At 34.8% G+C, this 57,671-nt stretch carries 49 protein-coding genes (1 of these 49 running past the window's edge); 30 read left to right on the top strand and 19 right to left on the bottom strand.

The features are described 5' to 3' along the window. Positions 1-74 precede the first annotated feature (74 nt). Positions 75-1,217, top strand: a complete 1,143-nt coding sequence (locus ACHRWY_RS12350) for a cystathionine gamma-synthase (RefSeq protein WP_395354943.1) — start codon at positions 75-77, stop codon at positions 1,215-1,217. 56 nt (positions 1,218-1,273) lie between these two features. Here the strand turns inward: ACHRWY_RS12350 and ACHRWY_RS12345 are convergent, their stop codons facing one another. After that, a complete protein-coding gene (locus ACHRWY_RS12345) occupies positions 1,274-2,068 on the bottom strand; it encodes a THC0290_0291 family protein (protein ID WP_395354941.1) in 795 nt (264 codons plus the stop codon). 323 nt (positions 2,069-2,391) lie between these two features. On the opposite strand from ACHRWY_RS12345, the gene gdhA reads away from it, so the two are divergent. The 5 genes from gdhA (at position 2,392) to ACHRWY_RS12320 (ending at position 10,838) form a co-directional block, all read left to right on the top strand. After that, entirely contained in the window at positions 2,392-3,735 is a 1,344-nt protein-coding gene (gdhA, locus tag ACHRWY_RS12340) for an NADP-specific glutamate dehydrogenase (RefSeq protein ID WP_395354940.1), read from the top strand. A 132-nt stretch (positions 3,736-3,867) separates the two neighbouring features. Further along, positions 3,868-6,150, top strand: a complete 2,283-nt coding sequence (locus ACHRWY_RS12335) for a T9SS type A sorting domain-containing protein (protein ID WP_395354939.1) — start codon at positions 3,868-3,870, stop codon at positions 6,148-6,150. 51 nt (positions 6,151-6,201) lie between these two features. Next, positions 6,202-6,915, top strand: coding sequence for a DNA repair protein RecO (gene recO, locus ACHRWY_RS12330; protein ID WP_395354937.1), 714 nt, complete (start codon positions 6,202-6,204; stop codon positions 6,913-6,915). A 130-nt stretch (positions 6,916-7,045) separates the two neighbouring features. Beyond that, a complete protein-coding gene (gene ileS / locus ACHRWY_RS12325; protein ID WP_395354935.1) occupies positions 7,046-10,447 on the top strand; it encodes an isoleucine--tRNA ligase in 3,402 nt (1,133 codons plus the stop codon). Positions 10,448-10,457: 10 nt separating this feature from the next. Further along, complete coding sequence (locus tag ACHRWY_RS12320) at positions 10,458-10,838, top strand: TraR/DksA C4-type zinc finger protein (protein ID WP_026983623.1); 381 nt, start codon at positions 10,458-10,460, stop codon at positions 10,836-10,838. A gap of 248 nt (positions 10,839-11,086) precedes the next feature. Here the strand turns inward: ACHRWY_RS12320 and ACHRWY_RS12315 are convergent, their stop codons facing one another. Together ACHRWY_RS12315 and ACHRWY_RS12310 are read right to left on the bottom strand one after the other, a co-directional pair. Further along, positions 11,087-11,467, bottom strand: coding sequence for a hypothetical protein (locus ACHRWY_RS12315; RefSeq protein WP_395354934.1), 381 nt, complete (start codon positions 11,465-11,467; stop codon positions 11,087-11,089). Between the two features lie 33 nt (positions 11,468-11,500). After that, positions 11,501-11,857, bottom strand: coding sequence for a roadblock/LC7 domain-containing protein (locus ACHRWY_RS12310; RefSeq protein WP_395354932.1), 357 nt, complete (start codon positions 11,855-11,857; stop codon positions 11,501-11,503). A gap of 180 nt (positions 11,858-12,037) precedes the next feature. On the opposite strand from ACHRWY_RS12310, the gene ACHRWY_RS12305 reads away from it, so the two are divergent. Then, entirely contained in the window at positions 12,038-12,253 is a 216-nt protein-coding gene (locus ACHRWY_RS12305; protein ID WP_395354930.1) for a hypothetical protein, read from the top strand. Between the two features lie 120 nt (positions 12,254-12,373). Continuing rightward, positions 12,374-12,982, top strand: coding sequence for a lipoprotein signal peptidase (locus ACHRWY_RS12300; protein WP_395354929.1), 609 nt, complete (start codon positions 12,374-12,376; stop codon positions 12,980-12,982). Positions 12,983-13,120: 138 nt separating this feature from the next. Here ACHRWY_RS12300 and ACHRWY_RS12295 read toward each other — a convergent pair whose 3' ends face one another. Continuing rightward, complete coding sequence (locus ACHRWY_RS12295) at positions 13,121-13,279, bottom strand: hypothetical protein (protein ID WP_395354927.1); 159 nt, start codon at positions 13,277-13,279, stop codon at positions 13,121-13,123. A 108-nt stretch (positions 13,280-13,387) separates the two neighbouring features. Between ACHRWY_RS12295 and ACHRWY_RS12290 the strand changes: the two genes are divergently transcribed. From ACHRWY_RS12290 to ACHRWY_RS12270, 5 genes are all read left to right on the top strand, one after another. Continuing rightward, positions 13,388-16,546, top strand: a complete 3,159-nt coding sequence (locus ACHRWY_RS12290; protein WP_395354925.1) for a UvrD-helicase domain-containing protein — start codon at positions 13,388-13,390, stop codon at positions 16,544-16,546. A gap of 79 nt (positions 16,547-16,625) precedes the next feature. Further along, entirely contained in the window at positions 16,626-17,819 is a 1,194-nt protein-coding gene (kbl, locus tag ACHRWY_RS12285) for a glycine C-acetyltransferase (RefSeq protein WP_395354923.1), read from the top strand. Positions 17,820-17,931: 112 nt separating this feature from the next. Further along, a complete protein-coding gene (locus ACHRWY_RS12280; RefSeq protein ID WP_395354921.1) occupies positions 17,932-19,374 on the top strand; it encodes an OmpA family protein in 1,443 nt (480 codons plus the stop codon). A 63-nt stretch (positions 19,375-19,437) separates the two neighbouring features. Next, positions 19,438-22,203, top strand: a complete 2,766-nt coding sequence (locus ACHRWY_RS12275) for a PD-(D/E)XK nuclease family protein (protein ID WP_395354919.1) — start codon at positions 19,438-19,440, stop codon at positions 22,201-22,203. A gap of 293 nt (positions 22,204-22,496) precedes the next feature. After that, complete coding sequence (locus tag ACHRWY_RS12270) at positions 22,497-23,171, top strand: ATP-binding cassette domain-containing protein (protein WP_395354918.1); 675 nt, start codon at positions 22,497-22,499, stop codon at positions 23,169-23,171. A gap of 7 nt (positions 23,172-23,178) precedes the next feature. On the opposite strand, the gene ACHRWY_RS12265 is transcribed toward ACHRWY_RS12270, so the two are convergent. Then, positions 23,179-23,322, bottom strand: coding sequence for a hypothetical protein (locus tag ACHRWY_RS12265; RefSeq protein WP_395354916.1), 144 nt, complete (start codon positions 23,320-23,322; stop codon positions 23,179-23,181). A 285-nt stretch (positions 23,323-23,607) separates the two neighbouring features. On the opposite strand from ACHRWY_RS12265, the gene ACHRWY_RS12260 reads away from it, so the two are divergent. Continuing rightward, complete coding sequence (locus ACHRWY_RS12260) at positions 23,608-23,928, top strand: hypothetical protein (protein WP_395354914.1); 321 nt, start codon at positions 23,608-23,610, stop codon at positions 23,926-23,928. Positions 23,929-23,946: 18 nt separating this feature from the next. Continuing rightward, positions 23,947-24,321, top strand: coding sequence for a hypothetical protein (locus ACHRWY_RS12255; protein ID WP_395354913.1), 375 nt, complete (start codon positions 23,947-23,949; stop codon positions 24,319-24,321). A gap of 64 nt (positions 24,322-24,385) precedes the next feature. Here the strand turns inward: ACHRWY_RS12255 and ACHRWY_RS12250 are convergent, their stop codons facing one another. After that, the gene (locus ACHRWY_RS12250) at positions 24,386-25,162 is read right to left on the bottom strand and encodes an alpha/beta fold hydrolase (protein ID WP_395354911.1); all 777 of its coding nucleotides are present in this window, start codon (positions 25,160-25,162) and stop codon (positions 24,386-24,388) included. A 198-nt stretch (positions 25,163-25,360) separates the two neighbouring features. Next, a complete protein-coding gene (locus ACHRWY_RS12245; protein ID WP_395354909.1) occupies positions 25,361-26,653 on the bottom strand; it encodes an aminopeptidase P family protein in 1,293 nt (430 codons plus the stop codon). A gap of 499 nt (positions 26,654-27,152) precedes the next feature. Here ACHRWY_RS12245 and ACHRWY_RS12240 point away from each other — a divergent pair, with 499 nt between their 5' ends. Then, positions 27,153-27,788, top strand: coding sequence for a hypothetical protein (locus tag ACHRWY_RS12240; protein ID WP_395354908.1), 636 nt, complete (start codon positions 27,153-27,155; stop codon positions 27,786-27,788). A gap of 469 nt (positions 27,789-28,257) precedes the next feature. Here the strand turns inward: ACHRWY_RS12240 and ACHRWY_RS12235 are convergent, their stop codons facing one another. Next, positions 28,258-28,662: a helix-turn-helix domain-containing protein gene (locus tag ACHRWY_RS12235; RefSeq protein WP_395354907.1), complete on the bottom strand. Its 405-nt coding sequence runs from the start codon at positions 28,660-28,662 to the stop codon at positions 28,258-28,260. A gap of 188 nt (positions 28,663-28,850) precedes the next feature. On the opposite strand from ACHRWY_RS12235, the gene ACHRWY_RS12230 reads away from it, so the two are divergent. The 7 genes from ACHRWY_RS12230 to ACHRWY_RS12200 all read left to right on the top strand — a co-directional run bounded on the left by ACHRWY_RS12230 (position 28,851) and on the right by ACHRWY_RS12200 (position 33,739). Next, entirely contained in the window at positions 28,851-29,420 is a 570-nt protein-coding gene (locus ACHRWY_RS12230; RefSeq protein ID WP_395354906.1) for a hypothetical protein, read from the top strand. 168 nt (positions 29,421-29,588) lie between these two features. Next, complete coding sequence (locus ACHRWY_RS12225) at positions 29,589-30,944, top strand: polymer-forming cytoskeletal protein (RefSeq protein WP_395354904.1); 1,356 nt, start codon at positions 29,589-29,591, stop codon at positions 30,942-30,944. A gap of 31 nt (positions 30,945-30,975) precedes the next feature. Next, the gene (locus ACHRWY_RS12220) at positions 30,976-31,353 is read left to right on the top strand and encodes a nuclear transport factor 2 family protein (protein ID WP_395354902.1); all 378 of its coding nucleotides are present in this window, start codon (positions 30,976-30,978) and stop codon (positions 31,351-31,353) included. 24 nt (positions 31,354-31,377) lie between these two features. Further along, a complete protein-coding gene (locus ACHRWY_RS12215; protein WP_395354900.1) occupies positions 31,378-31,815 on the top strand; it encodes a GNAT family N-acetyltransferase in 438 nt (145 codons plus the stop codon). A gap of 78 nt (positions 31,816-31,893) precedes the next feature. Then, positions 31,894-32,634: a LytTR family transcriptional regulator DNA-binding domain-containing protein gene (locus ACHRWY_RS12210; RefSeq protein WP_395354899.1), complete on the top strand. Its 741-nt coding sequence runs from the start codon at positions 31,894-31,896 to the stop codon at positions 32,632-32,634. A 101-nt stretch (positions 32,635-32,735) separates the two neighbouring features. Beyond that, a complete protein-coding gene (locus ACHRWY_RS12205; RefSeq protein WP_395354897.1) occupies positions 32,736-33,308 on the top strand; it encodes a hypothetical protein in 573 nt (190 codons plus the stop codon). Positions 33,309-33,367: 59 nt separating this feature from the next. After that, positions 33,368-33,739: a hypothetical protein gene (locus ACHRWY_RS12200; protein ID WP_395354896.1), complete on the top strand. Its 372-nt coding sequence runs from the start codon at positions 33,368-33,370 to the stop codon at positions 33,737-33,739. A gap of 459 nt (positions 33,740-34,198) precedes the next feature. Here ACHRWY_RS12200 and ACHRWY_RS12195 read toward each other — a convergent pair whose 3' ends face one another. Further along, on the bottom strand, positions 34,199-35,560 hold the full coding sequence (locus ACHRWY_RS12195; protein WP_395354894.1) for a hydroxymethylglutaryl-CoA synthase family protein: 1,362 nt from the start codon (positions 35,558-35,560) through the stop codon (positions 34,199-34,201). Positions 35,561-35,880: 320 nt separating this feature from the next. Between ACHRWY_RS12195 and ACHRWY_RS12190 the strand changes: the two genes are divergently transcribed. The 3 genes from ACHRWY_RS12190 (at position 35,881) to ACHRWY_RS12180 (ending at position 39,392) form a co-directional block, all read left to right on the top strand. Next, positions 35,881-36,552: a succinate dehydrogenase cytochrome b subunit gene (locus tag ACHRWY_RS12190; protein WP_395354892.1), complete on the top strand. Its 672-nt coding sequence runs from the start codon at positions 35,881-35,883 to the stop codon at positions 36,550-36,552. 11 nt (positions 36,553-36,563) lie between these two features. Then, positions 36,564-38,564 (top strand): fumarate reductase/succinate dehydrogenase flavoprotein subunit, encoded by a 2,001-nt coding sequence (locus ACHRWY_RS12185; protein ID WP_318804217.1) that lies wholly within the window; start codon positions 36,564-36,566, stop codon positions 38,562-38,564. An 81-nt stretch (positions 38,565-38,645) separates the two neighbouring features. Beyond that, entirely contained in the window at positions 38,646-39,392 is a 747-nt protein-coding gene (locus ACHRWY_RS12180; RefSeq protein ID WP_072964183.1) for a succinate dehydrogenase/fumarate reductase iron-sulfur subunit, read from the top strand. 64 nt (positions 39,393-39,456) lie between these two features. Here ACHRWY_RS12180 and ACHRWY_RS12175 read toward each other — a convergent pair whose 3' ends face one another. Further along, positions 39,457-41,760 (bottom strand): family 20 glycosylhydrolase, encoded by a 2,304-nt coding sequence (locus tag ACHRWY_RS12175; RefSeq protein WP_395354891.1) that lies wholly within the window; start codon positions 41,758-41,760, stop codon positions 39,457-39,459. A gap of 190 nt (positions 41,761-41,950) precedes the next feature. Here ACHRWY_RS12175 and ACHRWY_RS12170 point away from each other — a divergent pair, with 190 nt between their 5' ends. After that, a complete protein-coding gene (locus tag ACHRWY_RS12170) occupies positions 41,951-42,730 on the top strand; it encodes a DeoR/GlpR family DNA-binding transcription regulator (RefSeq protein ID WP_395354889.1) in 780 nt (259 codons plus the stop codon). 222 nt (positions 42,731-42,952) lie between these two features. On the opposite strand, the gene ACHRWY_RS12165 is transcribed toward ACHRWY_RS12170, so the two are convergent. The 8 genes from ACHRWY_RS12165 to ACHRWY_RS12130 all read right to left on the bottom strand — a co-directional run bounded on the left by ACHRWY_RS12165 (position 42,953) and on the right by ACHRWY_RS12130 (position 53,760). Continuing rightward, positions 42,953-44,023: a dipeptidase gene (locus tag ACHRWY_RS12165; protein WP_395354887.1), complete on the bottom strand. Its 1,071-nt coding sequence runs from the start codon at positions 44,021-44,023 to the stop codon at positions 42,953-42,955. A 125-nt stretch (positions 44,024-44,148) separates the two neighbouring features. After that, positions 44,149-45,264, bottom strand: a complete 1,116-nt coding sequence (locus tag ACHRWY_RS12160; RefSeq protein WP_395354885.1) for a D-TA family PLP-dependent enzyme — start codon at positions 45,262-45,264, stop codon at positions 44,149-44,151. 4 nt (positions 45,265-45,268) lie between these two features. Then, positions 45,269-45,916 (bottom strand): aldolase, encoded by a 648-nt coding sequence (locus tag ACHRWY_RS12155; RefSeq protein ID WP_395354884.1) that lies wholly within the window; start codon positions 45,914-45,916, stop codon positions 45,269-45,271. A 5-nt stretch (positions 45,917-45,921) separates the two neighbouring features. Further along, positions 45,922-46,953: a PfkB family carbohydrate kinase gene (locus ACHRWY_RS12150; protein WP_395354882.1), complete on the bottom strand. Its 1,032-nt coding sequence runs from the start codon at positions 46,951-46,953 to the stop codon at positions 45,922-45,924. A gap of 90 nt (positions 46,954-47,043) precedes the next feature. After that, entirely contained in the window at positions 47,044-47,511 is a 468-nt protein-coding gene (locus ACHRWY_RS12145) for a RidA family protein (protein ID WP_395354880.1), read from the bottom strand. 4 nt (positions 47,512-47,515) lie between these two features. Next, the gene (locus tag ACHRWY_RS12140) at positions 47,516-48,835 is read right to left on the bottom strand and encodes a GntP family permease (protein ID WP_395354878.1); all 1,320 of its coding nucleotides are present in this window, start codon (positions 48,833-48,835) and stop codon (positions 47,516-47,518) included. A 205-nt stretch (positions 48,836-49,040) separates the two neighbouring features. After that, the gene (locus tag ACHRWY_RS12135; protein ID WP_395354876.1) at positions 49,041-50,570 is read right to left on the bottom strand and encodes a SusD/RagB family nutrient-binding outer membrane lipoprotein; all 1,530 of its coding nucleotides are present in this window, start codon (positions 50,568-50,570) and stop codon (positions 49,041-49,043) included. A gap of 34 nt (positions 50,571-50,604) precedes the next feature. After that, positions 50,605-53,760, bottom strand: a complete 3,156-nt coding sequence (locus ACHRWY_RS12130) for a SusC/RagA family TonB-linked outer membrane protein (RefSeq protein ID WP_395354874.1) — start codon at positions 53,758-53,760, stop codon at positions 50,605-50,607. Positions 53,761-53,993: 233 nt separating this feature from the next. Here ACHRWY_RS12130 and ACHRWY_RS12125 point away from each other — a divergent pair, with 233 nt between their 5' ends. Further along, positions 53,994-54,761, top strand: a complete 768-nt coding sequence (locus tag ACHRWY_RS12125; RefSeq protein WP_395354873.1) for a nitrilase family protein — start codon at positions 53,994-53,996, stop codon at positions 54,759-54,761. Here the strand turns inward: ACHRWY_RS12125 and ACHRWY_RS12120 are convergent. Further along, the gene (locus tag ACHRWY_RS12120; RefSeq protein ID WP_395354871.1) at positions 54,758-56,455 is read right to left on the bottom strand and encodes an Ig-like domain-containing protein; all 1,698 of its coding nucleotides are present in this window, start codon (positions 56,453-56,455) and stop codon (positions 54,758-54,760) included. The genes ACHRWY_RS12125 and ACHRWY_RS12120 overlap by 4 nt on opposite strands. A gap of 171 nt (positions 56,456-56,626) precedes the next feature. On the opposite strand from ACHRWY_RS12120, the gene ACHRWY_RS12115 reads away from it, so the two are divergent. Further along, positions 56,627-57,631 (top strand): hypothetical protein, encoded by a 1,005-nt coding sequence (locus ACHRWY_RS12115; protein WP_395354870.1) that lies wholly within the window; start codon positions 56,627-56,629, stop codon positions 57,629-57,631. Beyond that, on the top strand, positions 57,591-57,671 hold the start of the coding sequence (locus ACHRWY_RS12110; protein ID WP_395354869.1) for a hypothetical protein. Its footprint extends 2,292 nt past the window's final position; only the first 81 of its 2,373 coding nucleotides appear in the window; its start codon is at positions 57,591-57,593; the stop codon falls past the right edge of the window. The genes ACHRWY_RS12115 and ACHRWY_RS12110 overlap by 41 nt, the downstream gene beginning before the upstream one ends.

Raw genomic sequence — 57,671 nt, 5'->3', positions numbered from 1 at the left:
AGGAGTTGTATCCCGATAGAATAAATTAAAAGGTAAATTTGTACCGGAAATAAGCATTTAAAACTTGTAATTATATGAAATTCAATACAAAAGTAATACATGGAGGTCAGCATCATGATCCAAGTACAGGAGCTGTTATGCCTCCGGTGTATCAAACTTCAACATTTGTACAAACAAGTCCCGGAAAACCTTTGGCGGATTATGAGTACAGCAGAGCATCAAACCCAACCCGTACTGCTTTAGAAAATGCTTTGGCAAGTATTGAGAACGGTACCCGTGGTTTAGCATTCTCATCTGGTTTAGCGGCAACGGATTGTATTTTAAGATCGTTTAAAGCAGGTGATGAAATCATTGCAATGGATGATTTATACGGAGGAACTTACAGAATGTTCTCCAGAATTTATAAAGATTCAGGAATTAAATTTCATTTTGTTGATATGACCGATATCGAAAAACTGAAATCATTAATCAATGAAAACACAAAATTGATTTGGGTTGAAACACCAACAAATCCGTTAATGAAATTGGCTGATATCGAAGAAGTGGCTAAAATCACTAAAGCACATAAAATTTTATTTGCAGTCGATAATACTTTTGCAACGCCATATTTACAAAAACCACTTGATTTGGGGGCTGATATTGTCATGCACTCAGCTACAAAATATTTAGGAGGACACTCTGATGTTATTGCAGGTGCTTTAATCGTAAAAGATGAAGCATTAGGAGAGCAATTGCATTTTCAGCAATTTGCTACTGGTGCTACACTTGGGCCAATGGATAGTTTTCTGGTTTTAAGAGGAATAAAAACACTTTCACTAAGAGTACAAAGACATTGTGAAAACGGAGAAAAAGTAGTGGAATACTTAAGTAATCACCCTAAGATTAATACCGTTTATTATCCGGGTTTAAAAAGTCATCCGTTTCATGAAATTGCCAGGAAGCAAATGAAAGCTTTTGGCGGAATGGTTTCGTTTACTTTTAAATCAGGTAAAAAAGAGGATTCTATTGCATTTTTAGAGAAACTAAAAGTTTTTACTTTAGCAGAATCTTTGGGTGGTGTTGAATCTTTGGCAAATCATCCTGCTTTAATGACACATGCTTCTATTCCGGCAGATAAAAGAGCCGAAGTAGGTATTACAGATGATTTGGTTCGATTGAGTGTTGGTATCGAAGATGCCGAGGATTTAATCGCTGACTTAGAACAGGCTTTAGCATAAAAAAGAAACCCCCAACTCATAAGAATTGGGGGTTTTGTTTATATTTTTATTTTGCTTTAAAATTCTAAGTAATAAATGTAACCGGCATTAAACCAAACCTGTGAATCGTTTCTCTTGTTCTCTTTATAAAGGTCTTTATTAGGGTTTAAACCGTCAACCCAGTCAGAATTATAACCCTGATAACGAACTTCAAACATCAGGTCACTCATTGTGGTTAGTTTGTAATGAACCCCAACACCAGCTGTGGCAGATAAAACTACACCATTTTCACTCGAAAAACCATAAGGGCGCCCATCAGAAGGCGTTAAGTATTTTGGAAAAGTTGTTGAAGGGAGTCCTAATGTACCCAATCTTGAATCAACTTTAGTAGAGTAGTAACTAACCTGAAAACCTAAACTTACATACGGACTAAAGCTGCCTATTGTGTTTTCAAAATCATGAATTTTCATAAATGGAGAAAATTCTATCTGGGCTCCAAGGTTTACAAGAGTTGAACTGCCATGCATTCCTCTAAGATGCTGCACAAGTCCTTTTTGCTTCTCGATTTCAACCCATTTACCAAAATGTTCCAGTTTTGTGGTATTGAAAGATAACTCAGATCTAACTTTAAAATGTTCTGTAAAAAAACTTTCTCTGTTATTGTTGGCAGAAAAGTTTATAAAGTGAACAATCCCTATTCCAAATCCGGTATTTCCAACGTTCGTGTCAAAATTGTTTCTTTGACCATAATCAGATTGAAAAGATACAGGACCGAATATTATTCCTACTTCTTGAGCCAGGCTTGATTGGGCAGTTGATATTGTGGTAATGCCAAATAAGGCGAATATCGTGAGTACTATAGGTTTGAGCATGTTTTTGGGCTTACAAATCTTGGCAAATATATAAAAAACATAGTCGAATCAAAATATAAAATGGTGCTATTAAAAAATTAATAACAAAACACTTAATTTTCTGACTTTAAGTGTGGTAATTGAATGTAAATTCAGAAGTGTAAAATTGTATTTTTAGGATTGTTTAGAAATTACACAATTCTATTTCAAAAACGAAAAAAAATAACAATTCATGATTGATTTGCCCTATCTTTGCATGTTGTTACGAAAACGTTTTCTTAAAACGTATTTTCTTATTTTAATTGATTAAATTTTAAACTATTATTTGAATAATTTATTTAAAAATGGAACAAAAAATAAATGAATTTATGGCTCTTGTTGAGTCAAAAAATCCAAACGAGCCAGAATTTCTTCAAGCCGTTAGAGAATTTGCAGAAACGGTAATTCCATTTATCGCAGAACGAAAAAAATACGACGGGAAGAACTTACTTCTTAGAATCGCTGAACCGGAAAGATCTATAATTTTTAGAGTGCCTTGGGTAGATGATAAAGGGGAAATAATTGTAAACAGAGGTTTCAGAATTCAGATGAATTCGGCAATTGGACCATACAAAGGAGGAATCAGATTTCATCATACGGTAAATTTATCAGTTTTAAAATTCCTGGCTTTCGAACAGGTTTTTAAAAATAGTTTGACAACGCTGCCAATGGGTGGTGGAAAAGGAGGTTCTGATTTTGATCCTGAAGGAAAATCTGATGGAGAAATCATGCGTTTCTGTCAATCATTTATGACTGAATTATGCCGTCATATTGGTCCTGACTTAGATGTTCCTGCCGGAGATATAGGTGTTGGTGCAAGAGAAATTGGTTATTTGTTTGGTCAGTATAAAAGAATCAGAAATGAATTTACAGGTGTGCTAACCGGAAAAGGTCTTGCTTACGGAGGTTCATTGATCAGACCAGAAGCTACGGGTTATGGTGTAGTATATTTTACAGATCAGATGCTTCGTACTATTGGGCATGAAATAAAAGGAAAAAGAGTTGCTATTTCAGGATTTGGAAATGTAGCTTGGGGAGTAGCACTTAAAATAAACGAATTAGGAGGGAAAGTAGTTACTATTTCAGGGCCTGATGGTTATATTTATGACGAAGAAGGAATCTCTGGAGAAAAAATTGAACACATGGTTGAAATGAGAGCAACCGGTGACAACAGAGCTGAACTTTATATTAATAAATATCCAAACGCTGTTTTCCATAAAGGAAAAAGCCCTTGGGAAGTAAAAGTTGATATTGCTATTCCGTGTGCGACTCAAAATGAGTTAAATGGTGAAGATGCCCAAAAATTAATTGATAATGGTGTTTTATGTGTTACTGAAGCTGCAAATATGCCTTCTACATTAGATGCAATTAAATTGTTTTTAGATAACAAAGTTCTTTTTGCTCCTGGAAAAGCCGCAAATGCGGGCGGGGTTGCTGCATCTGGATTAGAAATGACACAAAACTCAATTCGTTTAAACTGGACAAGTGAAGAAGTTGATTTGAGATTAAAAGATATCATGGTTGGAATTCACAACCAATGTAAAAAATACGGTGCTGGAGAAGATGGTTATGTAAACTACGTAAAAGGAGCTAACATTGCCGGATTTGTAAAAGTAGCCGACGCTATGCTTGCTCAGGGTGTAGTGTAAGATAGTTATAATCAAAAAAAATGCTCTCATTTGTCTTTATAAGATAAATTGGGAGCATTTTTTTATTTATTTAAGAACAAAAAACAAATACTTTCGTTTGTAGTATATTTGTCTATCCCAATATAGTAAATAATGAAAAAAGGGTTTCTGTATATTTTGTTTTTAATGTTGTTTCAATTTAGCTTCTCGCAAAATAAATTGTCATGGCAGGGTTATTTTTCGTTTAACGAAATAAAAGATATTTCACAATCGCCAACTACGGTTTTTACAGCTTCAGAAAATGCACTGTTCTCTAAAAATACAGCAACAAATGAAACTAAAACAATCACCACAGTCGATGGGCTGTCTGGTCAGACGATATCATCCTTGTATTATAGTGAAGGTTTTAAGAAAACAATAATAGGTTATGAAAATGGTTTGATGATTGTAGTGAATCAAACAGATGGCAGTATCTTAAAGGTAGTTGATATTGTCAATAAACAATTGCCGGCTAATCTGAAAAAAATTAATCATTTTATGGAGCATAATGGTATAGTGTATGTTGCATGTGATTTTGGAATTGTGCAATTTAACCTGACCACTTTACAATTTGGGGATACTTACTTTATTGGAGACAATGGCGCCGAAATCAGTGTAAAACAAACCGCTTATTTTAACGGATTTATTTATGCTGCTACATCAAACGGTATTAGAAAAGCAAATAGTACAAATGCAAATCTCATCGATTTTAACCAATGGACTTTAGTTAATGCAGGAGATTGGTCCAGTATTGAAACTTTAGATGCAGAGCTTCTTGCTATAAATTCCGGAGGATATATTCATCGTTTTAATTCAAATATATTTATAGGTTTTTTTCAGCTTCCACAAGCAGCAACAGATATGCGTGCGGTAAACCATAACTTATTTGTGACAACACCAAGTGCTGTTTTTGTTTATAACAATCAGATGATCTTAAATCGTCAAATTTTAAATACTCAGGTTTTAGATAATACTTTGAGTTTTAGTTGTGCAACGGCCGTTGGTGATATTCTTTATGTGGGAACAAAAGAGCAGGGATTGTTTTCGTCTGCATTGTCCAGTTCTTCATCTTTTGAGAATAATACGCCTCCGGGGCCAACGCGAAACAATATTTTTTCTTTGGATGTAACATCAAATGCACTTTGGGCTGTTTATGGGGATTATAGTTCGTCTTACAATCCGTATCCGTTAGATTCTTATGGAGTAAGCAGGTATAATACAACAGGCTGGCTGAATATTCCGTACAAGAATGTTTTTGACGCAAAATCAATCACAAGAATTATTGTAAATCCAAACAATCAGAAACAGGTGTATGCAAGTTCCTATTTTTCAGGTTTATTGAAAATTGAAAATGAAGTTCCGACTATTTTGTATAATGAAAAAAATAGCGGTTTAGAAAGTTTAACATTTGTGGGGCCTAATTATATTGATATTCGTATTAATGGAACTGCTTTTGATAAAACCGGAAATCTGTGGCTAACAAACAGTTTGATTAAAAATGGATTAAAAGTTTTGAAAACGAATGGGCAGTGGGGGAGTTATTCTATGAGTTCCATTCTGGTTAATGCTGAAAACACTAGTTATGCAGACATTGTTATTGATAAAAACAGTACCAAATGGATGGCTACAAACACAGATGGAGTAGTAGGTTTTAATGAAAGTACTAATACATATAAGAAGATGATATTTGGTGCGGATCTTGGAAATTTGCCTGTATCTGATGTACGTTCTTTAGCTGTCGATGATAAAAATCAACTTTGGATCGGAACAACAAAAGGCTTAAGGGTTCTGTCGAATATAAATAGCTTCTTGAGCGAAGGTCAGTTAAAAGCAAATCCGATTATTATAATGGATGATAATTTGGCTCAGGAATTATTGTATGAGCAATTTATAACTTCAATTGCAGTGGATGGGGCGAATAATAAATGGATTGGTACTGTAGATTCAGGAATTTTTATGGTATCGCCAAATGGTCAGGAAACGAAATATCATTTTACAATAAACAACTCGCCTTTGCCAAGTAATGCAATCAAAGATGTTAAAATTAATAGTGTAACGGGTGAAGTTTTTATGGCAACCGATAAAGGTATGATTTCTTTTAAAGGAATTGCGACCGGTGCTAATGAAGATTTGAATAATGTTTATGTATATCCAAATCCTGTTCGTCCCACTTTTTCCGGAACTGTAAAAGTAGCGGGATTAATAGACAAGGCGAATATTAAAATTACTGATATCGAAGGAAATTTAGTTTACGAAACTACTTCGGCAGGAGGGACAATAGAATGGGATACAACAGCTTTTGGAAGATATAAAGTAGCTTCCGGAGTTTATATGATTTTTATCTCGGCTCAGGATGGCGGTGAAACCAAAGTGAAAAAAGTAATGATTATTAGGTGATTTTTACTGTCGGTTTTAAGCCTGAAACCTGAAACAAAAAAAACAAAAAAATTGTTAGTCAAAACAAAAGCAATCGTAATCTCTTCGTTGAAATTTCAGGAAAAAAGCCTGATTGTCAAATGCTTTACGCTTTCAAATGGCTTGAAGTCTTATTTTGTGCGGGATGCTTTTTCTACTCGAAAAGCAAGTCAGAAAATTGCTTATTTTCAACCCTTGTCCATTCTTGAAATTGAAGCAGTTCATAAAAATAAAGGCACGTTAGAAAATTTTAAAGAAATCAAATCGGCAGTTCCGTTTCAAAGTATTCATACTGATATTGTAAAAAGTACTATGGTAATGTTCTTGTCGGAGATGTTGCATTATTCAATTCAGGAAGAGGAAAAAAATGAGCCGCTTTTTATTTTTTTAGAAACGGCATTAAGCTGGCTGGATCATCATGACGAAATTTCGAATTTTCATTTGATTTTACTTCTGGAAATAACCAAATTTTTAGGTTTCTACCCCGATGTTTCAGAGGTAGATTTGCCTTATTTTGAAATGAATGATGGCGTTTTTACGGTATTTCATGGTACAACTGCTTTGAGTGATCATGAAACTAATTTGTTTCGAAAATTGATCGACTTAAAATTCGAAAATGATCAAAAGGTTTTTCATGTAGTAGAAAGACAAATTCTCTTAAAAATTCTAATTGATTACTATAGTCTTCATTTGGATGGATTTAAAAAACCAAAATCTTTAGATGTTTTAAAGGAAGTTTTCTCGTAAGTTTTAAAAACAGCTGGTATTTTTTGCGGAATCTACCTGAAATTTCATTGCCTCGCTCTTTTTTCTGTCATCTTTTATCTATTTTCCTCAAAATTCCTTACTTTCGCACCTCGATTAAGAAAAGGATAAAATGAGCACAAAATTTACTGAATACAAAGGACTTGACTTGCCAACGGTAGCGTCTGAAGTACTTGATTTTTGGAAGAAAGAAAATATATTTGAAAAGAGCGTAACAACTCGCGAAGGTGCTGAGCCTTACGTGTTTTTTGAAGGTCCGCCTTCGGCAAATGGTTTACCGGGAATTCACCACGTGATGGCACGTGCGATTAAAGATATTTTTTGCAGATATAAAACTCAAAAAGGTTTTCAGGTAAAAAGAAAAGCCGGATGGGATACGCACGGATTGCCTGTAGAATTAGGTACCGAAAAAGAACTTGGAATTACAAAAGAAGATATTGGTAAAACGATTTCTATCGAAGAATATAACGAAGCGTGTAAAAAAACCGTAATGCGTTATACCGATGTATGGAATGATTTGACCGAAAAAATGGGATATTGGGTAGATATGGAAGATCCGTATGTAACTTACAAACCCAAATATATGGAATCGGTTTGGTGGCTTTTGAAACAAATCTACGATAAAGGTTTGTTGTACAAAGGATACACAATCCAGCCTTATTCTCCAAAAGCAGGGACTGGATTATCTTCTCACGAAGTAAACCAGCCAGGAGCATATCGTGATGTTACAGATACTACGATTGTAGCTCAGTTTAAAACATTGCCGGAAACATTGCCTTCATTTTTACAAGGATTTGGAGATATTCACATCTTGGCCTGGACGACTACGCCCTGGACATTGCCATCGAATACCGCTTTGACAGTTGGTCCAAAAATCGATTACGTTTTAGTAAAAACTTTCAATCAATATACTTTTGAGCCTGTAAATGTAGTGCTGGCTAAGAATTTAGTTGGAAAACAATTCGGGAAAGGATTTTTTGCAAGCGAAGATGATGCTGATTTCGACAAAGTAAAAAATGGAGATAAACAACTTCCGTACAAAATCCTGGCAGAAGCAAAAGGAATTGATTTAGTTGAAATACGTTACGAGCAATTATTGCCTTATGTACTACCCTATCAAAATGCTGAAAATGCATTTAGGGTAATTGCCGGAGATTTCGTTACTACAGAAGACGGAACGGGAGTGGTACATACCGCTCCAACTTTTGGTGCTGATGATGCTAAAGTAGCAAAAGAAGCAAAGCCGGAAGTGCCGCCAATGTTGGTTCTGGACGAAAACGGAACAGCAGTGCCGCTGGTAGATTTACAAGGAAAATTTACTTCGCATTTGGGTGACCTTTCTGGTAAATATGTGAAAAACGAATATTATGATGCAGGACAGGCACCGGAGCGTTCTGTAGATGTTGAAATTGCTATTCGATTAAAAGAAGAAAATAAAGCCTTTAAGGTTGAAAAATACGTACACAGTTATCCACACAGCTGGAGAACTGATGAGCCGTTATTATATTATCCGCTAGACTCCTGGTTCATAAAAGTAACCGATGTAAAAGATAGAATGTTCGACCTGAACGAAACTATCAATTGGAAGCCTAAGTCTACTGGTGAGGGACGTTTTGGAAATTGGCTGAAAAATGCCAACGACTGGAACTTATCTCGTTCTAGATATTGGGGTATTCCGTTGCCAATTTGGAGAACCGAAGACAAAAAAGAAGAAGTTCTTATTGGCTCTGTTGAAGAATTATACAACGCGATCGAGAAATCTATCGAAGCTGGTTTTCAAAAAGAAAATCCGTTTAAAGGTTTTGAAATCGGAAATATGGCTGAGTCCAACTATGATTTAATCGATTTACATAAAAATGTTGTCGATCAGATTACTTTGGTTTCGGCTTCAGGCCAGCCAATGAAACGCGAAAGCGATTTAATTGATGTTTGGTTTGATTCAGGTGCAATGCCGTATGCACAATGGCATTATCCTTTTGAAAATAAAGACAAAATCGACGAGAACAAAGATTTTCCTGCGAATTTTATCGCAGAAGGTGTCGATCAGACCCGTGGATGGTTTTATACCCTGCACGCGATCGGAACTTTGGTTTTTGATAAAGTAGCGTATAAAAACGTAGTTTCGAATGGTTTGGTACTGGATAAAAACGGACAAAAGATGTCGAAACGTTTAGGAAACGCAACAGATCCTTTTGAAACAATTGCAGAATACGGTCCTGATGCCACACGCTGGTACATGATTTCAAACGCAAATCCCTGGGATAACTTAAAATTTGATATTGAAGGAATTGCCGAGGTTCGTCGTAAATTCTTCGGAACCTTATATAATACATATTCATTCTTTTCACTATATGCTAATATTGATGGGTTTAAATATGCTGAAGCAGAGATTCCGTTAAACGAAAGACCTGAAATCGATCAATGGATTATGTCTGAATTGCATACGTTAATAAAATTCGTTGACGAATGTTATGAAGATTATGAGCCTACGAAAGCAGCAAGGGCTATTTCTGACTTTGTTCAGGAAAATCTGAGTAACTGGTACGTTCGTTTATGCCGTCGTCGTTTCTGGAAAGGAGAATATGCCCATGATAAAATTGCAGCTTATCAAACGCTTTATACTTGTCTTTTGACGATCAGTAAATTAAGCGCTCCAATCGCTCCTTTTTTCATGGATAAATTGTACCGGGATTTAACCAGTTCGACCGGAACTGAGCAATATAGCAGTGTTCACCTGGCTGAATTTCCAAAATTTGTCGAAAACTTTGTTAATAAAACGTTAGAAAGCAAAATGCAGAAGGCTCAAACCATCTCATCTTTGGTTTTATCACTTCGTAAAAAGGAAATGATTAAAGTGCGTCAACCTTTGCAAAAGGTAATGATTCCGGTACTTGACGAAAATCAGAGAGCTGAAATTTTAGCTATTTCCGAGCTTGTAAAAGCAGAGGTAAACGTGAAAGAAATTCTGCTTTTAGATGACGACTCAGGTATTTTAGTGAAGCAAATTAAGCCTAATTTTAAAGCCTTGGGGCCACGTTTTGGAAAAGATATGGGCTTGATTTCCAAAGAAATACAGGGTTTTTCTGCAGAGCAGATTAATCAATTAGACAAGCAGGGAACGTTAGATATTGTTATTGCTGGAAATAACGTAACTTTATCACTAGAAGACGTCGAAATAACATCACAGGATATTGAAGGTTGGCTGGTTGCAAATTCTAATGGAATTACGGTTGCGCTTGACATTACAATATCTGAAGAATTAAAAAATGAAGGTATCTCAAGAGAATTGGTGAACAGAATTCAGAATATCCGTAAAGATTCCGGATTTGAAGTAACTGATAAAATTAAGGTACAAATTAAAAGAAGTGGTCTTTTAGAAGATGCAATTCTAAAAAATGAAGATTATATTAAATCTGAGACATTAACAGACGATTTGGTTTTTGTGGATGCTTTAGAAAGCGGCATAGAAATTGAGTTTGATGATATTAAAACTATGATATTAATTTCAAAATAATATAAATACGATGATAGATGAAATTACAAGATACTCAGACGCTGATTTAGCGGAGTTCAAAGAAATAATACAAAATAAAATACAAAAAGCACAAGCCGATCTGGATTTAATAAAAAGTGCTTACATGAATGATTTAAATAACGGTACAGATGACACTTCTCCAACTTTCAAAGCATTTGAAGAAGGAAGTGAAACCATGTCAAAAGAAGCGAACTCGCAGTTGGCTATCAGACAGGAAAAGTTCATCCGTGATCTAAAAAACGCGCTATTCCGTGTTGAAAATAAAACGTATGGTATATGTAAAGTAACAGGTAAATTAATTAGCAAAGAAAGGCTAAAAATCGTTCCTCATGCTACAATGAGTATCGAGGCTAAAAACCTGCAAAGATAATATCATAACCTGATAGATAAACGCTCCTTTTAGGGGCGTTTTTTTTGTTTAATGTTTAATCGAACTGAAGAAACTTTGCCTGCTTGTATTTTGAAAGAATTTGATTATAATTCATGAAGAAGTGCATGAGTAAAGGCTTCTTTGTTTTGTAAGAAGAAAGTGCGAGTGGGTTTTGAGGTAAAAAAAAATATTCTTAATTAGAACTGCCTTTAATTACGGACAGTTCTAATTGAGAAACAAGCTCAGTGTTAAGCTAAGTTTTTTTCTAACTCTAATTTGTGCTTTCTTAAAATAGCTCTTGTCATTCCTAAATTTGCTTTTGAAGAATCTGCAGCAAGGTAGATCATGAATTTTTTATTCGGAGAGATGTCGATAATATGAATTTGATTTGAAAGGGTAATCAGAATATCTTCTATATCCTGATTTAAATTTAAGGCTTTTACGGCGCTTAATTTTGCTTTTACAACTTCCAGATTGTAAGCCGCTGCAAGTTCAGGGTCAAAACCCGGGTCTATTGTTAAATTTCCAAAACTTAATCCTGATTCGATTTCGGTTACAGCGACAGCTATAAAGCCGTTTACGTTAGTTTTCATCTCATTTAAAAAAACGTTTAAAAAGTCGTTACTCATAGTTTGTTGGGGTTTGTGGTTAATAGATTTATGTTATTTTAATAGGGAATTCTTGCTTAACTCTGTCGCGACTTCGTCAGTTGACCGCATTAATAAGCCGAGATTGCTTCCGTCTTTTGAAAATGCAATAATGAAGTTTGTTCCGCTGATTTTATTTCCAATGACAACTCCTTCTGAAGTTTTTAAGAAAAGCTGCTTTAAGGCACCTTTGTCAAGATCCAGTAAGAATTTTTCGCTCATCGATAAAATGGCTGCGCTCATTGCAGCAACGCTGTCTCCGTAGTCTAAATGTAGCGATGTGATTAGTTTTCCTTTTCCATTTAGGATTAATGCGGCAGAAGATTTAGTATTAACCAGAAAGTCGTTTAGAGTAGTAGTGATTTCATTCATATTTTGTAAGATTTGAGGAGAGTTGTTAAATTCGTTTCATTTTTATGTAGTATGGATGGGAAATATGATTTTTGTTCTAAACAAGTGTTAATTTTTTATAAACAAATATAAATTAAATTATGTATCATTGTAATACCAAATCATTAATAATTTATTTATTTAACATAAAAAACTTACACAATGGCTAAAGTATTGAAATTCAAGGAAGTAAACTCTGATGTCGAAAGTAGAATAAAAGAGTTTGAAAAAATTCGTATTAAGTTTAAAGCTGATGTTAAAAAGGCTGAGGCTAAAAAAGCAGCAGCGGGAAAAGAAGGAAAGGGATTCCTTAAATCGATCTCTGAATTTTTTAGTGATGCTCCCAAAACAACAACTAAACCTGTAGTTAAAAAATAAATCCAATTAGGGCTAAAGCTGGATTAAAAGTGATTTAGTTTTATTACAAAACAATTAACGCTCCTTAAGGAGCGTTTTTTTTGATTAAATTGTTACTTTTGCCCATCAAAATTGTATAAAATGTCATTAAGAAAAGCATATTTCCTTATATTTTTAGTTTTAATTATCGATCAACTTTCAAAAATTTATGTAAAAACAAACTTTACATTAGATTATCCTGATAATGAAGTTAAGATTTTTGATTGGTTTCGAATTCATTTCATTGAAAATGAAGGAATGGCCTGGGGAACAAAAATACCTGGGGAATATGGAAAATTGATTTTGACAGTTTTTAGGATTTTTGCCGTTTTCGGAATCGGATATTGGCTGGCTGATTCTGTAAAGAAGCGTCACTCTGCGTATTTGATTGTAGCTATCGCATTGATCTTTGCCGGTGCGGCCGGAAATATAATTGATTCTGTTTTTTACGGCGTTATCTTTGATGACAGTCATGGTAAACTGGCAACGCTTTTTTCGCCTGAACCTTATGGTACATGGTTTCATGGTTTAGTGGTTGATATGTTTTATTTTCCAATCTGGAAAGGTCAATTGCCTGCATGGTTTCCATTTTGGGGAGGGGAAGAAGTTTCTTTCTTTAATGCTATTTTTAATGTTGCCGATATGGCAATTTCTACAGGAGTTGGAATATTGCTTGTTTTTAATAAAAGAGCCTTTCCAAAAACGGCTTAATTTACCGTTATTTAATCTTTTGAGATAAATGCTTGAAAAATACAGGAATAATGAGTCGCATTTTGTAATTAGATTTGTCGCTTTTCTAAGTATTGTTCTGGGCTTTGTGCTTTTTAGTGTTCTTTGCATTGAGGCTGATCAGAGATCATGTTTAGGGCCTCCGGACGTTTTGCCGTTTGTTTTTATCGGTTTTCCTGTAATTACATTTTTGTTGGTTCTGGATCTGATTGTTTTAGGTGTTTTAAAAGTGCTCAATTGGGAAAAAGTATTGGTGAATTCGTGCTTATTTCTAAGCATGGTTTTTTACTTCATTTTGGTTTTTAGTTAAATTTTCTCTCTCCTGTTTCTTTTGCAGTTAATAGTGTAATAGAAACGCTATTTTTACAATACAAAAAAAATAAGCTTATGCAAAGCCCGTCTTTTTCAATTTATGATGCGTCTGCAGGCTCAGGAAAGACCTATACTTTGGTGAAGGAATATCTTAAAATTATTCTTTCTTCTCCTAGAAATGATGCTTATAGAAATATTCTGGCTATAACTTTTACCAATAAAGCAGTTCATGAAATGAAAAGCCGTATTGTGGGGAGTTTGTCTGAATTTGCGAAAGAGGAACCTTCTGTAAAAGCGATGGATTTAATGGAAGATTTATCTCGGGACACCGGGCTTTCTGTAATTAAAATCAAAATAAAATCTCAAAGTATCATCAAGCATCTAATTCATAATTATGCTGCATTTGATATTTCTACAATTGATAAATTTACCCATAAAGTTATTCGTGCCTTTGCACATGATCTTAATCTGCCCATGACTTTTGAAGTCACTTTGGATACTGAAAATTTATTGATCGAAGCTGTTGATGCTATTATTGCCCAGGCAGGACAAGATGAAACGTTGACAAAGTTACTTATCGATTTTACAATGGAGAAAACCGATGATGATAAAAGCTGGGATGTTTCTCGTGAAATTTTAGAAACCGGAAGATTGGTTTTGAATGAAAATAATCGGAATGAGATTTCGCATTTCCAGGATAAATCGATCGAAGAATTCGTTGAAATCAAAAAGAAAATGCAGGCTCTTTGTAAAGAATTAGAGTCCGGGAATGAGCAATTTGCCACTGAAGCCCTTTCTTTAATTGATAAAAACGGAATTGATTTGAAGTCATTTTCAAGAGGAACTTTTCCGAATCATTTAGAGAGTATACGTGACGGGAAATTTAATCCCCGCAATAAAACGTTTCATGAGTTTGATGATATTGCTATAAATAAAACAGCAAAAGACCGGGCGCTAATCGAGAATCTCATTCCGGAACTGTTGCTTACTTTGGAAAAAATTTATAAAAACTTTGAAAAAAGAGATTTTTATAAAGCCTTCTTAAAAAATATAACGCCACTTTCACTGCTAAATACAGTGAGCAATGAACTGGCGAAAATACAATCAGAACAAAATATTTTGTCTATTTCTGAATTTAATGCCATTATTCATCGTGAGATCCAGAACCAGCCCGCTCCTTTTATTTATGAGCGTTTAGGCGAAAAGTACCGTCATTTTTTTATTGATGAGTTTCAGGATACTTCAGAAATGCAATGGCAGAATCTGATTCCGCTGATACATAATTCCCTTTCAGGTGAAGATGATTTTGGGAATAAAGGGACTTTGATGATTGTGGGGGATCCAAAACAATCTATTTACCGGTGGAGAGGAGGAAAGGCGGAGCAATTCATTGAATTAGGAAAAGAAGAGACTTCTTTTTTTAATCATGAAAAAGTAGTGGCACATTTAGATACCAATTATCGAAGTTATAGTGAGGTAATTGATTTTAATAATGCTTTTTTTAAATTGATTTCGACTGAGTTTTCAAATGATGATTATAAAGATTTGTACGAGAACCATAGTTTTCAAAAATCAAATTCAAAAAAAGGAGGATATGTTAATATTTCTTTTCTTCCGATAATTGAAAAAAATGAATTTGCCGATGAAGAAGAAGTTGTTGAGAAATCAGATCTTTATGTTTTGGCAACTTTAAATACAATTCAAAAAGTAATTCAGGAGGGTTTTGAATATAAGGATATTGTGATTCTAACCAGAAAGAGAGATCAGGGAATCGCCATTGCAAATTATTTGACAGAGCAGAGTATTCCGCTGTTGTCTTCAGAGACGTTAATGATTCAAAATGCTACTGAGGTTCGTTTGATTGTTCAGTTGCTGAAATATTTGAATAATAGTGCCGATTTAGAATCAAAAGCGAAGTTTTTGCATTTTTTGGCCTCTAATACAACAGTCGAAATACCGGTTCATGATTTTATTGCTCAGGGAATGGCTCAGAAAGTTGAAACTGATTTTGAGAAATGGCTTTTAACTTTTGATGTATCGCTTTCTTTTGAAGATGTGCGCAAAAAATCACTTTACGAAGCTGTTGAGATTATAATCGCAAAATTCGTTCTTCCGGCAGAAGGAAATGCATATGTACAGTTTTTTCTGGATATTGTTTTAGAAAGAGATATTAGAAATCAAGCCGGAATAGCTGATTTTTTGACTTATTGGGATAAAAACGGGGAGAGATTCAGTATTCCGTCCCCGGAAGGAAATAATGCAGTTCGAATAATGACAATCCATAAATCGAAAGGTTTGGAGTTTCCGGTAGTTATCATGCCATTTGCCGAAGAGGATTACAATCGTAAGCCAAAAGATAAATTATGGCTGGATACTGAAGATGTTAATCTCGATGTGCCAAAAGCCTTGATTGACAATAGTAGTGCAGTTGAAGGTTTTGGCGAAAGTGCTTCGGCAGTTTTTAATTTGAAAAAGCAAGAAGAATTATTAGATAACATTAATGTTTTGTATGTGGCGTTAACGCGGGCAGAAGAGCAGTTGTATGTTATTTCGCAATCCTTAAAAGAAAGGAAAGACGGGGAATATCCAAATAATATGGCTTCTTTTTTTATTAAACATTTAATGCATGAAGGTGTTTATGATGAGGGGAAATTAGAATACGAATTTGGAAATAAAACCAGGCTTTCGGTTTCAACAAAATCAATTGATTTGGTGAAAGAGATACCGGTTGTTTCAGAAGTTTTAAAACCTAAGAATATTAAAATTGCACAGCGGGAAGCTTTGATGTGGGGCACGCATCAGCAGGAGGCGATCGCTTACGGAAATATAGTCCATGAGATTTTGGCTTTTGTGAAAGATAAATCAGATGTGGATCTGGCGATAACAAAAGCAGTCGAAAATGGATTAATTACAATTGATCAGGTTGGTTTAGTGTTGAAATCTATTCAGGAAATTGTAAACCATCCTGAATTAAGTGTTTGTTTTGATGGAAGTTTTACTATTTTGAATGAACAGACAATTGTTCAGAAAGAAGGAAGGATTTTAAAGCCGGACCGGGTTGTTTTAACTCCGGCTAAAGAAGCATATCTGCTGGATTATAAAACAGGGGTTATTAATTCTAAATATACGCAGCAAATTCAGGAATATCAGGATGCTATTGAAGATTTAGGGTACAAAGTGTTAAAAAAAGCGTTGGTGTATATAGGAACAGAAATCGATGTAGTAAATTTGTGAAAAAATTAATCAGATGTTAAGGGTTTGACTAGGCTATTTTGCTTAAGTTGTTAATTTTTAACGTTTTAAATAAATAAAAATGTACGGTAAAATAAAAGAACATTTGCAAAATGAATTGCAAGCTATTGAAGACAACGGAATTTTTAAAAAAGAACGTATTATTACTTCAGCACAAGATGCAGAAATAACCATTTCTACAGGAGAGAAAGTTTTGAATTTCTGTGCTAATAATTATTTAGGACTTTCGTCTCACCCTGAGGTTGTTCAGGCTGCAAAAGACGCTATGGATACACATGGCTTTGGAATGTCTTCAGTACGTTTCATTTGCGGAACACAGGATATTCATAAAACACTAGAGAAAAAAATTGCTGATTTTTACGGAACAGAAGATACCATTCTATATGCTGCAGCATTTGATGCTAACGGAGGTGTTTTTGAACCTTTATTGGGAGAAAATGATGCTATTATTTCAGATAGTTTGAATCATGCTTCAATTATCGATGGTGTTCGTCTGTGTAAAGCGGCTCGTTATCGTTATGAAAACAGCAATATGGAAGATCTGGAACAACAATTAATTAAAGCAAATGAGGCTGGTGCCCGTTTTAAGTTAATTGTTACCGATGGGGTTTTCTCTATGGATGGTCTTGTTGCTCCTTTAGATAAAATTTGTGATCTCGCCGATAAGTATGATGCAATGGTAATGGTAGACGAATGCCATGCAGCCGGATTTATTGGGGCAACAGGTAAAGGTACGCTTGAGGCTAAAGGTGTTATGGGTAGGGTTGATATTATCACCGGAACACTTGGTAAAGCATTAGGTGGAGCAATGGGAGGTTATACAACGGCCAAAAAAGAGATAATCGAATTGTTGCGTCAGCGTTCACGACCTTATTTGTTTTCAAATTCACTGGCACCTGCTATTGTGGGGGCTTCCATAAAAGTTTTTGAATTATTAGAAAAAGATACTTCATTGCGAGATAAATTAGAGTGGAATACCAATTATTTCAAAGACGGAATGAAAAAAGCAGGTTTTGATATTATTGATGGGGATTCTGCCATAGTGCCCGTGATGCTTTATGATGCTAAATTGTCTCAAACGATGGCTAACGAGCTTTTAAAACAAGGCATTTATGTAATCGGATTCTTCTTTCCTGTAGTGCCTAAAGAAAAAGCCAGAATCAGGGTTCAGTTATCGGCTGCACATACTAAAGACCATTTAGATAGGGCGATAGCAGCCTTTGAAGTTGTCGGTAAAATGTTAAAAGTTATATAATTTCCATATAGAGAAATTTTTGTAGGTTTTTTTTAACATTTCATTTTGTATTTAAAAAATTTGGTGTTACTTTTGCTTGTAATTAACTAAATTGTAATTAAAAAAATTAAGTATGAAACATCTTAACAAACTTTTAGTTGCTGTGATGATGGTGATGGGTTTAAGTTCTCACGCACAAGACAGTAACAATCCATGGGCTATCTCTTTTGGAGTTAATGCCGTTGACACTAGAACCAGTTCTGGTGCAGGAAGTGGTTTCTTTGATCAACACTTTTCGCAACCATTCGCTGTAAAAGACAACTGGAATATTCTTCCTTCTTTATCTTACATTGGTGTAAATAGATATGTTGGTAGTGGATTCTCAGTTGGTTTACAAGGATCTGTAAACAAAATTGATAAATTTGTAACTTTCGCTCCAACTGCTCCAGGGCATGACGGAAGAGGAAATGTTGTAACTAATCCTGGTGATTTGATGTATTATGGAATAGATGCTACTATTAAATATAGCTTCCAGGAATTAATCAAATCTAAAGTGGTTGATCCTTCGTTATCTGTTGGTGGAGGTTATACTTTCTTCGGTGATGAGAGTTTTGGTACAGTTAATCCAGGTGCTGGAATAACTTTCTGGTTTACAGATGCAATTGGTCTTGAGCTTGCTACAAAGTACAAATGGGCTGTTGCTGATGGTCAAGGAGATAAATCAGTTTTCCAACACACTGCAGGTCTAGTTTTCAAATTCGGAGGTAAAGATACTGACGGAGACGGAATCTACGATAAAGATGATGCTTGTCCAGATGTTGCTGGTTTGAAACAATTCAACGGATGTCCTGATACTGACGGAGACGGAATCGTTGACGCTAGTGATGCTTGTCCTACTGAATTTGGTTTAGCTGCATTAAACGGTTGTCCAGACAAAGACGGAGACGGAATCGCTGATAAAGATGATGCTTGTCCAGATGTTGCTGGTCCAAAACAATTCAACGGATGTCCTGATACTGACGGAGACGGTGTTCCAGACAAAGATGACAAATGTCCTACAGTTGCTGGTCCTAAAGAAAATGGTGGTTGTCCTTTCTTAGACGCTGACAAAGACGGTGTTGCTGATAAAGATGATGATTGTCCTACAGTTTACGGTCCTGCTAGTAACAGAGGTTGTCCTGAAGTAACTAACGAAGCTTTAGAAGATCTTAAAGTTCAGGCTAGAGCAATCTACTTTAACTCAGGAAAAGCTACTTTCAAAACTGGTGACAAAGAAACTCCAGCTAGATTAGATGCTATCAAAGAAATCCTTAAAAACTATCCAAACGCGAAATTCAGTATCGAAGGTCACACAGATAGTGATGGTTCTGACAAATTGAACCAAAAACTTTCTGAAGACAGAGCTGCTGCTGTTATGAACGCTTTGATCGAAAGAGGAGTTAATGTTGATAACTTAGTATCTAAAGGTTTTGGTGAGTCTCAACCAGTTGCTAGTAACAAAACTGCTGCAGGTAAAGCACAAAACAGAAGAACAGAAATTAGACACATTGGTTCTAAATACCAAGGTAAAATCTAATTTACTTTCTAAATAAATACTAAAAGCCATTCTTAATTGAATGGCTTTTTTTATTTTTATCAAATGATAAATACTTCTTTTCTCGGAAAAATCGCAAATGTAGTAATTCAGGATTATTCGCATAAACTTGCTGAAACTACCATTGTCCTGCCTAATAAAAGAGCTAAAGTTTTTTTAATAGAAGCATTGAAAAATGCAACTTCCGAAACGATTCTTTGTCCCGAAATTACTAGTATAGAAGATTTTGTACAAGATGTGGCATCTATCAGATCTGTTGATTCAATCGAGTTGTTGTTTGAGTTTTATGAAGTCTATCTCTCTGTAACCGAAAAGCAAAACCAGCAATCATTCGAGTTGTTTGCCAACTGGGCTAAAACACTTTTGCAGGATTTTAATGAAATCGATCGCTACTTATTAGACCCCAACCACGTTTTGTCTTATTTGAAAGATATTGAAGATATTAAAAAATGGGGAATTGAAGTAGAAAATAAAACTAAACTGCTGGAAAACTATATTGATTTCTGGAAACTTCTTCCTTTATATTATGAGTCGTTGTACAATCATTTACTGAACAAATCAATAGGATATCAGGGATTGATTTACAGAGAAGCGGTAAATAATCTCAATCACTTTTCGAATACGATTTCAAATCGCCATTTTATTTTTGCCGGATTTAATGCTTTAAATGCCGCCGAAGAAAAAATTGTACAACATCTTATGGCGTTGGATCAGGCTAAAATTTATTGGGATGCTGATCAGACTTTTCTAAATGACCCTTATCACGACGCAGGGCTTTTTGTTCGACGTTTTAAAGAAAGCTGGAAGCATTATAAGTCAAATATTTTTGAATGGATTGTTGATGATTTTTCGCAGTCTAAAAATATCCAGGTAATAGGAACTCCAAAAACAATTGGCCAGGCGAAGCTTGCAGGCAGTATAATTGAAAATTTAATCCTTGAAAATCCAACTGCCGCTCTTGATAAAGTGGCTATTGTTCTTGGTGAAGAAAATTTATTAATGCCTGTTTTATACTCCTTGCCTTCATCAGTAGGAAGTTTGAATATAACAATGGGATATTCCGGTAAAAATAACCCTTCGCAAATACTGATTGCCAAGTTGTTTAAAATGCATACTAATGCGCTTTCCCGTAAAGGAGAAAGCTATGTTTTTTATTATAAAGATGTGCTGGATATACTCACTCATCCCTTAGTTGAGCCATATGCAAATGCGAGAAATCTGGTCAGGATTATAAAAGAGAATAATTATACTTTTATCACTCATAACAGGCTAACAGAACTCAATTTATATCCATCAGAACTGTTTAAAATGCTGTTTCAGAAATGGCAGAACGGATCAATTGCTGTTCTTGAAAATGTTTCGGCAATTTTACTTTTGATAAAAGGCAATTTTAGTAATGATAATGAAGAAGAAAAAATTGCAAAAGCTTTTGTCTATGCTGTTTTTAAAGTGATAAATAAATTGATCAATTATTATACACAACACCATCATATTGATAACATAGATACTTTGCATGCCATATATAAGCAGATCATTGATGTTGCAGAAGTGTCATTTGAAGGGGAGCCTTTGCATGGATTGCAAATTATGGGGGTTCTTGAAAGTCGTGTTCTGGATTTTGATACCGTAATTGTTACTTCGATGAATGAAGGAAAGTTTCCGGCCGGAAAATCCCAAAATTCATTTATTCCTTATGATGTGAAAAGAGAATTAGGTTTGCCAACTTTTAAAGAAAAGGATGCCATTTATACTTATCACTTTTATCATTTACTACAAAGAGCAAAAAATATCTATTTGATATATAATACTGAAAATGATGGTTTAGATGCGGGTGAACGAAGCCGGTTTATTACCCAACTCGAAGTTGAAAAGCAAAAGAAACACAACCTGACTTTTGATATTTATAATCCGGTTTTGCCTAATACCGCTTATCAGCCTATGATTGTCCCTAAATCTGAAGCTGTTATGGAACGATTAAAAGAAATAGCGGTTGCGGGATTTTCTCCATCGGCGTTAACGAGTTATATCCGAAATCCTATTGATTTTTATTTTCAAAAGATTCTCAGAATTCGCGAAGTCGAAGAAGTAGAAGAAAATATTGCCCTAAATACACTGGGAACTATAATTCACGAAACATTAAAAGCTTTATACGAACCTTTTATTGGTAAGCTTATCTCTGAAAGTGATCTGGAAAATAGTTTCAAATTGCTAGATGCCGAAGTTTTAAAACAGTTTAAAGTCGTTTATAAAGAGGGTGAAATCAAAAAAGGAAGAAACCTTTTGGCTTTTGAAGTAGCAAAACGAAATGTGTCTAATTTTTTAAGAATGGAACTGGAGGCTGTTAAAAATGGAGATGCAGTCAAAATTATTGCTTTGGAGGAAACGTATGCACGCGAACTGATTCATCCGGCTTTGCCATTTGCTGTTTTGATTAAAGGAAACGTAGACAGAATTGAATTAAGAAACGGCAGAATCAGAATTATCGATTATAAGACAGGTAAAGTAGAAAAGGCTAATGTAGTACTGAAATCATGGAATGGATTAACTCAGGAGCTTAAAAATGACAAAATCATTCAGGTTCTGGCGTATGCGTTTATGTTTGAAAAACAGGCAGGAGAAATTCCGATTGAAGTTGGGATTATTTCATTTAAAAACTTAAAGTCAGGTTTTTTGCCTTTTGGTTTTAAGGAAGATAAAGAATTGAACCTTACGGTGACCAAAGAAATTTTGAGTCATTATCTGGAAGAAATTGTATTATTGCTAAATGAAATCTTCGATGTTACCATTCCTTTCGAAGAAAAAATAAATTAAATCATCAGAAAGTTTTATAACATATTTGAGTTTTTTAAAACCACTTTAGGTGTAAATCTTACGGTTTGTGCTATCGCTGTTTTGCGGGGTGGTTTTGATTATTTTTTTATCTTATTTCTGAGTTTTGGTTTTTTGATGAGTATTGGTTTTAAAGAATTATATCGAAAGCATGAATATCTTTTTTATGCGAATAACGGAATTTCAAAGATTTATCTTTTGCTTTTTAGTTATCTTTTGACTTTTTGTACAACCGTTTTAATTGGATTAATTACTTTTTTAATCAGGAGATTATTTTGAAAAAGCATATTTTAGAAGTCGATGGTATTCAGAAGAAATATAATGAGAGAGTGATACTTTCAGATGTCTATCTAAAATGTGAAACTTCTCAGATTATTGGTTTACTGGGTAGAAACGGTTCCGGAAAATCGACTTTGCTGAAAATTATTTTCGGAATTATTCCGGCTCCAAATAAATGTATCCGGATTGATGCTGTTTCAAAAAACAATAAAAATATTTTACTCAACGAGGTTAGTTATTTGTCGCAGGAGCCCTTTATTCCGAATCATTTATCAGTAAAAAAGGCGATCTCATTATCGATCGATAAACAAAAAATAAATTTTTTTAACGAAGATCAATTTATTCAATCTATTTTGGGTAAAAAAATCGGCCACTTGTCTGGTGGTGAATTGCGCTATTTAGAGATAAAAATCGTTCTTTCGAATCCTTCAAAGTTTGTTTTACTGGATGAACCCTATAATGGATTGTCTCCTTTGATGATCGAAGTGGTCAATGAAATGATACGTGCAAATTCAGCTCAAAAGGGAATTATTATCACAGATCACAATTTTCAAAATGTAATCAAAATTTCGTCTCAGATTATTTTGATTAAAGAAGGTAAAACGCATTATATCAGGAATAATGCGGAACTGGTAGAAAAAGGTTATTTGGTAGATTTGGGGTTTTTGTAAGTGCTTTTTAGCTGAATATTTTTTTGAAAAAGCCTTTCTTTTCGCGTTCTTGCGAATTCAAAGTGTTTAAACTTCCGTTTTCAAAACGAAATCTTCTAAACTTCATCAGTTTTACATTTAGGTCAAAGCGTAATTCGTCAACTGTTTTCATTTGAATAAAATTTTTTGCAAAGCTATGAAAAAGTTACTGCAAACGAAATTTGTTATAAATGTTAAAATAATATTTAAGATATCTCAAACAGATTGTATTTTTTTTAGATAAATATTCTTTTTTTGTTTCTGTTTTTTACCAATTTTATTTTAAAAATAAAGAAACACTATCGTATAAATAAAAGTAACTCAAATGGTTACGTGTGCCTTTTTTTTAACAAGTGTTTATCGGACAATTCTGTTTATTAAAATATCTTTGAACTTCTTAAAATGATAAAATAGCAATATGATTGATTTAAATGCACTTGTAGAAGAGACAGGAGTTGACTCTGGACTGAGTTTTAATATAGATGGTATCTTACTGGAATCTGTTAATTTGGAGTATGATGGAAATGTAGCGGCAATGATTGGTATGATCCTAAAAATGTGTTTAGAAATGTCTGAAGATGTGAATAACGGAGATCTTAGACAGGTTATGATTAAAAACAACGATGGTATTGTAGTGGCAAATAAAGATCAGAATGATAATTGTGTGGCGCTCATTTCTAAAGATATAAGTAAAATGGGACTTTTGCTGCGCAAAATGGATACTATTTTCAACAATTAATTTAAATACAATTAAAACATGTCAGATTTTTTACAAAATTTTCAAAACGATTTAAAAGAAAATATTAACGGATTCATTGCAGTTTCAGTTACCGAAGTTGAAACAGGAATGTCTTATTGCTCACTTTCTTTAAATCCAAATTTTGACCCGGAATTAGCATCTGCTTATAATTTAGAAGTTGTAAAAGCAAAATTAAACGCTATTAAAGCTTTAGGATTAGATCAAAAAATCAACGATATCTTAATTACACTAACAGATCAAATACATATTATAGACGTTTCTGAAGATGGTAAATATTTTATTTACCTGGCCGTAGATTCTACAAAAGCAAATCTTGGATTAACAAGAGCCACTTTGTCTAAATTTAAAAAAGACATTATAACAAAACTATAATTTTTGCCCCCAATATTGAGAAAAAGGCTGTTCAAAATTTTTGGGCAGCCTTTTTTGGTTTTCATTATTCAAAAAAATCTAATAATGTAGTTTTTAATTCTTCTTTGTTTTCGATATGGCTCATGTGTCCGTCATCAAACGAGACCAGCTTAGCCGTTGTGCCTTCGATTTGAGCAATACTTTCTTCGTAGTTTAAAACGGGATCTTTTTTGCCCAAAATCAATAATACAGGAAACAAGTTCTTTTGCAAAAGCGATGCTCTGTCTTTTCGTGTTTTCATTCCTTCAAGCGAAGCCACAATTCCCTGTAAAGGTGTTTTTAAAGCCTGAATTTTTGCTTCTTCAATTTCTTCAGTCAATCTGGCCCTGTTGTTTTCGCTGAATAAGTTACCAATAGCAAGATTCACGAAGTTTATATAATTTTGTTTTACCGCTTTTATAGCGCGATTTCGGTTTATTTTTTTCTCATGGCTATCTGCTTTCGATGTAGAGTTTAGCAGAACCAGTTTACTAATGTTCTTTGGGTATAATTCGGCAAAAGCCAAACCAACATAACCTCCCATAGAATGACCGGCAATTGTCGCTTTTTCAATCTTTAATTGTTTTAAAACTTCCTGAACTGCATTGGCATTATCCTCCATAGAATGCACATATCCCAAAGAATCAGACTCGCCATGACCCAATAAATCAATTGTGATAATTCGGTATTTTTCTGAGAAAAAATCAACGTAATCTCTCCACATTTTTTTGTTTTCTAAAAAGCCGTGAAGCAGTACAATTGCAGTTCCCTGACCTGAATCATTGTAAGAAATTTTGGTGTTTTTATATAAAATATTTTTCAAAATAGAGTTTTAAATTATCATTGCAAAGATAAGAAAAGCTAAAACCTTATAAAAAGTATAAGTTCAATCGAGTTAAAAAAAAAGTTATTCGGTTCAATTTTAAATGAACTTATATCACCTACAGGAAAAAAAATAACGGCTAACATTTCTGCCAGCCGTCTTTCTTCTATAATCTTTCTTCTTTTTAGTCTTTCCTTATTAAGAATTCATCAAACTTTCGATTTCATCTGCTTCAACCGGAATGTTGCGCATTAAGTTAAAAGGCTCTCCTTTTTCCTGAACCACAACGTTATCTTCTAAACGAATTCCGAATTTTTCGTCCGGAATATAAATCCCCGGTTCCACCGTAAAAACCATATTCGCTTTCATTGGTTCATGCAGCAATCCGTAATCGTGCGTGTCAAGTCCCATGTGGTGAGACGTTCCGTGCATGAAGTATTTTTTGTATGCTGGCCATTCCGGATTTTCGTTTTGAACATCGGCTTTGTCCAGTAAACCTAAGCCTAATAATTCCGAAGTCATGATTTTACCCACTTCAACGTGATATTGTTTCCAAAGCGTTCCCGGAGTCAGCATTTTTGTAGCTTCGTTTTTAACTCTTAAAACCGCATTGTAAACTGCTTTTTGACGATCTGAGAATCTCCCCGAAACCGGAATCGTTCTCGTCATATCGCTTGAATAATTCGCATATTCGGCCGCAACATCCAGTAAAATCAAATCGCCGGCTTTACATTGCTGATTGTTTTCGATATAATGTAAAACGTTGGCATTGTTTCCCGAAGCAATAATTGGCGTATAAGCAAAACCTTTAGAACGGTTACGAATAAATTCGTGTGCCAGTTCGGCTTCGATTTCATATTCAGTAACATTTGGTTTTACAAATGACAATAATCTGCGGAAACCTTTCTCCGTAATATCACAGGCCTGCTGAATCAAATCAATCTCTTCGCTTTCTTTTACAGAACGAATGCGTTGCAAAATCGGGTTGCTTTTGGCTACATTGTGTGCAGGGTAACGCTCTTTCCACCATTTTACAAAACGGGCTTCGCGGGTTTCAGTTTCAACACTTGCGCGGTAATGTTCGTTGGTGTTAATGTACATCGTATCGGCATACGTCATCATTTCGTTCAAAATTTTATGAAAATCCTGCAGCCAATAAACCGTTCTGATTCCCGAAACCTGAAATGCGCGTTCTTTACTTAACTTTTCGCCTTCCCAAACTGCAATATGATCGTTGGTTTCTTTTAGAAAAAGAATCTCTTTTTGGTTCTCATAAGGCGCATCCGGAAACAAAAGCAAAATACTTTCTTCCTGATCGACACCGCTCAGATAAAAAATATCCCTATGTTGAGCAAATGGCAAAGTACTATCAGCACTAACCGGATAAATGTCATTTGAGTTGAAAACGGCAACACTGTTAGGTTTCATTTCTGCCGTGAATTTTTTGCGATTTTTTACAAAAAGAGCGCTGTTTATTTGATGATATTTCATAATAATGTGAGTTTTGAACTTCGAATTTCAAAATTAGTGATTTTTACAGAAGTGGCATAAGATTGATTTATTAAAGTTTTCTTATTTGTTTGGGAATTTTTCTCTCGCAGATTAAGCAGATTTTTTCTTTTAATTTTATTATGTTTTTTAACCGCAAAGAACGCTAGGGTTTACGCAAAGTACACAAAGCTTTTACACAATCTTGTCATTCTAAGCAACGAAAAATCACTGTAAGTAGCTCGATAAAGATTGCAGATTTTTTTAATCTTAGAATCTTAGCCACTCAAAAACTCAGCATCTCAATAATGGCGTGCCCCTCCGGGTCGGGCTTTCGGCTATATCTTTTATTCCGTTCCACTTCATAAAAGGATACCGCCTCTATCCCTCACGCGAACTCCCATTTACGAGAAATTTATTGTTTTCAACAGAGAAAAACAGTTTGCAAATTCTGGTATTTTGTATATTGCTGCACTAATCCTAATTTTAAAAAACGATCAGAATGGGAAAAATTAATGATTTAATTATAGGGAACTTAAAAGAAGTTGAAAAGGAAGCTAATGCAGTTGTCACCCAAGATTTAGAAGAATCAGAAAATGAAACATATCGTTCTTTTTATAATTTATGGAAAGATCAGGACAGAAAAGATAACATTAACCTGATGTTTGAAGATTTAAAATCGAATATTGATACCTATTGGCTTGCTGAAAAATATAATAACGATATCAAAAAAAGTTTCAATATGATTTATTTTGAGCATGGTGGTTTGTATGGCGGGGAATTAGAAGCTTTTGCTGTTGATTTTGATGATTCTGATTTAGAATTATCAACGTTTAAAATTAGCGAGGATCAAATGGTATATTTAGATACTATTTCGTCTTTACCAGCTTTTGTTTCGCCTACTTTATATCATTTAACAGAAAATATACAGGGAGAAGAAAATAACTTTGATGACTTTAGTGATGTAAATACTATTTATGAACTATTTGAAGCGACAGCATTAATAGAAATAAATCAATTGTTTGAAAAAGCGAATAAAGAAAATTTATTCGAAAAACTAAACTTGAAAAAACCATTTTATATGGCCGTTGCAGAACATGATGCCGGTGCGCCAAAATTAATTTACGTAATGGAGTAGACGAAATCAGACAAATTAAAACGATATATATAAAACGAAATCTTTAAAAAAAAGGCTGAAAGCCTCAAAGCATTAGCGTAGTGCAACGCACTACGAACTAAGTTAACTACGAATATCGCCCTGAAAGGGCAAAAGCTATCATAGAGCAATTGGTCGCGTTTTTCAATAAATGAGTAATATTTAATGAGTCTTTCCTTTAAGTTGAGGCTTTCGCCCTTACAGGGCTTACGCAGAATTTGTTTTTGTTCATGGCGCTTCGCGCCATGCTATTGCTAAGGCTCTTTCAGAGCGTTTTTTCTAACACTTATTGTTTGCAAACAATCGCATAATGATAAGCCATCTTTTAAAAGCCTGATGGTGCGAATTTGCAACCGTGCACGCAATGATGATCAATTCAGAAAATAAAACCCATAAAAAAACGGAAGCATCTAAAACTTCGGTTTTTCTATAAATATATCTTTAGTAGAAATTATTTTTTCTCGCTCAACAACTTCTCCAAAAAAGCAACTTTCTCTTTTTCAGCCTGAATTAATTGTTGGTAAAGCTTTTTATTTTCCTCATATGATTCAATAAGTTTATCTAAAGGATTAAATGTACATCCATGATTTACAGAAGAAGAACCATTGTCATATGTATTCCCAATAATATTAAAAACAGCCTCTTCAGAAAAGTTTCTTATTACATCAGCAGGTACACCCAAAGCTTCTGCAATTGCTTTTAGTTTTTCATCATCAACGCTTTCACTTCCTTCAATGATAGAGATCGATTGTTGTGTAGTGCCAATTGCTTGTGCAAGAGCTTCCTGCTTCATATCTCTAAGCTCTCTGATTCGGCTAATGTTTCTGCCGATATGTTTTGGTTTTGCTGTGCTCATAATTCAAAGATATTTAAAATTCTTTTACATTTTTTGGTTTTGGTAGAAAACAAGTCTGTACTTGTGAGATACATTTTGTAAATTGTTTCCAAGATTGTAAAAATACAATTTTTCTGACTATTTTTGATTTTGAATCTGGAATTGTGTAATCTTGATTAACAAAAATAGTTTAACAAATCAACATTAAAATGCAGGAAATAATAATTGACAGCAAGGGAATAAAAATGGATCAATATTTTATTCCGCCTTTTGAATTAAGAAAAGGGGAGTTGGTTTTAATTCATTTAGATCCTCAAATTTATCTTGAAGAAATCAAAGAAAAAATAGCCCCTATTTTTACCGGAAAACAAAAACATGAAAATGTTATTATCAGTAAACCTCTTACTTATGTAAAACATTTTAGGGAATCAAAATTTAGAATGAACTATTTCCCGACTACAGTAGGTGAATATTTATTTAGAAATATTAAACCAAGGAGTAAGTTTGCTAAAAAGATTTATGAAACGCATTGGATTACTAAAAAGACAGAAATCAATAGATTGGAAGGAAATCATAGAAAATTACTCTCATTGTATGCAGTACTGTCAAAAACAAATAATATAATTTTTGATCTGGCAGCTCAGGATCATGAAGGAATGGAACATGCAACAGCGATTGTGATAGAAGAAATTAAAAACAACGGATCGGCTATATTAATCGATTTTGGAGATCATCTAAAAAATTATTGTACAAAGTACATAAAAGCCGAATGGTTATAATTCTTTATATAAATACACGATTTTCTTATGGCAATTTGATTTTAGGTATAAAAAAAACAATAGCAATGAAATGTATATAATTGATTTTTAGTATGTAAGCAGAATATTTGGCGACAATGGTCAATTAATAAAAAAAGGAAGTAGTTCGTTTCAATAAAAAAAATAAAAATGCAGAAATCAAACTTTAAACTAATAACAATAAAAGAAGTAAAATCGCAATTTCCATTTTTAATCGATCATGAAGGATTTGATTATTTTGAAGAATGGGAAGATCAGGATTTCTTTTTAGTATCGAACGAAGATGTTAATTTTGAAGGCAACTTCTATCTCGATCTTTATGACGATAAAGAGAAAAAATGGCTTGCCAAGATCTTAAATCTTTCATTAAAAGAAATCGATGAAATAAGAATTGAAGGAATTTTAATAAACGGAAATTTCTCTACATCCGGAACCATTATAAATGCCGAAGGCGATTACGGACCTTATGTTTTTATAAACGGAAATGTTGATTGCCAGAGTTTATTATTAGGCGGTTCTTATGTAGAGATTATAGGAAATGTAAAAGCCAAAGAAGTGGTGATGACTTCGTATAATCATGGAAATTTTAAATGCTCAGGCGTTATTGAAGCTCCGGTTTTTATAGTCGAAGATCATAATACCACTTTTGCAGAGCGAAAAAATGATTTGTTTTATTATAATGACAGAGCAAATGATTTCAACCCAAAAAATGATTGCGAATACGATGATGACTTAGATGAAAATGTGATCTCGACTGAATTACGTAAACATCTCGATAATCCTTTAATAGAAACTTTTGAAGAACTAAAGCGCGAATTGGAAAATGGAGAATGGGTTTTAAAACAAAATAATCCGCCTGCAAATACGTATGAATATTGGCAAAATAGGGTGAAGTCAAATTATAGAGATTTAAAATTGGTTCCGCCTCAATACAAAACTTTAGAAATGTGTGAGTTGGTATTAAATATTACATTTCACGCATTGCCATATGTTTCTCAGGAATTTATTACGCCCGAACTTTGCGAAAAATTGGTAACCAAAGATGGATTTGCGATTCAGAAAATACCGGATGAATTTATAACAAAAGAACTTTGTTTAAAAGCGGCTAAAAGCGGAACATTGATTTCGCTTATTCCAAGTGAATTTTATTCTGAAGAATTGATTTTAACGACATTTAAAAACGGAAAGCATGAACCGGACATCAATGATATTCCTTCTGAATTTATTACCGATAGTTTACTCGAAGAATATGTAAAAATTGGGAAAGGATTATGGCTCGATAAGGTTTGTAAAGAAAACGGAAAGGATAAATTAGTGGTCTTAAAACGGGTAATAGATTCCGGAATACAATATTTGGAAAATATTTTTGGAAATCATTTTAGTGAAGAAGTTGTAGATTACGCGGCGACTATTTATAATAATGAAAATTATAAACAAGAATGGAATAATTATGTTCTAAAATATAAGGTTAAATTTGAGCGACTGGGGTTAAGCCAATTTCTTTAATCAAGCTTTAAGCATAAAAACGAAATATATTATGATTGACAGAGAAAAAATAATACAGAATTATATTGATGGTTATAATCAATTCGATATTGATAAAATGATAGCTGATTTTAATAGTGATATTGTTTTTGAAAATATCCAAAATGGTGAAGTAAATATGACGTTAACCGGACTTGATCAATTTAAGGAACAAGCCGAAAAAGCAAAAATGTATTTTTCAGAAAGAGAGCAAACTATTACAGCTTTTAATCATCTTGAATCAAAAACTGAAATCGAAATTGATTATCAGGCAGTTTTGGCAATGGATTTTCCTAACGGAATGAAAACTGGAGATAAATTAAACTTGAAAGGAAAGTCAATTTTTGAATTTTCAGACAATAAAATTCAGAAATTAAGTGATGTAAGCTAGTAGTAAAACAGATCGAAATCTAATATGGAATCAAAAATCGAAATAAGAAAAGTCGAAAATCAAGATCTGGATTTTGTTTACCAATCAATTTGTGAACTCGAAAATGAAGTTTTAGATTTTGAAGTATTTAAGGCAATTTTCAATGAAAACATTTCGAATAAAAACAATCTGTACTTATTGGCAGAAAATGAAAATGAAGGTGTAGGATTTATTAGTTTTCATATGCAAAACCTCTTGCATCATTGCGGATTAGTGGGTGAAATTCAGGAGTTTTTTATCCATCAAAAATATCGCGGTCAAGGCATTGGTAAACAATTGATCGAAATAATCATGAATTATGCTGATCAAAATGACCTGAAAAGTATAGAAGTTACAACAAATAAAAGACGAACAGAAAACGTCTTGATTTACGAAAACCTCGGTTTTGGCTTAACACATAATAAATTTACGATTTATAAGTAATCGAAATCTGGTGTCGAAATAAAATAGAATAAAACCTGTTAGGTCTCTTAGAATGGCCAATAAAAGTTTTCCATAACAATGAAACAACTCAATATATCCATAAAACATAATCTGATAGTAGGTTTACTTATTGCGTTGTGGCTTTTCATTTTTGCTTTCATCATAAAACCTTTTGACGATGGTACTATAAATTTGAGAGCCTGGTTTTTCATCAGTTTTGGATTTAGTGTCATGGCGTTTTTATGTTATGCTATTCTCGCTATTGTTCAAAAAAGCGTTTATAAAAAAATCTCAAAATGGAATGTGAAGTTTGAAGTAGTGAGTCTGCTGCTTTTTTATGTGATTTATTGTATTGCGATTTATGCTTATTACAAAAGCCCAATTTTAAAAGGTGGATATAGTTTTACAGAGTTCTTTGTTATAATTTTTATTAAAGTTGCCTTGGTTTTAACTCCTGTAATTATTCTGGCAAGAAGGTATTTGATTAAGCTGATTCCTGTAAAAGAAGATGTTTTGACTTTTAGGGGAGAAAACAGATTGGATGTTTTAAAAATCAAAAAAGCAGATTTGGTTTGTGTTTCAAACGCTCAAAATTATGTCGAGATTTTTTATGTAGAAAATGGTAAGCTCACTTCAAAATTGATACGCTCTTCGCTTAAAAAAGTTCAGGAAGATTTTGATTTTTTAATGCAAATACATCGTTCTCATTTAATAAATCCTGTGCATTTTAAATCCTGGAGAAATCAAAATACCCTTATTCTAACTCAAATAGAACTTCCGGTTTCTAAAAATTATAAAGAAACTTTATTGGCATTATAATTCCGTACCTAAAACCGATAGTTTTGTACCAAAGCCCATAAAATCAGAGTTTCCGGGAGATTCTCTTATTAGTTTTGTCTCATCAATTTAAAAAATTAATTATGACAACAAAACAGCTTTGCCTTCTCGGATTATTATTTTTCCTGATCAGTTATTTATTCTTTTCAAAAGTTTTATCGGACTTTCAAATACCAATCGATTTTGCGCATTGGTTTAATCTTATTGGAGCTTGTTTATTATTGTTTTTTAATGATGTGTTTCCTAAAAACATATTAAATGTAATAGCTTCAATTGTCACGGCTTTAGGTATTATTGCCCATATTGGTCTTTGTACAATCGATTTTATAATGTGGAGTTTTGGTAATAATGATTCTGCCAGAGAAGCATTGAGCCAGCAAATTAGCAATACGCCTTCTGTGCTATATCCTTTTATTGTGGTGGGCCCTTCATTATTATTTATCGGACTTTCTGTGCATGCGCTTAATTTTATCAAAACAAATACAATAAGTTCGTTAATGGTTATTATTGCTTCGCCTGCAATTGGATTTTCGTTTTTTGTACTAAAAAATGGACTTTATATGCTGCTGAGTTGTGTTGTTTTTGTTTTGGGCTTGGGTTTGTTGCTTTATAGAAATCAAATCGAAACAGGAACAATTAAACAAAAGGATTTATAAAATTGTAGGTTTTGTTTTAATTCGTATTTTCGTTCAGCTGAAAAACAACAACAAATCTATTGAATAAGTATCTAAAATACCTGCTTTCACTCTTTCTGGCTTTTAGCCTGATTGTGAATGATTGTACGGTAGATTTTCAATCAAAATCAGCAGATTATTATCAATCTTCGTATGTAATTTTAAGAAGAGAATTCGATTTTAGTGATTCTCGTTTTTACATTTTCAAGCAATTAAAATCTTTGGTAAAAACTTCGTTTTTAATTCCTGTAGTTTATCTTCAGTCAAAAGTGATTTTTAGTTTTCAAATTCAGGTTTTGGTAAACTTGCAAAAACTTCTTTATCAGGATTTAGCGTCATTTATTAGAGGATCTGTTTTTGTAAAGCAGGTAATTAATTCAAGTAATTTTAAAACAAGTTTATACATAGCTTAAGAAATTTTTTTTCTAAGCATTTATGCCTCAAGGTATAAGGTGATAAAATAATGTCTAATCATTTATCATTTTCAAAATGTATAAACATAAAAACAAAACACGTTTAGAGCAATCTAAGCGGCCACTTCATTGGTTAAAAAGAAAAATGCTTGTAATAATTACTGCCTTTATGTTAGGAATGGCAAACGGAATGAATGTAGAAAGTCAAACTATTAAAGGAAAACAGAATTTTACAGAACAACATAAGAAGGAGTGATTTGTTGTTTAACCGCAACGCACGCTAAGATTTTTAATCTATGCAATGTCTCAAATAGCGCAAAGGTCGCAAAGCTTTGTGTTTTATCAACATTACAAAACTTAGCGAGCTTTGCGTAAATCATTGCGGGCTTTGCGGTTAAATTTGAAGAAACAGCATAAAAAAACCGAAACGTTAAGCTTCGGTTTTTTTATTGGAATTTCTTAATTGATCCATTTATAATATCTCGCCCCAATCAAATTAGGGATTTCTTTTTCGATTCGGTCTAAAACCCATTCGTTTTGAGGAGTTCGAACACTTTTCTTTTGTTCTTTTTTATGAAGGCTTTCATAAGTTTCGAAGCCAATTTCTACGCTTTCTTCCAGATTTTCAAAAAGTTTGGTTTTGGCTAAAGCCGATTGCCATTCCGGCTGAATTGTTCCTTCAAAAACTTTCGATTTAGATCCGCTTCCATAAGCCAGAAACCCGAATTTTGTTCCTGCAACTTCCTGTTTTGTATCATAGTAATGAGCCAAAGTCGATAATAATCCCATAAAAATAGATCCTGTGTAAAGGTTTCCTATTAAGGACGAAGCCAATTCTGCAGGCTGTAATTTCTGGGTTACGAACTTTCTGTATTCATCAGATTTTCCAACTTCTTTAATTTTGGTTTGATAATCTGCCGGTTCGATATTTTCTGCTATAATTTTATCAGCATGATCTAAAGCATAAATCTCAGACAACATTCTGCGTCCCTGAAAAGAATACGGAAGGTGCATGATAATGCTGTTCCAGCTATTGTATAAAGTTTCGGTTGTATTTTTTAGTTTCTTGAACAAAAAATAAGCAGATCTCGTGCGATCCATATAACATTGATTCGAATATTGACCGTCGAAAACCGGCTGGTCTTTATGGATTTCGATTTCGGCTTCTAAATTATCAAACCACGGATCGTTATTTTTATTTTGCATAATCGATTCCTTTGAGATAGTTCTGTAAGGTTTGAAAAAATCAAAAACACCTTTTGTGCTCGTTGCCCAATGGTCATCAAAAGCAATAATTCTTGGGTTTGATGTTATCAGCATTGCCAGGGCTCCGGCGCCTTGCGTATATTCTCCGGTGGAGTTCAAATCATATTTGGCAAAATCGGTTGTAACGACAATTGCTTTTTTGGCTGGATTTAGTTTTACAAAATCAATACAGTTTTGCAAAGCATCAACACCGCCAATACAGGCAAAAGTAAAATCGACTACATCACATTCGGCCAGAGCATCTTCGCCAAATTTTTGTTCCATTAAACTGATTAAGAAAGAACTGATAGGTTTCGAACTGTCGATTCCGCTTTCGGTTCCCACATAAATCCGGCTAATTTCGTTTAGGTTTACAGAGCTGTCAAGGATCAGTTTTGTTAAGGCGTTTGCTCCAAAAACTACTGCATCCTGATGAACGTCCGGCAAAGTCATTTTAATTAATCCGAGGCCTTTTTCTAGTTTTTCGGGGTCTATATTTCTGGCGATTGCCAAAGTTTTTATGGGTAAATGTATGTTGGCTACATCAAAAGAGATAGCGTCAATTCCTGTTTTCATTCTGATTTTTTTTGAAGCCGATAAAGGTAAAACTATGCTGTTAAAATTTACTTGTTTTGACTTAATAAAATTCATGATGACTTTATTTTTGAGGAAAATAAGTCAAATTGATAGAAAAAATAATAATTTGGCAATTGTATAAAAGTCAGGATTTGGCAAAAATGCTATTTTAATTTAGTTTATTTTGTTGTTTTTGAATAATTTGTATAATTGTGCGCGAAGCTCTTTAAAACCATTATAAATAACAACGAAATGGTTGTAGTTCTTTTATAATTGAGTTATTTTTGTATAATTTTTTAATACAAACTACTTAAACACTTATGGCACAATCTGCACTATTGAATGCTTCCATCTTAAAGAAAGTGGCTATGGCCCTTTCGGGAATATTCTTAATCACGTTTTTAGCGCTGCATGTTTCCTTAAATTTTATTTCTATTATTAGTGAAAATGTTTTTAACGAAGCATCTCACTTTATGGGATACAATCCGCTGATTCAATATGTAATGCAACCAGTTTTGGCAATCGGGGTAATTTTCCATTTCGTAATGGGATTTGTTTTGACTGCTCAAAATAGCGCTGCAAGACCAATTGCGTATGCAAAATACAACGGAGCGGCTAACGCTTCATGGAGTTCTAGAAATATGATTATTTCTGGATTGGTTATTTTGGCTTTCTTAGGATTGCATTTTTATGATTTTTGGTTTCCTGAAGTTACCTATAAATACATTGCAGGTACTGCTCCGGATGCTACAAGATATTATGGAGAGTTAGTGCATAAATTTCATGATCCAATTCGTACAGGATTGTATTGTATATCTTTTGTGTTATTAGGATTTCACCTTTGGCACGGATTCGGTTCATCTCTTCAGTCTATGGGGATGCACAATAAGTACTCAAGATTTTTAAGTAAAGTAGGTTACGGTTTTGCAGTTGTAGTACCGGCACTTTTCATAATCATCGCATTATTTCATCATTTCAATCAACATAATTAATATCAATTATAATGGCATTAGATTCAAAAATTCCACATGGCCCAATATCGGACAAATGGACAGATTATAAAGATCATATTAATTTAGTAAACCCTGCAAACAAACGTAATTTAGATATTATCATCGTTGGTACAGGTTTGGCTGGAGGTTCAGCTGCGGCTACTTTGGCTGAGCAGGGATATAACGTAAAAGCTTTCTGCTTTCAGGATTCACCTCGTCGTGCGCACTCTATTGCAGCACAAGGTGGTATCAATGCAGCAAAAAATTATAAAGGTGACGGTGACTCGGTTTACAGATTATTTTATGATACTGTAAAAGGGGGTGACTACCGTGCGCGTGAGGCAAACGTTCACCGTTTGGCTGAAGTTTCTGCTAATATTATTGACCAGTGTGTGGCTCAGGGGGTTCCATTGGCTCGTGAATATGGCGGATTATTAGATAATCGTTCTTTTGGAGGAACTTTGGTTTCCCGTACTTTTTACGCACAAGGACAAACTGGTCAACAATTATTGTTAGGAGCTTATTCTGCAATGAACCGTCAGATTGGTCGTGGTAAAATAAAAATGTACAACCGTCACGAAATGCTTGATATTGTTATCGTGAACGGAAAAGCTAGAGGTATTATCGCTCGTAACCTTATTACAGGAGAAATAGAAAGACATTCTGCTCACGCGGTAGTAGTTGGTTCCGGAGGATACGGAAACGTGTTTTTCTTGTCAACAAATGCTATGGGAAGTAACGCAACAGCAGCCTGGAAAATTCATAAAAAAGGAGCATTTTTCGCAAATCCTTGTTACACACAAATTCACCCAACATGTATTCCGGTTTCAGGAGATCATCAGTCAAAATTGACTTTGATGTCTGAATCGTTGCGTAATGACGGTCGTATTTGGGTTCCTGCAAAATTAGAAGATGCTAAGGCAATTCGTGAAGGAAAGAAAAAAGCAACTGACTTGTCTGAAGCGGAGAGAGATTATTTCTTAGAAAGAAGATATCCTGCTTTTGGTAACTTAGTACCTCGTGACGTGGCGTCCCGTGCTGCAAAAGAAAGATGTGATGCTGGTTTTGGTGTTAACAAAACCGGAGAAGCTGTTTACTTAGATTTTGCTGCAGCGATCAAACGTTACGGAACTGAGGAAGCTTTCGTAAAAGGTTTAGATGCAAATGATGCGGCTTTGGTAACGAAATTAGGGGCTGAAATCGTGAAAAGTAAATACGGAAACTTATTCCAGATGTATTACAAAATCGTTGACGAAGATCCTTATACAACACCAATGATGATTTACCCGGCAGTTCACTACACAATGGGTGGAACCTGGGTTGATTATAACTTAATGACTACAATTCCGGGATGTTTCTCCATTGGAGAATCTAACTTCTCTGATCACGGAGCAAACAGACTTGGGGCTTCTGCTTTGATGCAAGGTTTGGCTGATGGATATTTTGTATTGCCTTATACTATTGGAGATTATTTAGCTCCGGATATTAAAATGGGACCAATTTCTACAGATTTACCGGAATTCGTAGCAGCAGAAAAAGAAGTAAAAGATCAAATCGACAGATTTATCAATAATAAAGGAACTCATTCTGTAGATTATTTCCATAAGAAATTAGGAAAAATCATGTGGGATAAAGTAGGTATGGCTCGTAATGCTAAAGGTTTAACTGAAGCTATCGAAGAAATTGCCGCTTTACGTGAAGAGTTTTATAAAGATGTAAAAGTTCCTGGAAGCGCTAACGAATTTAATCAGGAATTAGAGAAAGCGACACGTGTTGCCGATTTCTTAGAGTTAGGAGAGTTGTTCGCAAAAGATGCATTACACCGTAATGAGTCTTGTGGAGGTCACTTCCGTGAAGAATACCAAACAGAAGAAGGAGAAGCACTTCGTGATGACGAAAACTTTGCATACGTTGCAGCCTGGGAATACAAAGGAAAACCAAGTGATGCCGTATTACACAAAGAACCTCTGGTTTACGAAAACATTAAATTAGTTCAAAGAAGCTATAAATAAAATTTGGTCGAAAGTCGAAAGTCAAAAGTCTTAAAGAAAGGCTTTCGACTTTCGACTTTAGGACTTTCAAACTAAAACAGTATGAAACTTACATTAAAAATATGGCGTCAGAAAAACGCCCAGGATAAAGGAGGAATCGTTGATTACCCAATTGACGGAATCGAACCGGATATGTCTTTCCTTGAAATGCTTGACGTTCTTAACGAACAATTGATCAATAAAGGAGAAGAGCCAGTAGCATTTGACCACGATTGTCGTGAAGGAATCTGCGGAATGTGTTCATTATTCATCAACGGAGAAGCACACGGACCAGACAGAGGAGTTACAACTTGTCAGTTACACATGCGTATGTTTAAAGATGGTGATACGATTTTTATCGAGCCGTTTAGAGCAAAAGCTTTCCCGGTAATTAAAGATTTAGTGGTTGACAGAAGTTCTTTTGACAGAATTCAACACGCAGGAGGATTTATCTCGGTAAATACTTCAGGAAATACAATTGATGCGAATACAATTCCGATAAACAAACACGATGCAGATAAGTCATTTGATGCTGCTGCTTGTATTGGTTGTGGAGCTTGTGTCGCAACTTGTAAAAACTCATCGGCAATGTTGTTCGTTGCTGCAAAAGTTTCTCAATATGCATTATTGCCTCAGGGTAAAATTGAAGCTGTTGATCGTGTATTAAACATGGTGCACCAAATGGATCATGAAGGTTTTGGTAACTGTACCAACACTGGAGCTTGTGAAGTAGAATGCCCTAAAGGAATTTCTCTTGAAAATATCGCACGTATGAATCGTGAGTATTTATCAGCAAGTTTACAAGGATAATTAAAAAAGTACTTTTAGTTTATATAAAAAAAGGTTCCGATATGTCGGAACCTTTTTTTATGCGCTATTCGTAATACAATTGTGAAGCGCTTATTTCTTGTTTTTCTTTCCCTTCCTGCTGAATGAAACACGTTAAAGTAGTTCCGCCAATCTGATCGAAATAGCTAATGTTTAGTCTATGGAATCCTTTCTCGAGTTTTATAGCTCCATACGCTTCGTTAAGCCAATGAATGCCATCGTTATTGACTACTAATTCATTATCGATAAAAAGCTTTGACCCGTCGTCTGAAAGCGTTGAAATCGTATAATTTGCCGTTTCTGAGATATAGAGATATCCGTCGAATTTTAAGCCGATATAGCGCTCCGTTTTCGTTTTCCATTTTTCACTGCTGATCACACCTTCAAAAATACCCGAATTTACAGGTTTTGCCAATTCTAAATCCTGTACTTGCTGGAATAATGTTCCGGTGTAATAATCAAATTTCAACCCTTTCTTAGTTGGTTTTATAGCTAAAGCCGGTTTTAAATCCGGGTTTCGAACCAATATTTTATTGATGGAACTTCTCCTTCCGCTTGGACTAATCTGAACTGTTTTTATGGTTCTGAATTCTCCTTTCGGAATGTTTATTGTGACAGGTTTAGTGTAAAGTTCAGCCGTTTCATCAGGATTATAACCATCAATAGTGTAGAAAATCTGTCCATTTTTGATGGTTGGCTTTAAATCCAAAACATATTTTGATGCAATTAATGCCATTTCATTTGCTCCAAAAGGCGTTGGAACTTTGTACAATCGTTTTTGTGCTTCCAGTTTTTCTAAATGATACGGTATTTGGTTTAGAATAAAATGATTGTAATTTTTATTTTGAGGTTCTGTCCAGGCAATTTCTGCTAAAGCAAATACTCGGGGATAGATCATATAATTTAGTTTAGCCGGACTTGTTAAGTATTCTGACCAAAGATTAGATTGTACGCCTATGATATATTTTTGCTCTTCAACTGTTAAACTATCAACCGGAGTTGGGTTGTAATTATACATTTTTTCAACCGTGGTTAATCTTCCAATTGTTAAAGGCTCATTCGGCGAATAGCCCTGGTTATAATCCAGATAAAGCACTTGTTCCGGATTCATAATTACATTGTGTTTTTGTTTTGCGGCTGCAATTCCGCCAGATTCTCCTCGCCATGACATTACAGCGGCGTTTGGTGCCAATCCGCCTTCGAGCATTTCATCCCAGCCTAAGATTTGTCTTCCGTTAGCATTTAGGAATTTTTCTATTCGGGTAGTAAGATAACTTTGTAATTCATGTTCATTTTTCAAACCCAGATCTTTGATTCTTTTTTGGCAATTCGGGCATTCTTTCCATCTCGTTTTAGGGCATTCGTCTCCACCAATATGAATATATTTACTTGGAAATAAAGCCATAACTTCTGTCAGAACATCTTCTAAGAAAGTAAAAGTTTCCTCTTTTCCGGCGCAGAAAATATCATCAAAAACACCCCAATATTCTGCCACTTTATAAGGACGATCCGGAAAACAAGATAAATTGGGATAAGCGGTAACCGCTGCTGTTGCATGACCGGGCATTTCGATTTCAGGAATAATATTCACATAATGATCTTCGGCAAATTTTACAACGTCCTTAATTTCTTCCTGCGTATAAAAACCTCCATATGGATTTCCGTCAAAAAAATAAGGTGATCTTTCGAATTTATTCCCCACTAAAGTCTGTGCTCTTTTTGAACCTGCTTCAGTCAATTTTGGATACTTTTTGATCTCAATTCTCCAGCCCTGATCGTCTGTTAGGTGCCAATGAAAGTTGTTTAGCTTATAACTGGACATTTGTGCGATAAAATCTTTTATGACATCAACAGAAAAAAAATGACGGCAAACATCCAGGTGAAGCCCGCGATAGCTGTATCTGGGCTCATCTTCTATGGTTACACAAGGCAATTTTACTTCCTGATTTTTTGGTTTGTTCGGTAAAAGCTGTAATAAACTCTGAACGGCATAAAATAATCCTTCCTCACTTCCGGTAACGGTAATCTTTTTTGGCGTAATAATGATTTTATACGCTTCTTTTTTTAAAGATTCAGCCGGGTTTTTAGCAATGAATAAAACTTCAATAGTACTTTTTTTATTCGACACATTTGAGTTGATAGCCGACTCAAAAATCTGTGCTGTTTTAAGCTCTCTTGCACTGTATTTGTTTTTTTCGAAAGTAAATTTTATCTGTCCGTTTAAACGAATGCTATCTCCGGTTGCTTTGTAAAAATTGGGAGCAGGAATGATAGAATTATTTACGAAAGAAGTTTGGGCATTTCCGAAAGAAAAACAAAATAGTAAAAGAAGAAATAGAATTTTTTGCATGGTTGCTTTTTTGGTTGTTCAACAAAAATAGAGTTTATTGGTTCGGTTTGCATTTTTTTTGCAAAATGAATTTATACTTAAATGTCTTTAAAATAGGCGAATTAACTTTTTTATTACATTGTGTTATAATTTGTTTCGCAATAATATTGCATTTATTGTTTACATTTGCTTTCAATAAAAATGAATTTGCATGAGTAATGATAATGAAGTGGTTAATTACACTAAGGAAGAACGTAAAAATCTTATTTTAAAAGAGATAAACTTGCATACCCGTGTAAGTTTTGAAACGCTTTCGACTAAATTATTTGTTTCAGAAGATACGGTAAGACGTGATATTAACGAACTTGAATCAGAATCTTTATTGATTAAGGTAAAAGGTGGTGCGATGACAAAAGCCTATCACCATTCTTCAGCTAATAATCAGACTTATGCAGGCGAATCCAAACAAATTATCGCTCAAAAAACGTTAGGTTTACTTCATGACGGAATGGTTTTGTTAATTGGCGGCGGAACTACAATTCGCGAGTTCATTCGCTTGATTCCTGATGATTTGAATCTTACTATTTTTACTGTTACGGTTTTATCAGCCGTTGAACTTCTGGATAAACCCAATGTTAAAATTATCATGATTGGCGGCAGCATTTCCTCTTACAGCCAAATGTGTGTGAGCGGCGATGTCTACAATCAGTTGGCGAATATTAAAGTTGATTTATTAATATTAGGAACCAATGCCCTTGATATCGAAGGTGGTTTCTCAGACTCTGATTGGGAAACTGTTCAGGTAAAAAAAGCAATGATTCAGGCTTCTGAAAAAACAGCGATTCTGACTATTTCTGAAAAACTGGATACGGTTCTAAAAATGAAAATTGCCAACTTATCTGAGGTTGATTACGTTGTCACGGAAGTTGATCCAAACGACGAAAAATTACAATCGTATAAAAAGGCAGTTCCCAGTTTAGTTTTTCTTTAAGTCCAACCTGTCGGGTGTAATTACTTCATCTGTTCGCTTCGCTCGGGCGATACCAACTTCAATTTAGCACATAGAAACATAGATTTTATGTGTAAACAAGAATACAAAAAGAAACCCATTCCTTTCACATAGTTAGCTATGTGTATTTTAAATAAGTAAAACGCCTTATTTTTAGCTAAAAAAACTATGTTTCTATGTGTTGAAAATAAATACACCAACGGGTTAAGTCCAATTTTTCATTAAAAAATTAATCCAGTTCTGGTGAAAGATTTTATCCAAATTGTCATCCGAATAGCCCTTGTTTTTAAAAATCAAAACCAATTTTTGTAAATCAGCAATGGTGTCTAAATCGTACGGACCTTGTTCGGTACCAAAAGCACCGTCAAGATCTGAACCTATACCAATATGATTCGCATTTCCTGCCAATTGACAAATGTGATCCATGTGTTTGAAAACAGATTCCAGATTACAATTCGTGCCTTTTGGAGTCGAAACGCCTCTTTCCCAATTCGGTACTAACATCCACGCATCTAAAGCGCCACCAATTACAGCTCCACGAGAAATTAAAGCCTGAATCATTTCATCACTATATTGACGATTGTGATCAACCAAACTTCTGCAATTGTTATGACTTGCCCAAACGGGTCCGTGATAATGATCTAAAGCTTGCCAGAAAGCATCGTCGCATAAATGGGTTGCATCCAGAATAATATTCAAACGCTCCATTTCTTTTAATAATTCAAGACCATTTTGATTCATTTTTCCGGTGGCGTCTGTTCCGTTTGCGTAACGACCGGGGCCATAATGCGCAGGGCCAATGGCGCGCAATCCGTAATGGTATGCTTTTTCTAAATACGAAACATCAATAATAGAATCCGCACCTTCCAGACTTAGGATATAGCCAATTGGTTTTTTGTCATTTGGCGTTCCGTCATTCCATAAATCAATTTGTTTCAGCAATGATTTTTTATCTGTAATAGCGGTTATTTCTCCGGCTTCTTCCATGGCTTTGTACCATGCTAGTTGTCCCTGTGTTTGTGCCCAGGCTTGTTCAGGGGAATTCCAACCCGGAATAATACTATCCGGTTTTACAAATCGTGCAATTTGAGTAGCGACTACAATACCAATATTGCCGCGTCGCAAATCAGGGAACGAAACCGTGGCTCGTTCGCGATCTGGTTTGTCTGTCATTCCTTTTTCGAGCTGACGTAAAGTGGGAACATCATTTCTTAAATCTCGATTCCATTCAATCGCATTCATGCTCAGGTCTAAATGGGCGTCTATTATAAACATAGTATTTTTTTTAAGGCACAAAGGTCCAAAGGCTCAGAGGTTCTCTGCAAGTGTTATTATGAGGTCTGTTCTCTTTCTTCTTCGCTCTATTTTCTATTTTTTTCTTTATTCTCCTTTTTCTGCTGCTAGATATTAATTTTTCTGCTGCGGGCAACGACCTGCCATTGATCGCAAATTTCATGCACTGCATTGACCACCTGAACTGAATCATAAAGGGCACAAGTTGGGCAAACATGATAAGGCTGGGCGTAAATCGTGTCGCCAATAGCGTACTCTTTTTTTCCTCTGTTTTCTATAATTAAATGTTCTTCTGAATGTGCCGTTGGGATTAGGTTTTCATCATTTAAAATCACTAATCTTTTATCAATTGGGTTTTCAGAAGCTACGGCTTTGTATCCTATATCAATGCAAAATGTAGTACTTGTTGGTTTTGAAATTAGGGTTCCAACAATAACCAAAGCGGGTTCAAAGTTTTGTTCCGGTAAATGAATTTGATAATTCGAATCCCAAAAGACAAAAGTTCCGGGACTGCATTCTACGTTTTTTTGAGTGGCATAAAACGGAAAAGTATTTGATCCGCCTGCAACAATTTTTAATTCATGACCCAATTTTTGCTGGATGGTTGCAACTTCTTCATTGATGCTAAAAAATAAATTTTCGGCAGTGGCAACGCGATGTTCCAAATCTCCTTTTAAATGACCGTCATAAATATGAATTCCCGCAAAATGAATATTTTTTAAAGGAAGAATTTCATCGATTAAAGTTTTCCAGTTTTTATGAATCGAAACTCCCGTTCTGTTCATTCCGGTATTGAGATCCAGATAAACCGTAAGTTTTAAATGGTTTTTCTCCGCAATTTCATTTAAGGCTTTCGCCGAATCAAGATTGTCAACTAGAGTCGAAAAAGCAGTATTGGGATATTTTTGAATCAATGCAATCCATCTTTCTTTTTTAACGCCAACAGGCTGATAGGCGAGAAGTACATCTGGAATTTCATGTATGGCGGCTAGTTCAGCTTCGGCAATTGTCGCACATTTTATTTTATTGATGTTGTAGGTTTTAAACAAATCCAGAATCTCACCAATTTTATGCGTCTTGATATGGGGCCTTAATTTTTGAGTTTCTCCATGTACTGATTCAATCAAACGCTCGATATTCGACTGAATACGATCTTCGTAAACGGCTAAAAATGGCGTATCAATGCGGATTTCGGAATTAATTTTCCACCAATTGTTTTGCATAACTTTAGTTTCTTATTTTTTCTACCACTTCAATTAAATTTTGAAAAGCCTGTAATGATTGCTCATAATTTAAATTCAAAAGCATTTCTTTCGAGAATAAATTAGAGCCAATTCCCACGCAAACCACTCCGGATTTGAACCATGATTTTAAATTACTTTCTTCTAAAGTTACGCCTCCGGTTGGCATTATTTTTAAATTTGGGAAAGGTGCTCTTATTGCTTTTACATATCCGGGGCCACCAATTTTATCGGCTGGAAAAAGCTTTACAATTTCGGCTCCTAATTTATTGGCGTGCAATATTTCATTTAAAGTGGCAGCACCGGGAATCCAGTAAATATTGTTTTTAAAACAGTAATTTCCAATTTCTAAATCGGTATGAGGGCAAACAATACAATCTGCTCCTAATTGATGAAAAGTTTCGGCATCATCAACACTTAAAATAGATCCAACAGCTATTTTGACATCCAGATTATTCGCCTTTTTAAAGGCGATCATTTGAGTGAAAACTTCTTTAGCATTATCTGCACGAGCTGCAAACTCGATAATTTTTATGCCAGTATCAGCAGCCGATTGTAATACAATTTGGGCTGTTTCAATATTGATTTGTGTGACTAACGGAAGTACGCCTTGTGCTTTTAAAATGCTGTACATATTCTTTATCTATTAATTCTATTACTTGAGCCATTTTTAATAAAATGACTTATCTCGTTCAGACTGGTTATGGCAAAATCTCCGTGAATGCTTTGTTTGATTACGCCACAAGCTGTTGCCCATTCGATACATTCCTGTCCGGACAATTTATGGGATAATCCGTATAATAATCCGGCGTTGAACGCATCTCCGGAACCAATCTGATCTGTCACGACGTGTATTTTGTGTTCTGGTGTCTGATAGAAACTATCTTCATGAATCAGTAATCCTTTGTATAAATGGGCCGCTCCATCTGATTTTCTAAAACTCATGGCCAATGTTTTTAGATGGGGCATTTTTACTTTTAATAATTCGAATGTCTGTTGAAAACGATTTTCATCAGATTCGGTATTATCCGTTTTGATGCCGAAGTAAATTTCAATCGCATCTAAATCTGCAACTGTGATCGTGCTGTATTGAAGTAAATCCGGCATAATTTCAGATGGATGTTTCCCATATTGCCATAATTTGGATCGAAAGTTGAAATCAGAAGAAATTGGCAAGCCTTTTTTGTGTGCGGCCAAAATCGCTTCTTTACAAGCCAAACCAGCTTCCTCAGAAACTCCCGGACTGATTCCGGACCAGTGAAAATGGGTAACATCGGCTAAAGCCAAATCCCAATTGATTTGATCTTTCTGAATAGTGGCGAAAGAAGAATTGCTTCGGTCATAAATAACCTGAGATTGCCTGATCTGGTTTCCGGCTTCCACAAAATACAATCCCAAACGTTCTCCGCCATACACACATTTTGAGGTGTTTACTTTGTATTTCTGAAGTTCGTTTACGGCCAATTGTGCCAAATCATTTTCGGGTAATCGTGTAATATAGTCAGTTTGAATGCCAAGTTGAGAAAGTAAAACACAAACATTGGCTTCGGCACCGCCCACATGAATTTTTATTTCATTCGCCTGCGTAAACCGGTTTCCATCTGCAACGCTCATTCGGAGTAATAATTCTCCGAAAGTTGCAATTCTGGTTTGTGGTGTAGTTGTATTCATTTGGTGTCTTTTTTTTGCCACAGATTAAATATCTTAATGGTTTAATTAAATAATCCATGTTAATCATTTAATCTGTGGCATAACTTTTCTTTAATATAATTCGAAAACAGCTTCTACTTCAACAGGAATATTGTCCGGTAAAGAACCCATTCCCACGGCGCTTCTTACTCCAATTCCGTTTTCTTGTCCCCAAACTTCTGCGAATAATTCGCTGCAGCCGTTTATGACGTATGGATGTCTTAGGAAATCGCCATTACAATTCACCATTCCTAAAACTTTGATAACACGTTTTACTTTGTTCAGGCTTCCAAAATTGGTTACAATTGTAGAAAGCATTGTTAAGCCGACTTGTCTTGCTGCTAATTTTCCTTCTTCGATATCCAGGTCATCACCAATTCGGCCAATGATTAAGGATTTGTCGTCATTAACAGGCCCATGACCTGAAAGGTATAAATATTTACCATCAACTAAATAAGGTTTATAAATACCAAGAGGTTGTGGTGCCGGTGGTAATGATAAGCCTAATGTTTCAAATTTTTCTTGTGGTAATAAATTCATGATATTAATGTATTATAGAGTTTAAAATAAAAACGAAAATGATTCCTAAAACAGATACGAGAGATTCCATGACGGTCCATGATTTGAATGTATCTTTCAGGCTGATATTAAAATATTCTTTGAACATCCAGAAGCTTGGGTCGTTTACGTGCGAACACATTAAACTTCCGGCTCCTACGGATAAAACCAATAAGTTAGGGTCGAGTCCGGTGGTTTGTAGTAAAGGTAATAAAACGCTTGCAGTCATTAATCCGGCTGCTGTAGCAGAACCCACACAAACGCGTATGATTGCCGCCATCATCCAGGCCAATAAATAGGGATGAATGTTTATTTGTGTTAAAGTTGCTACTATAGTTTCGTTTACGCCGCTTACAATCATTACTTCTTTTAAACCTCCGGCTCCACCAACAATTAGAACAATCAAAGCCACATCTTTTATGGCAACGGCATAATCATCCATTACAGATATGATGCTTCTGTTCATTCTGATTCCTAAAGTATAGGTGCAAATCAATAAAGAAATCAGCATAATCATACTGGGTTCGCCAACTGTTTTGCAGATATTTACTACTGTTTCATTTTGTGAAATCATAGGTAATATGGAGGTCAGCGTTAATCCGAAAACCGGAAATAAAGCAGAAAATAAACTCAGTGAGAAACTAGGTTGTTTGCCTTCGTTTACGACTTCTTCAACATTCAGAATTTCGTGATCTGATTCGGTTTTGATGTTTTTTAATAAATTTGAAAACAACAAACCTGCAATAAAAATGGTCGGAATCGCAATAATGATTCCGTAGACTAAAACAAGTCCGATATCAGCATTTAAAATACTGCTTAAAGCCATTGGAGACGGATGTGGTGGCAAAAAACCGTGTGCTACTGAAAGCGATGCCAGCATCGGGATTCCCAGATATACTTTTGAGAGCTTAAATTGATGGGCTACTGAGAAGATTAAGGGTACTAACAAAACAAACCCAACACTATAAAATAGCGGTATCCCAACAATAAATCCGGTAATCATTAAACCGAGGCGAACGTATTTTTTGCCCGTCCATCCCATAACAGTTTTGGCAATGACATTGGCGGCGCCTGATGAAACGGTAAGTTTACCTATACAGGTCCCGAAAACGATAATCAAAGTAATAGATCCTAACATTTCGCCTAAACCTTTTTGAACAGTTTGAGACAAAGTAGCTATTGGCAGGCCTAGAAAAAGACCTGCTAATAAAGCTGTTATGATAAAGGCAATAAAAGGATTGATTTTAAGCCAGGCTATCTGAATGATTAAAAATGCAATGCATGCCGTAAGAATTAATATGCTCATTTATCTTTTTTAATTAAAAATTAAGAGTTAAAATTTGCCTTTAGGCACTTAATATTGGTAGCCATTAGGTTTGAAATTCGTTGGCGTGCCGTAGGTACGCAACAAAACAATAATTATTGCGTACCTACGGCACGCGCGATATTCTGATTCATGTTTATTTCTACCAATATTAAGTGCCTAAAGGCACATTTTGACTCTTGATTTATTATTTATCCCACCACATTCTTGTTGTGAAATTATCTTCGCCCTGGCGTTTGATCGCTTCAGCTAAGTTAGCAGAATTCACTGAATATTCGCTGGTAGAGTATTTCAAACGTCTTGGAATTGTGCCGTTTGTAACGTTTCCAGGGAAATTTACAGGAACCAAAACAGGATATCCGGTTCTTCTCCAGTTGGCATAAACTTCTTGCTCGTCTACAAATAATGCCACGTAAACCTGAGTATGAATCTGGTTCATTTTAGCTTCAAAAGATCCTGTTGCGTTGTAGGGATTAAGGGTTAAATAAGCAGTTGCATCTGTGATGGTATAAGCAGCACCATATATTCCCATGTTTAAGAATGAAGCTTTTACCCCTTTTTCATATAAATCTTTGTCGGTTTCATTGTTATACCATCCTCTTGCGGCAGCTTCGGCTAAATATAAATTTGTTTCAGCATTGCTTAAAAGAACAAGTGGAGCATCATATTTAAAAATAGTACTTTGGTTGGGCTCGGAATAGGTGCCTTGTTCAACAGCTGTTGGCGCTATTTTAGTTCCGTTAGGGAAGCCTTTCTGAACAGCAAGAGAGGTGTTTTGTGTTGTTCCCTGCCAAACACCTGAATAAACACTAATTCTTGGATCGGCAGTATTTTTTAATAAATCGATGAATGTTTTGGCTAATTTTCCGCCTTCAACATTTTTTTGTCCGTACGATCCAGCCGTGAAATCTTGTCTTCTGGCATCAAAACCAACCGGATTTCTGTTAAAGTCATTTGGTCCGTCAGTATATTTCATGATGGCATTATCGGTTCCGTTAAGGATGACACCGCCGGCAATGGCTTTGGTTACCCATGTTTTTGACAATGCAGCGTCTACTTTACTTAACCTCAATCCTAAACGAAGCATTAACGAGTAAGAGAATTTCTTCCATTTAGTAACATCTCCGTCATAAATAAAATCGGCTTTGCCAAAACTTGGTTTCGCAGGATCTAATGCCGTTGCAGCTTCATCTAATTCTTTGAGTAAATCTTTGTAGATGAATTCCTGAGTATCATATTTTGGGAGAAATACTTGAGAGCTAATTGCTTTTGCAGCATCTGAGTATGGAATATCGCCATACAAATCTGTGGCTCTATGATACAAATATGCTTTCCAGATGCGGGCAATATTTAGTCTGTTGCTATCATTTGGGTTTGCTTTCAAAGCATTAATTACAATTTCGGTTTCATTTAATGCTGTTGGATACAACTGATTGAAATAGGCTGAAAAGTACACTTCATTACTTAAATATTTATCTCCAACACCCGAAGCTTCTTTGTAAGTAGCATAATGTTGGATCATTCCGCCACACTCCAGAATATTGGTAAAAAAGTAATTATTATTTAAGCCGTCCAGCTGCGCTTTGCTGAAAATGTAATTCGGATTTGGTTTATCTACCACATTTGGGTTGGTATTGATTTCTTCAAAATCTTTGGTACAGGATGTGATACTTCCTAAAAGTATTCCTGCGATATATAATATGGTTATCTTTTTCATGTCTTTTAATTTAAAAATTAGCAATTAAGTGAGTTTAAAATTTGACATTTAAACTTAAACCGAAACTTCTGGTTTTGGGCACTCCAAATTGTTCTACACCCTGAGCATTTCCTGCACTAAATACAGATTCCGGATCTACGTTTGGTGTTTTCTTATAAAGAATGAATAAGTTTCTGGCTACAAATGAAACAGATGCTCCCTGAAGTTTTGATAATCCTTTTATTTTTTGAATTGGTAAGTCATAACCCAGAATTACTTGTCTTAGTTTTACAAAACTCGCATCGTAAACAAAGGTTGATGAAATGTTTCTTAAGCCATCATAGTAAGTTCTTAGGTTTTCAGGAGCAATAACCATATCAACAGGATTTCCGTTGGTGTCAACCCCTTTTATTGGTAAACCGTTTTCACGACCTTCAAGCGTTAATTTGGTTAATCCCATACGGGTTCCGTATAAGTCAGTTCCGGAATATAAACTTCCTCCAAATTTACCGTCGATCAAAAAGCTGAATGATATGTTTTTGTATTTGAATTCATTGCTGATTCCCGCTGCCCAGGGATGAATCCCCTGACCTAACTCTTCAAGCGGTCCCTGTGCTACAGTTGCAGAGCCACCGCTTACGTTATAAACGGTATTTCCATTAGCGTCTTTACGGGGTTTATAACCTTTTATAATGCTGTATGGACGACCAACATCACTGGTAATCGTAACATATCCGTTTACAGATGTTGCCATCGTGATAGAATTCAGCTGATCTGTAAGGGCTTCAACGGTGTTTTGGTTATACGATCCGTTAAAACTGGCATCCCAGGAGAAATTTTCTGAATTGATTATTTTTCCACTCAGTAAAACTTCAACTCCTTTGTTTCTCATTTTTCCAAGATTCAATAAAGCAGTGCTGGATCCGGAAGCATTAGAGATGGTCGTTTCAACAATATCATTCGTTGTCGCGCGGTTGTAGTAAGCAAAATCAAGATTTAAACGATTACGGAAAAATCCTAAGTCAGTACCAATTTCAAATGTTGTAGAAGTCAACGGACTTAAAGTTGCATTAGGAACTCTTGAACTTGTTGGTCCTTGCAATTGCTGACCATTATGCCCGCCCTGAATCATAGAATAAGACTGGTTTAATGCATACGGATCCGGTGTTGCGCCACCAACTTGTGCCCATGAACTTCTTAGTTTGGCAAATGAAACAAATTCAGGCATTGTAACAATATCCGAAAGGATTATACTGGTTCCTACAGAAGGATAAAATACAGTATTGTTTTCTTTTGAAAGTGTCGAAAACCAATCCTGGCGGCCTGTAATATTTAAGAATACGATGTTTTTATAATCGAAATCTGCAGCACCGTAAACTGAATTTGTTTTGGTTTTTCCGTAAGGATAACTATATGTCAATGTTGACAAATTGCTTAAAGCATAAAAGTCATCTAATACAAAGTTTGATCCTTCAACTCTGGTTTCATCTCTTAAATTGGTGCGTGAGTTCACTCCGATTAAAGCGTTTAGAGAGAAATTATCGTAAATGTTTTTCTTGGTATAATTAAGAATAGCTTCAGAATTCAGGTTAGAAATTTTCATTCTTGAACCTTGTGCATATCCAACAGGATTGTTTAAAGTTGTTTTTGGAATGTATCCGAAGAACTCATAATCGGTGAAATCCTGACCGATTCTACCCTGAAGGAATAACTCAGGAGTAAAGTTTAATTTTACATTCAGCATCCCGATAAAACGATTTTTGGTATCGTTGTTTTTGATTTTATTAACCACAAAATACGGGTTTGTTGCAACGGCAACAGGATTCCATGCTTCTTCAACTCCATTTGCGTCATAACCCGGAGCAAGATTTCTGATGTCGACTGTGTTTGCGATCATGTAAGTTCCCCAGTTTGGATTGGCCTCAGCATCAGAAACGGTAACTCTATTGTTGGATTTTTCTAAATTATATTGTGCTACAACATCAAATTTCAACCAGTTTGTTAAGTTCACATTACTGGCAATGTTGACACTTTTTCTATTAAAATCTGAATTGGGTACAACACCTTTATTGTCCATGTTTGAAAATGAAAGACGTCCGGTAGCCTTATCATTTCCTCCTGATAAAGCAATAGAATTGATAAAAGTTGTTCCTGTATTGTAGAAGTTTTTAATGTTGTTTTTTTGCGCTACATAGGGTCTTGCTACACCATCAAACTGTACAACATCTGTTCCGTCAATTTTAGCACCCCACGACCAGCGTCCGTCAGCAATGGCTTCGGCCTGATTGGTTGGTTTTTTTCCATTGGCTCCGGAACCGTATTCGTATTGCCAATCCGGTATAATCGATGGTGTTTCGAATGTAAACGAAGTATTATAATCTACTCCAATTCCTTGTTGCGCGGTACCTCTTTTGGTCTGAATCAAAATAACACCATTTGCAGCATTTGCACCGTACAACGCCGCAGCAGTTCCTCCTTTCAAAACGGTAATTGTTTTGATATCATCAGCATTGATCACAGATGTTCCGTCACCTCGGTCAACATTGATTCTGGTAGATCCTGGACCGTTCCCGATTCCTGGTAGGTTTAGTTGTGTATTATCAATAGGTAAATCGTTCACTACATACATCGGTTGGTTATTTCCGTTCAATGAACCATTACCTCTAATCACAACCCTGCTTGAGCCATTTGGTCCTGTTGCGGTACTGCTCACATTTACACCGGCAATTTTCCCTACTAATGCATTCGCGATATTGGTTTCTTTTGCTTTTGTAAATTCAGTTCCTTTGAGTTCAGTTACAGCGTACGCAATTGATTTACTGCTTTTTTTAACCCCTAGGGCGGTTACGACCACCTGGTCCAAAACATTTTCTGCAGGTTTTAATCTAATGGTTAAACCGGTAGTATTAATTAAAGCAAATGATAAGGTTTGGTAACCCATGTATGATACAATAACATGGCTTTCGTTTTCAGGAACATTAAGTTTAAATTTTCCGTTTTCATCTGATATTGTTGCTATTTTACTATTGCTTTCTGCATAAATAGTAGCTCCGGCAATTGGCATTCCATCATCCTGACCAAGTATCTGGCCCGAAATTTCTGTTTGATTGCTTTTTTGTTCAAAAAGGTGCTTTGTAATTGCAGCCTCTTTTGCGTTTGCTGAGAAGATTATCCCCCCAATAAACACTAATGAAATTAGTTTTGTTTTCATAATTCTGTGGTTTTCATGTTTTTTTTGGTTTTTATTGGCGATCAAATATAAAAATTTATTTTTCACATTTGCATATTTTTTGCACAAAGCGCATATTTTTTGCAATATTTTTTCGTGAAGTATTTTTAATACCCAAAAGATGTGTGATTTTACGAGGTGTTTTGAGAAAATTTTGCAGGAAATGCTTTTTTCCAGGAAAATTATTTTAATCTTAAAATTCGTATTTTTGATATATGAAAATCGCACTTATACAATCAGACCTTTATTGGGAAAACGCTTCTAAAAACAGAAAACGCTTTGAATCAAAGATCAATCAGATTGATTCGGGAGTAAATTTGGTGGTACTTCCGGAGATGTTTTCGACCGGATTTACCATGAATGCGCATGAAGTGGCTGAAACCATGGAAGGTGAAACTGTATTGTGGCTTCAATCTTTGGCAAAACAAAAAAACTTCGCTATTACGGGAAGTTTGATTATTGTTGAAAATGAGAGATATTACAACAGAATGCTGTTTGTGTTTCCGTCAGGCGAAATTCAGTATTATAACAAACGTCATTTGTTTTCACTTGCCGGAGAAGATAAATTCTATACAAGCGGAAATGAAAAGATTATCGTAGAATACCTGAACTGGAAGATTTGCTTACAGGTTTGTTACGACTTGAGATTTCCTGTTTTTGCAAGAAATGTCGAAAATTATGACTTGCTATTATATGTAGCCAATTGGCCCAAAGTACGTACCAATGCCTGGGATTCCTTGCTCAAGGCACGTGCAATCGAAAACCTGGCTTATGTCGTGGGAGTTAATCGGGTAGGATTAGATGCCAATCAGTATGAACACACCGGACATTCACAAGTAGTTGATTTTTTAGGGAACTATACTTTGGAACCACAAGAAACCGAAGCTGTTTTTGTAGTAGAATTAGATAAAAATGCCATGTTAGAAACCCGAAAAAAGCTGGATTTCTTAAGTGATAAAGATGTTTTCGAAATTACAATCTAGAAGGCCTTTCTTTTCTTTGCGTCTTCTTTTTTCTTCTTGTCAACTTGTTTTTTCTCGACTTCAGGATTAAACGGAATACTTAAATCGATTGTTTCGTCTACATCCCAATTTGTTCGGACATCAACTTCTTTTTGATAATAAAACACCTCTTCAGCATAGGTTTTGTTGAGGAAATTTCCTGCGTCGTACATTTTGTTTTTGTTATCATCGTATATTATTCGCACCGTAAAAGCTTCAGGTTGCACTAAGTCAAAGCTAATTTTCGTATCTCCCTCAGAATACGCACTTGCCAGTACAACATCACCCTTTTTATTTGTAATCTCAACGATTATCGGAAAGCGTTTTACATTTCGTAGATTCAATACGAGATTCCCGTAATCAGCATATTCTTTAGTCGTTAATTTATAAGCAAGTGTATCGTTTGACTTTTCATAAAAATCAGTCAAAGCACCTGGGAAAAAGGTAATCTTGTATTTGTCAACGGGTTCTTTTTTGAAATCTACATATAGTTTTTGTTCAAACTCATTGTATTCTGTTGTGAAATCTACAGCAACAGAATCTTTGTTGATTAATCTGATTTTTGATTTGTCAAATTTCACCAGTGGTGTTGCTGATTCTAGGGTAAAGCGATCCCTGAAATTGAGAACTCCGTTTTGTAGTGCTGTAATATTTAAAGTGTCTTTCTTTTGATCCTTAATTTTAAAATTGAATTTTTTGTTGTAATTGTCCTTGCTGATTTCCATGGATAGGGAGTCTACTTTCTCTATTTTTATTGGCTTGTACCAAACTTGCAGAGAATCTTTTTTTGGAAAAGCGGTCACGACAGTTTCTAATACCTCGTTGTTGTGCTTAAGGACGATTTTAGGTTTAGAAAGTTTAAAATTTTGTTTTCCTTCATAAGGAAGGTATATTCTGTTTCCTGATGCCTGAATTGGTTTGAATGCTTTTAACGGAAGGGTTTCCTTGAATAATTCTAATTCAAATACAGTATCATTTGGTACCGTAATGTAGTGTTTAAGGAATCCAATTTTATCATCTTTTGGATTGTATCTGTTGTTTCCGCCTTTATCTTTCAGGGCAACCAGCAAGTATTTTCCGGCCTTTAGATTTTCTAATTTAAAAGTTCTTAAACTGTCTAAAGTGTTCGTAATATATCGTGGGCTTTGTTTGTAAATTACAGAATCCTTATAAGTGTCATTTACCTCATAAAGCATTACAGATACAAAATTATCTACATTTTTTTCATAAGCATCTTTAATCTGCCCGCTAATAGAAAGTGAATCAATATAGGGTCCGGTCGAAAAAATATACTTGAACTGATTGATGGAATTACCTTCATTATTGTCGGCAATACTTTCTCCAAAGTTGAAGCTGTAAGTAGTATTAGGTTGTAATGTGTCCTTTATTTTTATGGTAATTACTTTAGTCGCATTGGTTGGTAAAATCAAAGGCTCATGTTTCATTGGTGGTGAAATAATAAGCTGTTTGTTAAGGTTTTTAAGTTTTACATATTCATCAAAACCTAAAATAATTTCGTCACCTTTAAAATTAGTGCTCATGTTTTTTGGAGAACTGTATTTTAAAACGGGCGCCAGAGTGTCTTTTAGCCCACCGGTAATACTGCCTCTCTTGGCACAGCTTAACATTAAAAATACAAGTAAAAATGAAATATATCTGAAGTTGTTTTTCAACATAACGGTTTCTGAATTTGATTGCACAAAATAACGATTATATTTGCTTTAATTGAAATTTTTTATCCATTTATTAGGATTTACAGCTTTTGTCTTATGCTATTTTTTTGAATTTGAAATCATCAACACGATATAATTTCTTACTTTTGATTTTAAATATAATATTTCCCCGTTTTGATAAGAAGATTTTTTATTGGTTTGCTGTTTTTTTTACTGATTTCCTGTAGTAAAAATGAAAAGCCAATTGTTGCTTTTTATTATTGGAAAACCATCTTAAAATGGTCCGAAGCTGAAAAAGAAGTTCTGAAAGACAATGAGGTCAGTAAACTTTATATTCGCTATTTTGATATCGGTTTGCATCCTCAGACAAAAGATCCAATTCCGGTGAGTCCTGTTCGCTTTCAGGAAAATATCAATAAATTTGATGTTGTTCCGGTAGTTTTTATTCAAAACAAAGTCATGTTGCTGCCTAATCTCGATGTTGATGATTTGGTTCAAAAAACAATTCGGTTAATAGAAGAAATTAATGCGAAGAATAAAATCACGTGCCAAGAAATTCAAATTGATTGCGACTGGACCTTAAAAAGCAAAGACAATTATCTAAAATTTATTGAGCGATTTAAAAAGCTTTCGCAGAAAAAGCTTTCGGCGACGATTCGCTTACACCAAGTAAAGTATTTTAAGAAAACGAAAATTCCCAATGTCGATTCCGGGGTTTTGATGTATTACAATATGGGAAGTGTTGCAAACGATTCTCTTAATTCAATTTATGATAGAAAAATCGCCAAAAAATACCTTAAAAGCTTAAAGAGATATCCGTTACATCTTGATGTGGCTTTGCCAATGTATTCGTGGGCAGTTCATATCAGGAATCAAAAAGTAATTGGTTTGCGGTCAAAACTCAGTGCAAACGAACTTAAAAAAGATGCTAATTTTGAGAAAATAAGTAATGGTTTCTTTAAAGTAAAGAGATCCAATTATAAAAGTGGTGTTTTTTATGAAGAAAATGATTTGCTTAAAACAGAAGCAATTTCTTCAGATAATTTAAAAGAAATGGCAGAGGATCTAAGCGAGGATTTAGCTCAGGCTCCAAAAGAAATTATATTTTACGATTTAGACGAATTCAATATTAAAAACTATGAAAAGAATATTTTTAAACAAGTTATTTCTTGTTTCTAGTGCTGTTTTACTTTCTGTTTACGGCGTTATTTATGCGTGT

The sequence above is a fragment of the Flavobacterium sp. FlaQc-48 genome, assembly GCF_044007335.1.
In the GTDB taxonomy this organism is placed as follows: domain Bacteria; phylum Bacteroidota; class Bacteroidia; order Flavobacteriales; family Flavobacteriaceae; genus Flavobacterium.
This window is presented reverse-complemented; position numbering and strand designations above follow the sequence as displayed.

Coding starts and splice junctions, on each gene's coding strand:
- ACHRWY_RS12350 (WP_395354943.1), top strand. CDS start 75: ATGAAATTCAATACAAAAGTAATACATGGAGGTCAGCATCATGATCCA.
- ACHRWY_RS12345 (WP_395354941.1), bottom strand. CDS start 2,068: ATGCTCAAACCTATAGTACTCACGATATTCGCCTTATTTGGCATTACC.
- gdhA (WP_395354940.1), top strand. CDS start 2,392: ATGGAACAAAAAATAAATGAATTTATGGCTCTTGTTGAGTCAAAAAAT.
- ACHRWY_RS12335 (WP_395354939.1), top strand. CDS start 3,868: ATGAAAAAAGGGTTTCTGTATATTTTGTTTTTAATGTTGTTTCAATTT.
- ileS (WP_395354935.1), top strand. CDS start 7,046: ATGAGCACAAAATTTACTGAATACAAAGGACTTGACTTGCCAACGGTA.
- ACHRWY_RS12320 (WP_026983623.1), top strand. CDS start 10,458: ATGATAGATGAAATTACAAGATACTCAGACGCTGATTTAGCGGAGTTC.
- ACHRWY_RS12315 (WP_395354934.1), bottom strand. CDS start 11,467: ATGAGTAACGACTTTTTAAACGTTTTTTTAAATGAGATGAAAACTAAC.
- ACHRWY_RS12310 (WP_395354932.1), bottom strand. CDS start 11,857: ATGAATGAAATCACTACTACTCTAAACGACTTTCTGGTTAATACTAAA.
- ACHRWY_RS12305 (WP_395354930.1), top strand. CDS start 12,038: ATGGCTAAAGTATTGAAATTCAAGGAAGTAAACTCTGATGTCGAAAGT.
- ACHRWY_RS12300 (WP_395354929.1), top strand. CDS start 12,374: ATGTCATTAAGAAAAGCATATTTCCTTATATTTTTAGTTTTAATTATC.
- ACHRWY_RS12295 (WP_395354927.1), bottom strand. CDS start 13,279: ATGCTTAGAAATAAGCACGAATTCACCAATACTTTTTCCCAATTGAGC.
- ACHRWY_RS12290 (WP_395354925.1), top strand. CDS start 13,388: ATGCAAAGCCCGTCTTTTTCAATTTATGATGCGTCTGCAGGCTCAGGA.
- kbl (WP_395354923.1), top strand. CDS start 16,626: ATGTACGGTAAAATAAAAGAACATTTGCAAAATGAATTGCAAGCTATT.
- ACHRWY_RS12280 (WP_395354921.1), top strand. CDS start 17,932: ATGAAACATCTTAACAAACTTTTAGTTGCTGTGATGATGGTGATGGGT.
- ACHRWY_RS12275 (WP_395354919.1), top strand. CDS start 19,438: ATGATAAATACTTCTTTTCTCGGAAAAATCGCAAATGTAGTAATTCAG.
- ACHRWY_RS12265 (WP_395354916.1), bottom strand. CDS start 23,322: ATGAAAACAGTTGACGAATTACGCTTTGACCTAAATGTAAAACTGATG.
- ACHRWY_RS12260 (WP_395354914.1), top strand. CDS start 23,608: ATGATTGATTTAAATGCACTTGTAGAAGAGACAGGAGTTGACTCTGGA.
- ACHRWY_RS12255 (WP_395354913.1), top strand. CDS start 23,947: ATGTCAGATTTTTTACAAAATTTTCAAAACGATTTAAAAGAAAATATT.
- ACHRWY_RS12245 (WP_395354909.1), bottom strand. CDS start 26,653: ATGAAATATCATCAAATAAACAGCGCTCTTTTTGTAAAAAATCGCAAA.
- ACHRWY_RS12240 (WP_395354908.1), top strand. CDS start 27,153: ATGGGAAAAATTAATGATTTAATTATAGGGAACTTAAAAGAAGTTGAA.
- ACHRWY_RS12235 (WP_395354907.1), bottom strand. CDS start 28,662: ATGAGCACAGCAAAACCAAAACATATCGGCAGAAACATTAGCCGAATC.
- ACHRWY_RS12230 (WP_395354906.1), top strand. CDS start 28,851: ATGCAGGAAATAATAATTGACAGCAAGGGAATAAAAATGGATCAATAT.
- ACHRWY_RS12225 (WP_395354904.1), top strand. CDS start 29,589: ATGCAGAAATCAAACTTTAAACTAATAACAATAAAAGAAGTAAAATCG.
- ACHRWY_RS12220 (WP_395354902.1), top strand. CDS start 30,976: ATGATTGACAGAGAAAAAATAATACAGAATTATATTGATGGTTATAAT.
- ACHRWY_RS12215 (WP_395354900.1), top strand. CDS start 31,378: ATGGAATCAAAAATCGAAATAAGAAAAGTCGAAAATCAAGATCTGGAT.
- ACHRWY_RS12210 (WP_395354899.1), top strand. CDS start 31,894: ATGAAACAACTCAATATATCCATAAAACATAATCTGATAGTAGGTTTA.
- ACHRWY_RS12205 (WP_395354897.1), top strand. CDS start 32,736: ATGACAACAAAACAGCTTTGCCTTCTCGGATTATTATTTTTCCTGATC.
- ACHRWY_RS12195 (WP_395354894.1), bottom strand. CDS start 35,560: ATGAAAACAGGAATTGACGCTATCTCTTTTGATGTAGCCAACATACAT.
- ACHRWY_RS12190 (WP_395354892.1), top strand. CDS start 35,881: ATGGCACAATCTGCACTATTGAATGCTTCCATCTTAAAGAAAGTGGCT.
- ACHRWY_RS12185 (WP_318804217.1), top strand. CDS start 36,564: ATGGCATTAGATTCAAAAATTCCACATGGCCCAATATCGGACAAATGG.
- ACHRWY_RS12180 (WP_072964183.1), top strand. CDS start 38,646: ATGAAACTTACATTAAAAATATGGCGTCAGAAAAACGCCCAGGATAAA.
- ACHRWY_RS12175 (WP_395354891.1), bottom strand. CDS start 41,760: ATGCAAAAAATTCTATTTCTTCTTTTACTATTTTGTTTTTCTTTCGGA.
- ACHRWY_RS12170 (WP_395354889.1), top strand. CDS start 41,951: ATGAGTAATGATAATGAAGTGGTTAATTACACTAAGGAAGAACGTAAA.
- ACHRWY_RS12165 (WP_395354887.1), bottom strand. CDS start 44,023: ATGTTTATAATAGACGCCCATTTAGACCTGAGCATGAATGCGATTGAA.
- ACHRWY_RS12160 (WP_395354885.1), bottom strand. CDS start 45,264: ATGCAAAACAATTGGTGGAAAATTAATTCCGAAATCCGCATTGATACG.
- ACHRWY_RS12155 (WP_395354884.1), bottom strand. CDS start 45,916: ATGTACAGCATTTTAAAAGCACAAGGCGTACTTCCGTTAGTCACACAA.
- ACHRWY_RS12150 (WP_395354882.1), bottom strand. CDS start 46,953: ATGAATACAACTACACCACAAACCAGAATTGCAACTTTCGGAGAATTA.
- ACHRWY_RS12145 (WP_395354880.1), bottom strand. CDS start 47,511: ATGAATTTATTACCACAAGAAAAATTTGAAACATTAGGCTTATCATTA.
- ACHRWY_RS12140 (WP_395354878.1), bottom strand. CDS start 48,835: ATGAGCATATTAATTCTTACGGCATGCATTGCATTTTTAATCATTCAG.
- ACHRWY_RS12135 (WP_395354876.1), bottom strand. CDS start 50,570: ATGAAAAAGATAACCATATTATATATCGCAGGAATACTTTTAGGAAGT.
- ACHRWY_RS12130 (WP_395354874.1), bottom strand. CDS start 53,760: ATGAAAACAAAACTAATTTCATTAGTGTTTATTGGGGGGATAATCTTC.
- ACHRWY_RS12125 (WP_395354873.1), top strand. CDS start 53,994: ATGAAAATCGCACTTATACAATCAGACCTTTATTGGGAAAACGCTTCT.
- ACHRWY_RS12120 (WP_395354871.1), bottom strand. CDS start 56,455: ATGTTGAAAAACAACTTCAGATATATTTCATTTTTACTTGTATTTTTA.